The following is a 57,671-nucleotide window of genomic DNA, read 5'->3' as shown; positions in this document are numbered from 1 at the left end:
GAGGACTGTCAGATGCTGCGGCGCCTGGCCGATGACCTGGCGCGGCAGATGGGCGGGTTCAAGCTGAGTTGATGGGGTCGACGCCATCGCCAGCAGGCTGGCTCCCACCTTGGAACGCGTTCTCCTGTGGGAGCCAGCCTGCTGGCGAATGGCGCTCAACCACCACACATGACTTGGATCAGAACCAGGCGTCCTGCATGGCCAGGCAGGTATCGTCCCGAGCCTCCAGCAAGGTCAGCTCATGGTGGCACCCCGGCACTTCCCAGGTCAGGAAGTACCGCGCCGCCTGCAGCTTGCCCTGATAGAAGTCGGCGTCCGCCGCATTGCCCTTGGCCAGGCCTTCCTCGGCGCGGATCGCCTGCTCCAGCCAACGCCAGCCGATCACCGCGTGGCCGAACACTTTCAGGTACAGCGCCGAATTCGCCAGGCTGCCGTTGACCTTGCCCTGGGCCAGGTCGGTCAGCAATCCGAGGGTCACGCCTTGCAGGCGGGCCACCAGTTTCTCCAACGGCTCACGCAGCGGCGTGAGCGCATCGAACGCTTGGGCGCGTTCGGCGGTGTCGGCGATCAGGCGGATCAGTTGCTTGAGCCCCGCGCCGCCGTTCTGCGCCAGTTTGCGCCCGAGCAGGTCGAGGGACTGGATGCCATGGGTGCCTTCGTGGATCGGGTTCAGGCGGTTGTCGCGGTAATACTGCTCCACCGGGTATTCACGGGTGTAGCCGTGGCCGCCGAGGATCTGGATCGCCAGTTCGTTGGCCTTCAGGCAAAACTCCGACGGCCAGGATTTGACGATCGGCGTCAGCAGGTCCAGCAGCTCATGGGCCTGCTTGCGCCCGTCTTCGGTCTCGAGCGTGGTGGTGTCGTCGAACAGTCGGGCGGCGTACAGGCCGAGGTCGAAGGCGCCTTCCACGTAGGCCTTCTGGGTCAGCAGCATGCGCCGCACGTCCGCGTGGCGGATGATCGCCACCGGCGCCGTGGTCGGATCCTTGCTGTCCGGCAGCCGCCCTTGCGGCCGTTCGCGGGCGTATTCCAGCGAATAGAGGTAGCCGGCGTAACCGAGCATCACCGCGCCCATGCCGACGCCGATCCGCGCCTCGTTCATCATCTGGAACATGTAGCTCAGGCCGTGGTGCGGCTTGCCCACCAGATAGCCGACGCACTCGCCGTTGTCGCCGAAGTTCAGCGCCGTGGAGGTGGTGCCGCGCCAGCCCATCTTGTGGAACAGCCCGGCCAGCAGCACGTCGTTGCGGGGGCCGAGGCTGCCGTCGTCGTTGACCAGGAACTTGGGCACGATGAACAGCGAAATGCCTTTCACGCCCGGCGGCGCGTCCGGCAGCTTGGCCAGCACCATGTGCACGATGTTTTCCGACAGCGGATGGTCGCCGCCGGAAATGAAGATCTTGTTGCCCTTCAGGCGGTAGGTGCCGTCGGCCGCCGGTTCGGCGCGGGTGCGGATGTCCGACAGCGACGAGCCGGCGTGGGGCTCGGTCAGGGCCATGGTGCCGAAGAAGCGGCCGTCGATCATCGGCTCCAGGAAGCGCTGCTTCTGCTCCTCGGTGCCGAAGCTCTCGATCAGGTTGGCCGCGCCCATGGTCAGGAACGGGTACGAGGTGGTCGCCGCGTTGGCCGACTGGAAATGCGCGAAGCAGGCCTGGGACAGCAGCGTCGGCAACTGCATGCCGCCGGCCTCGAAACTGCGCGCCGCATTGAGGAAGCCGGCCTCCAGGAACGCGTCCACCGCCGGCTTCACTTCAGGAATCAGGATCGCCTGGCCGTTCTCGTAGCGCGGTTCGTTCTCGTCGCCCTTGCGGTTGTGCGGCGCAAAGCGCTGCTCGGCGATGCTGCGGGCAGTGTCGATGGCGGCGTCGAAGGTTTCGCGGCTGTGTTCGGCAAACCGCTCGCGCCGGGTCAGGCCTTCGGCGTCGAGGACTTCGTACAGCTCGAAAGCCAGATTGCGGGAACTGAGCAGCGTCTCGGACATGGCGGCCTACCTGTATTTGGAATGGATCGAGTCTAGGTGTGCGAATAAAGGCTGAACAGGAAGATTGATAACGGTGATGGAGAGGCAAAAAAAATGGGCGCCGGTGAGGGCGCCCATTTTTATGTGGCTGGCAGAGTCGCTGATTAACCGATAGTCATCAGACTGGCGTTGCCGCCCGCCGCGGCGGTGTTGACGCTCAACGCCCGCTCGATCACCAGACGCTCCAGCGCAATGTTGGTCTCGCCCTGGGACAGGCCCTGGACGCCGACGATCGCGCCGCTGCGCTTGGCCACCTGCTCGCACACCGCGCGCAGCTGGTCGGAATGACCGTGGTGCAGCACGGCGTCGAACACCGTCTCGTCCTTGTTCCAGTCGGCCACGCGCTTGATCCGCGCCTGAATGTCCTTCGGCAGGCGTGCGAACAATGCCTTGCTGGTGTCGGACTCCGGCCAAACCGCCGAGCCGCCCACCGCCAGCACCGCGGCCAGCTGGGTCAGCAGGTCGCCTTCGATGTCCGCCAGGCACAGCACGTGCTCGCGCGGCAGGATCGTGTAGCTGTTGCGCTCGCCGGTCGGGCCGGCCAGCACGCGGGTGATGCCGCTCTGCGATTGGGCGCCGTACTGCACGCACAGGGTGCTGAGGTCAGCGTACTGGTTGCTGTCGGCCCAGGCCTTCAGGGCGGCCAGCGGCTTGGCCATGGCGTCGCGCAGGCGCACGTCCGGCGCGTTGGCCGCGTCGCCGCGGGCGAACGACTGCCCGATGGCGTCGGCCGGGCGGGTGGACAGCAGGCGGTACAGGTACAGCGGGCCGCCGGCTTTCGGGCCGGTGCCCGACAGGCCTTCGCCGCCGAACGGCTGGACGCCGACCACGGCGCCGACGATGTTGCGGTTGACGTAGACGTTACCGGCGTTGACGTTGTCGATCACCTTGGCGATGGTCTCGTCGATGCGGGTGTGCACGCCCAGGGTCAGGCCGTAGCCGGAGGCGTTGATCTGGCCGATCAGCTGGTCGATGTCCTTGCGCTTGTAGCGCACTACGTGCAGCACCGGGCCGAAGATTTCGCGCTGCAGCTCGTCGAAGCTTTCCAGCTCGATCAGGGTCGGCATGACGAAGGTGCCGCGCTTGACTTCCTCGGCGTCGGCGATGGCCACCTGGTACACGCTGCGGCCTTTGTCGCGCATGCCCTGGATGTGCTTCTCGATGCCGGCCTTGGCTTCGGCGTCGATGACAGGGCCGATGTCCACGGCCAGGCGCTCAGGGTTGCCGAGACGGGATTCGGCCATCGCGCCCTTGAGCATTTCGATGACGCGGTCGGCGGAGTCTTCCTGCAGGCACAGCACGCGCAGGGCCGAGCAACGCTGGCCGGCGCTGTCGAACGCCGAGGACACCACGTCGATCACCACCTGTTCGGTCAGCGCCGAAGAGTCGACGATCATCGCGTTCTGGCCGCCGGTCTCGGCGATCAGCGGGATCGGACGGCCCTGGTTGTCCAGGCGGCCGGCGATGTTGCGCTGCAGCAGGCGCGCCACCTCGGTGGAGCCGGTGAACATCACGCCTTTGACGCGCTCGTCGCCCACCAGGCCGGCGCCGACGGTTTCGCCGCGGCCCGGCAGCAGTTGCAGCACGCCTTCCGGAATCCCGGCTTCGAGCAGCAGGCGCACGGCCTGGGCGGCCACCAGCGGGGTCTGTTCGGCCGGCTTGGCCAGCACCGGGTTACCGGCGGCCAGCGCGGCGGCGACCTGGCCGCTGAAGATCGCCAGCGGGAAGTTCCACGGGCTGATGCACACCACAGGGCCCAGCGGACGGTGGGCGTCGTTGCTGAAGTCGTTGCGGGCCTGCACGGCGTAGTAGCGCAGGAAGTCGACGGCTTCGCGGACTTCGGCGATGGCGTTGGCGAAGGTCTTGCCGGCTTCGCGGGCCAGCAGGCCCATCAGCGGCTGGATCTCGGCTTCCATCAGGTCGGCGGCGCGCTCGAGGATCGCGGCGCGTTCGGCCGGCGGGGTGGCCTGCCAGATCGGCGCGGCGCTCAGGGCGCACTGGATCGCATTGTTGACGTCGTCGACGGTGGCTTCCTGCACGTGGCCGACCACGTCGCGGTGGTCCGCCGGGTTCAGCACCGGCGCCGGCGCTTCGTTGCTGGAGGCGCAGCCGAGCATCGGCGCGGCTTTCCAGTTGTTGTGCGCGGTGGCCAGCAGGGCGCAGGACAACGACGCCAGACGGTGTTCGTTGGCCATGTCGATGCCGCTGGAGTTGGCGCGCTCGGAGCCGTACAGGTCACGCGGCAGCGGAATGCGCGGGTGCGGCAGGCCGAAGCCGCCTTCCACGGTGGCCATCTGCTCGATGCTTGCGACCGGATCGGCCACCAGTTCCTGGATCGAGATCGACTGGTCGGCGATGCGGTTGACGAACGAGGTGTTCGCGCCGTTTTCCAGCAGGCGGCGCACCAGGTAGGCGAGCAGGGTCTCGTGGGTGCCGACCGGGGCGTACACGCGGCACGGACGGTTCAGCTTGCCTTCGGCGACCTTGCCCACGACTTGTTCGTACAGCGGTTCGCCCATGCCGTGCAGGCACTGGAACTCGTACTGGCCCGGGTAATAGTTCTGGCCGGCGATGTGGTAGATGGCCGACAGCGTGTGGGCGTTGTGGGTGGCGAACTGCGGGTAGATGACTTCCGGCACCGACAGCAGTTTGCGGGCGCAGGCGATGTAGGAAACGTCGGTGTACACCTTGCGGGTGTAGACCGGGTAGCCTTCCAGGCCTTCGAGCTGGGCGCGCTTGATCTCGCTGTCCCAGTACGCGCCTTTCACCAGGCGGATCATCAGGCGGTGGCGGCTGCGGCGCGCCAGGTCGATGACGTAGTCGATCACGTACGGGCAGCGCTTCTGATAGGCCTGGATCACGAAGCCGATGCCGTTCCAGCCGGTCAGCTGCGGCTCGAAGCACAGGCGTTCCAGCAGGTCCAGCGACAGTTCGAGGCGGTCGGCCTCTTCGGCGTCGATGTTCAGGCCGATGTCGTACTGCTTGGCCAGCAGGGTCAGCGACAGCAGGCGCGGGTACAGCTCGTCCATCACGCGCTCGTACTGGGCACGGCTGTAGCGCGGGTGCAGGGCGGACAGCTTGATCGAGATGCCCGGGCCTTCATAGATCCCACGGCCGTGGGAGGCTTTGCCGATCGAGTGGATGGCTTGTTCGTACGAGGCCAGGTACTTCTGGGCGTCGTGTTCGGTCAGCGCGGCTTCGCCGAGCATGTCGTAGGAGTAGCGGAAGCCCTTGGCTTCGAACTTGCTCGCGTTGGCCAGCGCTTCGGCGATGGTTTCGCCGGTGACGAACTGCTCGCCCATCAGGCGCATGGCCATGTCCACGCCCTTGCGGATCATCGGCTCGCCGCTCTTGCCGATGATGCGGCTCAGGGACGAGGTCAGGCCCGCTTCGTTGTGGGTGGAGACCAGCTTGCCGGTCAGCAGCAGGCCCCAGGTGGCGGCGTTGACGAACAGCGACGGGCTGTTGCCCAGATGCGGCTGCCAGTTGCCGGTGCTGATCTTGTCGCGGATCAGGGCGTCGCGGGTGCCCTTGTCCGGGATGCGCAGCAGCGCTTCGGCCAGGCACATCAGCGCCACGCCTTCCTGGGACGACAGGGAGAATTCCTGCAGCAGGCCCTGGACGATGCCGGCACGGCCGCCGGCGCTCTTCTGGTTGCGCAGTTTTTCCGCGATGGTCGCGGCGAGCTTGTTGGTGGCTTCGGCCATCGGCGCCGGCAGGCGGGCCTGTTCGATCAGCATCGGCACCACTTCCGGCTCGGGGCGGCGGTAGGCGGCGGTGATCGCGGCGCGCAGCACCGATTGCGGCAGGATGCTTTCGGCGAATTCGAGGAAGCATTGGTGGGCATGGTCCACGTGGACTTCGCCCGCGTCATCGGCGTCCTTGACGGCCAGGCCGTTGAGCTCGTTCAGGGTTGCACCACCCTCGAGTTTTTCCAGGTAATTGAAAATCGCCTGTTTGATCAGCCAGTGCGGCGTGCGGTCAATCGAGGTCGCGGCGGCTTTCAGGCGCTCGCGGGTCGGGTCGTCGAGTTTGACCCCAAGGGTGGTGGTAGCCATATTCTTATCCTCATAGGTGCCGCAATTGCGCGGCAACAGCTGGCGGCAAGATTAGCTGCGGCCCGGAAGAGGTGCAACCGGGTGCAACCCATTTTTTGTCGGAATTATCGGCAGCTCGTCAGGAATTATTTTCTGGCTTGAAGTGACCGCTCTAGCGTGCTGCTTTCGCGGGGGCGTCGTGCAGACAATGCGCCAGGCTGGGGGCAAAAACAGTCGTTTCGTCCGAAAAAGCGATGTAGGTGCAACTGATTCCCAAGAAACAGGTTGCACCTGTTCTGTTTTGTTGCATAGGATTCGCGCCCTAGGTGCAACCGGGACAACCCGGTGCATCGGCCGATGGCTTTCCTGGGGAAACATCGGTCATAAATGCGCGGCCGTGCATTTCGTCCTTCAGGCGTCAGTCTGCAGGCGGTGCAACCGCCGCCGCTACATAAAAACAAAGCCAGGGCCGAAACGTAATGAGCGCAAGCAATCCAACACTGATCACGTTCGTGATCTACATCGCAGCAATGGTGCTGATCGGCTTCATGGCCTATCGCTCCACCAACAACCTCTCCGACTACATTCTTGGCGGCCGCAGCCTCGGCAGCGTCGTGACGGCCCTGTCCGCCGGTGCCTCCGACATGAGCGGCTGGCTGCTGATGGGCCTGCCGGGCGCCATCTACATGTCCGGCCTGTCCGAAAGCTGGATCGCCATCGGCCTGATCGTCGGCGCCTACCTGAACTGGCTGTTCGTCGCCGGCCGCCTGCGGGTGCAGACCGAGCACAACGGCGATGCGCTGACCCTGCCGGACTACTTCGCCAGCCGTTTCGAAGACAAGAGCGGCCTGCTGCGGATCATCTCGGCGGTGGTGATCCTGGTGTTCTTCACCATCTATTGCGCGTCCGGCATCGTGGCCGGCGCCCGCCTGTTCGAAAGCACCTTCGGCATGTCCTACGAGACCGCGCTGTGGGCCGGCGCTGCGGCGACCATCGCCTACACCTTCGTCGGCGGCTTCCTGGCGGTGAGCTGGACCGACACCGTCCAGGCCACCCTGATGATCTTCGCCCTGATCCTCACGCCGATCATCGTGCTGCTGGCCACCGGCGGCGTGGACACCACGTTCCTGGCCATCGAGGCCAACGACCCGAGCAACTTCGACATGCTCAAGGGCACCACCTTCATCGGCATCATCTCGCTGATGGGCTGGGGCCTGGGCTACTTCGGCCAGCCGCACATCCTGGCGCGCTTCATGGCCGCCGACTCGGTGAAATCCATCGCCAACGCCCGCCGCATCTCCATGACCTGGATGATCCTGTGCCTGGGCGGCACCGTGGCGGTGGGCTTCTTCGGCATCGCTTACTTCTCGGCCAACCCGGCCGTGGCCACTCCGGTCAGCGAGAACCATGAGCGTGTGTTCATCGAACTGGCCAAGCTGCTGTTCAACCCGTGGATCGCCGGTGTGCTGCTGTCGGCCATCCTGGCGGCGGTGATGAGCACGCTGAGCTGCCAGCTGCTGGTGTGCTCGAGCGCCCTGACCGAAGACTTCTACAAGACCTTCCTGCGCAAGTCCGCTTCGCAGCTGGAACTGGTGTGGGTCGGCCGCGCCATGGTGCTGCTGGTGGCGCTGATCGCCATCGCCATGGCGGCCAACCCGGAAAACCGCGTGCTGGGTCTGGTGTCCTACGCCTGGGCCGGTTTCGGTGCGGCGTTCGGCCCTGTCGTGCTGATTTCGGTGATCTGGAAGGGCATGACCCGCAACGGCGCCCTGGCCGGCATCCTGGTCGGCGCGGTGACCGTGATCGTGTGGAAGCATTTCGAACTGCTGGGCCTGTACGAAATCATCCCGGGCTTCATCTTCGCCAGCCTGGCGATCTACCTGGTCAGCCTGATGGGCCAGCCGAGCGCCGGCATGGTTCAGCGCTTCGAGGCGGCCGAGCAGGATTACCACCTGAACAAGTGAGGGCGGCGGGCTGAGCCTCAGCCCATTGCCTGACCTGAAACGGCCCGTCTCCACCCGGAGGCGGGCCGTTTTTCATGCCTGCAATTTTTCAAGAGTATTGGAGAACCCTGTGGGAGCTGGCTTGCCAGCGATGGCGGCGTGTCGGTCAGCGAACAGTCGAATCTGCCGACCTCATCGCTGGCAAGCCAGCTCCCACAGATTCAGCGATGTATTTGAGGGATGTGTCTGTAGTTGAAAGCGCTGATTTTTGAAGGGGAGATCGAAGTTTCAAGTAGGGCAAATCTGATTTTCCTGTCACTGGCTCTCCAGTCTTGGCCCCTCATGCAGAATCGCCCGCCTTCATTCTGCAGAGACACATCGGATGTTCGCGCCTGCCCATCAACCGCGTTTCACGTTGACCCTCGAAGGCGCCCACTATGACCTCAAAGTGCTTGAGTTCACGGGCAAGGAAGCCATCAGCCAACCTTTTCGCTTCGACCTGGAACTGGTCAGCGAACGACCGGACCTGGATCTCGAAAGCCTGCTGCACCGTCAGGCGTTTCTGAGTTTCGGTGTGCAAGGATCCGGCATCCACGGTCAGATCCATCGCGTCGGCCAAGGGGATTCGGGCAAGCGTCTGACCCGCTATCACGTCAGCCTCGTTCCGCGCCTGGCGTACCTCGGGCACCGGATCAACCAACGGATCTTCCAGCGGCAGAGCGTCCCGCAGATCGTGGCGCAAGTGCTCAAGGATCACGGGATCCTGCGCGATGCCTTCGAATTCCGTCTGGGCAGCGAATACCCGCCCCGGGAATACTGCGTGCAATACGCCGAAAGCGACCTGACGTTCATTCAGCGGCTGTGCGGCGAAGTCGGCATTCACTTCCACTTTCAGCACAGCCCGGAAGGGCATCTGCTGGTGTTCGGCGATGACCAGACCGTGTTTCCCCGCCTGGCCGGGGCGACGCCTTACCTGCCGGGCAGCGGCATGGCCGCCGCGGCGCCGGCGGTCAAGCGCCTGAGTGTCCGGGTCGAGACCCGCACCAGCGTGGTCACCCGCCGTGACTACGATTTCGAAAAGCCGCAGCTGTCCCTGGAGGCCCGGGTCGACAGCGAGCAGCGGCCGGTGCTGGAGGACTATCACTTTCCCGGCCAGTTCACCGAGCGGGAGGCCGGCAAGCGAATGGCCCGGCGAACCCTGGAGCGGCACCTGGCCGACCACTGCCTGGCGGAGGGGCACAGCGACGAATCCGCGTTGCTCAGCGGACATTTCCTGCAACTGATCGAGCATCCACGCCAGGACTGGAACGACCTGTGGCTGTTGACCGCCGTCGAGCACCGGGGGCGCCAGCCACAGGTGCTGGAGGAATCGGTCACCAGCGACGGGGAAGCGTTCCAGGGTTACCGCAACACTTTTCTCGCCACGCCGTGGGACGTCTTCTTCCGCCCGTCGGCGGTTCCGGAAAAACCGCGGATGTCCGGCTACCAGCCGGCGGTCGTCACCGGGCCAAAAGACAGCGAGATCCACTGCGACGAGTACGGGCGGATCAAGGTGCAACTGGCCTGGGACCGGGACGGCGAACTCAATGAGCATTCCAGTTGCTGGCTGCGGGTCGCCACCGGTTGGGCCCACGACCGCTACGGCAGCGTGCTGATCCCGCGGGTCGGCATGGAAGTGCTGGTGGGGTTCGTCGATGCCGACGCGGACAAGCCGCTGGTCATGGGCTGCCTGCCGAACGCCGCCACCCCAGTGCCGCTGGAGCTTCCGGCAGACAAGACCCGCAGTGTGTTCCGCAGCCAGAGCAGCCCCGGCGGCGGGGGCTACAACGAACTGCGCATCGAGGACCGCAAGGGCGCCGAGGAAATCTACCTGCGCGCCCAGCGCAACTGGACGCAGCATGTGCTGCACGACCAACAGGTGCGGGTGGACAACCAGCGCAGCGTCGTCGTCACCGGTCTGGCGAAGCACGAACTGAAGGCCGACGAACAGCGCATCACCCACGGCCGGCGCCAGGCCGAGGTGAAGCAGGACGACCACCTCACGGTGACCGGCGACCGGCATGTCCGCGTGAGCAGTCAGGCGTTCAGCGCCAGTGTGCAGTTCCACGTCAGCGCCGGCCAGCAGGTGGTGATCGACGGCGGCGCCAGCGCGACGATCCAGGCGGGCGGACAGTGGATCAATATCGGCCCCGGCGGGATCTTCAGCAGCGTGCCGATCCAGGTGGGCGGCGCGCCGATGGCGCCGATGGCGGCGGCCCCGGCGGTGGCGGGGCAGGCGGCGGGGTTGGCGGCAGCGCCGGCGGCGATCCTGACCGCCGCGCAAATCATGAGCCTGAAAAGTGATGCGCCGTTCTGCGAAGAGTGCGAGCGGTGCAAGGAGGGAATCTGTGCGACCTGATCAATGGCTGGCGGCTGAGCCGCTGAAGCCTTCGGAACAGTTGTTTGCGGTGTTGAGCGGTGCCAGCGCGGGAGAGCCGCTCAAGGCTTGGCCCTCGCAGGCGCCGACACCGGTCTGGGCGGAAACGGCATTTTCCGAGTGGGAAGCGGTGATGCCTTACGTGGGAGTCGTTGCCGCCGACAGTGAGTTTCTGGAATGGGCGGCGAGCACCGAGTCTGAGGATTGGGGGTGGCTGGGGGTGTCCTCGGCAAGCCTTGAAGAAGTGGCCGCGCATCTTTGCAGCCTGACGCAAGTGCTTCTGTCGGATGGGCGCCCGGCGTTCTTCCGGTTCTGGGACGGGCGCTTCCTGTTGCCGATCCTGGCGTCGCCTGAGGTCGATGCGGAGACGCTGCTGGCGGTCTTCGGGCGTGCCCTGGTCAATGGCCGGGCGGTGACGGTCGGTGGCCGGGGGCAAGCCTCGGGGTGTGCCTTTCCTTGGTGGCGGGTGCCGCAAGGGCTGCTGGCGTCGTTCGGCGGCGATGTCCGGATGCGCAACGCTTTGCAGTGGCTGAACGAGGCGCATCCGGCGCTGGCCCAGGCATTTCCAGCCGATGTGCTGCGCCACAAGGTCGCAAGGTTTTATCGGGTTTCGGTGTCGCAAGAGGCGTCGGAAACGGCGCTGCTGGATTACCTGTTGGAGGAAACGCAGTGAGGTTGGCGGGCGAGGGGCCTTAGCGGCCCGTTCGGCTGCGGCCCCCTGACTTGCCGCCCGGTAAAAGGTAAACTTTGCGGCCCTCGCAGGAGCCACCATGAATTATCGTCACGCCTTCCATGCCGGCAACCACGCCGATGTGTTCAAACACCTGACCTTGACCCGCCTCATCGCCCTGATGTCGCGCAAGGAGCAGCCGTTTGCCTATCTCGACAGCCACGCCGGCATCGGCCTGTATGACCTGCAGGGCGATCAGGCCAACCGCACCGGCGAATACCTGGAAGGCATCGCACGGTTGTGGAACCAGCCTGACCTGCCGGCGCTGACCGCCGACTACATGCAGGTGCTGCACGAGATGAACCCGGACGGCCAGCTGCGCTACTACCCCGGCTCGCCGGAACTGGCGCGGCGCCTGACCCGGCCGCAGGATCGGGTGTTGCTCAACGAGAAGCACCCGCAGGACGGCGTGCTGCTCAAGGACAACATGAAGGGCGACCGTCGGGTGGCGGTGCACCTGGGCGAAGGCTGGCACGTGGCGCGGGCGCTGCTGCCGGTGGCCGAAAAACGTGCGGTGATGCTGATCGATCCGCCGTTCGAGAAGCTCGACGAGATGCAGCGCTGCGCCGCTTCCCTGAAAGAGGCGATCTCGCGGATGCGTCAGACCGTGGCGGCGATCTGGTACCCGGTGAAGGACCAGCGCGCCCTGCGCCGTTTCTACCAGGATCTGGCCGGCACCGGCGCACCGAAACTGCTGCGGGTCGAACTGCTGGTGCATCCCCTGGACACGCCCAACAGCCTGAACGGCTCGGGACTGGCGATCGCCAATCCGCCGTGGGGGCTGGAAGAGGAGTTGCGCGAGCTGCTGCCGTGGCTGTCCAAGAAGCTTGGGCAGACCCAGGGCGGCTGGCAGATGGATTGGTTGATCGCCGAGAGCTGATCAACATTTAACCAGTTGTGGCGAGGGAGCAACGCCCTCGCCACGGTTTCAAGCTTAGTTGCCCGCCAGGCTCGGCGGCATGCACACGCCGGTGCCGCCGATTCCGCAGTAGCCTTCCGGGTTCTTCGCCAGGTACTGCTGGTGATAGGCCTCGGCGAAGTACACGGTCGGGGCCTGCTCGATCTCGGTGCTGATCTCGCCCAGGCCGGCCTTGTTCAGCTCGGCCTGGTACACGGCCTTGCTCTTGTTCGCCGCATCCAGCTGCTCCGGGGTGGTGGCGTAGATCACCGAACGGTACTGGGTGCCGATGTCGTTGCCCTGGCGCATGCCCTGGGTCGGGTTGTGCAGTTCCCAGAACATGTTCAGCAGGTCCTGGTAGCTGACTTTCGCCTTGTCGAACACCACCAGCACCACTTCGGCGTGAGCGGTCAGGCCCGAGCAGACTTCTTCGTAGGTCGGGTTCGGCGTGTAGCCGCCGGCGTAGCCGACCACGGTGCTGACCACGCCCTCGCGCTGCCAGAAGCGGCGCTCGGCGCCCCAGAAGCAACCCAGGCCGAAAATGGCGAACTCGACATCGTCGAAGAACGGGCCGAGCAGCGGGGTGTCTTTGAAGACGAAATGGTTTTCGGGCAGGGCCATCGGGGTTTCGCGGCCGGGCAGGGCTTGATCTTGAGTCGGTAGCACGTTTTTGTTCACCAGAATTTCCGAGCGCAGAACCATGATCGTTCCTCTCAGTCAGGATGGGATGTTCAATCAGCAGACCGCCAGTGTGCCCAATGATGCCGAGTTAATCACTAGCCAAACGATGTGGGATTGGCCCATCCGGGCCGGGGCAGGGCTTACAGGGACAGCGGGCCGCGCGGGTAGCGCTTGAGCGTGCCGATCAGTTCGGCGCCGGGGATCGGCCGGTCGAACAGGTAGCCCTGGCCGACGTCGCAGCGGTGGCGGCGCAGGAACGCCAGCTGCTCGGCGGTCTCGATGCCTTCGGCCACCACCTTCAGCTTCAGGTTGTGGGCCATGGCGATCACGGCGGAAGTGATTTCCATGTCGTCCTGGTTGTCCGGGATCTCATGGATGAAGCTGCGGTCGATCTTGATGATGTCGATCGGGAATTTCTTCAGGTAGCTGAGCGACGAGTAGCCGGTGCCGAAGTCGTCCATGGCCAGGGTCAGGCCCAGGCGCTTGAGCTGGTCGAGCTGCAGGTGGGTGTCTTCGGTGGCCTCCAGCAGCAGGCCTTCGGTCAGTTCCAGTTCCAGCAGGTTGGCCGGCAGCGCTTCTTCCTTGAGGATGTTGGCGATGGACGCCACCAGGTCCGGGTCGGAGAACTGCTTGGGCGACAGGTTGATCGCCACCTGCAGGTTGCCCAGGCCGGCGGCGGTCAGGGCCTTGCTCATGCGGCAGGCCTGGCGGGCGATCCATTTGCCGATCGGGATGATCAGCCCGGTTTCTTCGGCGACGCTGATGAACTGATCCGGGCGGATCATGCCGCGCTCCGGGTGGTTCCAGCGCAGCAGCGCTTCCATGCCCAGCAGCCGGCCGCTGCGCAGGCACAGCTTGGGCTGGTAGAACACGTCCAGTTCGTTCTGGGTCAGGGCCCGGCGCAGGTTGTTCTCGACGAACAGCTTGTAGCTGGCCTCGGCGTTCAAGGCTTCGGTGAACACCTGCACCTGATGCTTGCCGTTGGCCTTGGCCTTGTGCAGCGCCAGGCCCGCGTTGCGCATCAGGGTCTGCGGATCGCGGCCGTGCAGCGGCGCGCTGGCCAGGCCCACGGAACCGGTGACGCTGATCAGCTGGTTGTCGACGAACATCGGTTTGTCGAGGGTCATCAGCAGCTGGCTGGCGATCTGTTGGCCGGCCTCAAGGTCGGTGTTGTCCAGCAGCACCGCGAATTCGTTGCTGGCGAACCGCGCCAGGCTGCCGCTCGGGCTCAGGCTGTTGCGCAGGCGCCGGGCCAGGCTGATCAGCAGCTTGTCGCCGGTCTGGTGGCCGAGGCTGTCGTTGATCCGCTTGAAGTTGTCGATGTCCACCAGCAGCAGGCTGATCGGGGTATCGCTGTCTCGGGCGAAGCGCTCGTCCAGGTTGCGGATGAACGCGGGGCGGTTGCCCAGGTTGGTCAGGTTGTCGGTGTAGGCCAGGCGTTCGATGCGCTGCTGCGCCAGCTTGCTCTGGGTGATGTCTTCGTAGATGCCGATGTAATGGGTCAACTCGCGGTTGTCGCCGTAGACCTTGGAGATCGACAGTTGCCCCCAGTACGGTTCGAGGTTCTTGCGCCGGCTCTTGAATTCGCCCTGCCAACTGTTGCTCTTGGCCAGCGCCGACGGCGCGTCGAACAGCAGCTCGCTGAGGTTCTCCAGGGCCGGCAGCTCAGACAGGCGCTGGCCGTGGACTTCCTCGGTGGTGTACTGGGTGATGGCGGTGAAGCTGGGGTTGACGTACTCGACCACGCCTTCGCAGTTGACCAGCAGAAAGGCGTTGGCGCTCTGCTCGACCGCTCGCTGGAACAGGTGCAGGGCGCTGGTGGCGGTGCGTCGGTTGTGGTTGTTGATGACTTGGGCGAACTGGTCGGCCAGTTCGCCGGCAAAGGCGATCTCGTCGGATTGCCAGGCGCGGGTCACGCCGGTCTGCTCCAGGCAGAGCACGCCGACCACCTGGCCGTCGACCCGGATGCTGGCGTCGAGCATCGCATTGACGTCGCGCGGGCGCAGGGCTTCGGCCATGTCGCGGGTGCGCGGGTCGTGCATCGCATTGTGGGCGTCGATGGCGCGGCTGCTGTGCAGCGCCTCCATGTAGTCGGGGAAACCGCTGACGTCGATCACGTCCGGCAGCAGGTATTCCTGGCTGGCGCGGTGGTAGGCCGAGATCGGCACCAACTGTTGGCCTTCGAGGTTCCACAGGCTGGCGCAGTCGATCTCATAGATGTCGCAGGCGCAGCGGGTGATCAGTTCGGCCGCTTCCTGCAGTGAGTTGTGGCTGCTGTAGCGCTGGCGGGCCAGCAGCAGGATCAGGTCCTGCTGGGCGCGCACCCGCTCCAGGTGCTGCAGTTGTTCCTGCTGGGCGCGCTGGTTGAGCTCCAGGGCGATCTGCAGGCGCGAGTTCTGGGTTTCCAGGTCGACGGAGGGCAGCGCCGGCACGTCGTCGAACACATCGTCGACCACCAGCAGGTAACCGCGCAGCAGATGGCGGTTGTGCTGTTTGTAGGCCTCGCCCAGTTCCAGCACGCTCAGCACGCCGGCGGCGGTGTGCAGGGTGTAGCGCACCAGGTAATGGGGGCTCGCGCTCAGTTGCTGCTGGATCGTGTCGTGCAGCTGATAGCGCGCCTCCGGCTCCATCAGGCTGGCGTAGGGCGAGCCGACCAGGGCGCAGAGCTCGACGGCCGGCTGGCCGAATTGGCGTTCGCAGTTGGGGTCGAGGAACAGCATCGCCCAGCTCGCTTCATTCAGGCGCTCGAAACGCAGCATGCCGAGCCGCGAGGGCACAGGCAACTGCGTCACTACCTCGGCCACCATACGGCTGGCGGCATCGGGTTGGCTCTTCATGAAGGGAACTCGCTTGGAAATATGCTGAACGCGCCGGGCTCTCGCCCTCTTTACTGTTGCCTGCGGCAAGGTTGCATCATTGCGGCACCGACTGACAAGAGAGATGAAGGCCAAGTGCTATAAGAATGTGTCGGCTGACCGGCGCATTTCTCCAGCGGGCCGCGAAAAACAATCCGGGGGTGGCGCAAGAGTGCCGTCCCAGAGCCTTTTGCTCACGGAACGGCAGTGCTGGCGGATCAGCGCAGCGGGATGCTGACCGACTGCAGACGCTTGCCGTCGCGGTCGTGATAGTGAACCTGCAGACGGTCGGCCTCCACCACCAGGTGGGCGAAATTGTCCTGGCTGATCACCTGACCGGTCAGTTCATGTCGGTAATCGCCGGTCGCGGTGCAGGCCAGCGGCTTGTCGAGGATGAAGGTGGACGCCTTGGCGTAGGGCAACAGCATGCTGTTGTGCAGCGGCGAGGACACGACGGTGTACACCTCGAAGTCCGGATCTTCGCTGTGGCTCAGGCGGGCGGTCAGCGAGCCGTGCACGTCGCCGCTGACGAACACGACATTCTCGATCCTGTGCCGGCGGATGGTCTCCAACAGGCGCAGGCGCTGCTCGGGGAAACCCATCCAGGCATCGTCGCCGTTGAGCTTGCGGTCCGGGTAGAACATCACGCTGGTGACCACGAACTTCACCCGCGCCGGGCTGTGGATCAGCCACTTGAGCAGGGCCTGCTCCTGTTCCTCGTCGAGGATGCGCCGGTCGCCGGCTGCCAGGTTGCGCCGGGTGCGGCTGTCGGTCACGAACCATTCGATGTCACCGTCGGCGAACCGATACCAATAGCGTTCGGGTTTCGCGCGATTGATTTGCGACTGTTCATCCAGCTCATGTGCCGGGCTATGGCTGACTTGGTAACTTTCGTAGGCGGCCATGGCATTGCGAAACAACGCGTGATCGTTCTTTGTGGCATTGGCCGGCCAGTTGTCTTCGATCTCGTGGTCATCGAGGATCATGTAAGTGGAAGTGCCGGACATTAGTTGCCGAATGTTCGGTTGAGAGAACGCAGTTCGATACTTTTTATGAATGTCCTCGTGTTCCCGATCCGGCGCGATCCGGTTCAGGTCATCGACATAGACTTGATCCCCGGTCATCAGCATGGCGCTCACCGGCGGTTGCGCATCATGGGCCAGCCGATGGATCGACGCGAAGATCCGGTCACCCAGAGCGGGCAGCGTGGCGATGCCGGCGGTCATCCGCAAGTAGCGGCACGAGCCCACGACATAGGCCCGGGGCTGCGACCGCTTGCCCGAGCGCGTACGCAGGCGATAGGTCGCCCTGGGCCATTGCAGCGGCAACTCCGCGACGCTCTCCACGGTGTGCGCCGGACTCATCGGGCTGAACCAGCCCGCCTGGTATTCGTGTTCGGTGTCTTCGCTCAAGTTGTTGAGCGCCACGACGCCTGACATGTCACTGCATGCATCGAGTTTGACGAAAGTTGCGTTTGACCAACGCGCTTCGCCGATCTTTCGATAGCGGACACCGGCAAATACCGGTGTGTTTCCATTGTGCTCGCCGCGAATGAATATCCGGGCGTGATGAGTTGTTACGTGGCCGAGAATCGGCCCAACGGTCGGTTTGAACATGTTCGAATCCATTCGAATGTAGGTGGAACAAAAAGAAACAGGCAATGAAGTTTCTGGGTGAACTTTTGCGCGCCAAGGTTAGTTGCGGGGCTTAAAAAAATATCGACGGGAAGTCGACCCGGGCTGTGGCCGAAGTCAGCGTGGCTTGTGGGAATAAGCGCTGCGAAGGCGGGTATTCAGGGCAAAAAAAGCCCCGCCAAAGGCGGGGTTGAGGTACGGGCGTGTGGCGCCCGAAATCGTGCGGCGTTCGGCCCTCCGTGGCGGGAGGGCCGAGCGTTTTACAGCAGGATGGTGCGGATGTCCGCCAGCAGGCTGCCCAGGCGCTGGGTGAAGCGTGCGGCGGCGGCGCCGTTGATCACACGGTGATCGTAGGACAGCGACAGCGGCAGCATCAGCTTCGGCTGGAAGGCCTTGCCGTCCCAGACCGGCTGGATGGTTGCCTTGGAGACACCGAGGATCGCCACTTCCGGCGCGTTGACGATCGGCGTGAAGCCGGTGCCGCCAATGTGGCCGAGGCTGGAGATGGTGAAGCAGGCGCCCTGCATCTCGTCCGACGACAGCTTCTTGGTCCGGGCTTTCTCAGCCAGGGAAGCGGCTTCGGCAGCCAGTTGCAGCAGGCTCTTCTGGTCGACGTTCTTGATGACCGGCACCAGCAGGCCATCCGGGGTGTCGACGGCGAAGCCGATGTTCACGTACTTCTTGCGGATGATCGCCTTGCCGCTCGGGGCCAGCGAACTATTGAAGTCCGGCAGTTCCTTGAGCAGGTGCGCGCAGGTCTTGAGCAGCAGCGGCAGGATGGTCAGCTTGACGCCGGCCTTCTCCGCAACGGCTTTCTGGGCGACGCGGAAGGCTTCCAGCTCGGTGATGTCCGCCGAGTCGAATTGCGTCACGTGCGGCACGTTCAGCCAGCTGCGGTGCAGGTTGGCGGCGCCGACCTGCATCAGGCGGGTCATCGGCACTTCTTCGATCTCGCCGAAGCGGCTGAAGTCCACGGCCGGGATCGGCGGGATGCCCGCGCCGCCGGTCGCGCCGGCAGCGGCGGCCGGGGCTTCCTTGGCCTTCTGCATCATGGCCTTGACGTAGACCTGCACGTCTTCCTTCAGGATGCGACCGTGCGGACCGCTCGGGCTCACGGCGCTCAGCTCGACGCCGAACTCGCGGGCCAGCTGACGCACGGCAGGACCTGCGTGAACCTTGGCGCCCGGTTTGGCTGGGGCGGCGACCGGAGCGGCAGCGGCAGGTGCAGCGGCAGCCGGAGCAGCAGCGGCTGGTGCCGGAGCGCTTGGGGCAGCAGCAGCGGCAGCTGGAGCCGGGGCAGCAGCCGGAGCGGCGCCCTTGACCTTCAGCTTCAGGATCAGGTCGCCGGTGCCGACTTCGTCATCCAGCTTGATGGAGACGCTTTCCACCACGCCGGCGGCAGGCGATGGAATCTCCATGCTCGCCTTGTCGGATTCCAGGGTGATCAGCGACTGGTCGGCTTCGACGCTGTCGCCGGCCTTGACCAGCACTTCGATGATCTTGGCCTTGCCGGCCGAGCCGATGTCCGGAACGTGGATGTCCTGGACGCTGTCGGCCACCGGCGCCGCAGGGGCGGCAGCCGGGGCAGGCGCGGCAGCGGCGGGCGCCGGGGCAGCCGCCTGGGCTGGAGCGGCGGCAGGGGCCGCAGCGCCCGCCACTTCCAGGTCCAGGATCAGGTCGCCGGTGCCGACTTCGTCGTTGAGCTTGACGCTGATGGCCTTGACCACGCCAGCGGCGGGCGACGGGATCTCCATGCTCGCCTTGTCGGATTCCAGGGTGATCAGCGACTGGTCAGCCTCGACCTTGTCGCCGACCTTGACCTGGATCTCGATGATCTGGGCCTTGCCCGACGAACCGATGTCCGGCACGTGCACTTGCTGCACCGAAGCGGCAGCAGGGGCTGCAGCTGCCGCAGGGGTGGCAGCCGGTGCAGCGGCAGGCGCGGCGGCCGGAGCAGCAGGGGCGGCAGGCGCAGGGGCCGCAGCGGCGGCGCCCTCGACTTCCAGCTCCAGCAGCTCGTCGCCTTCCTTCAGGCGGTCGCCCAGCTTCACTTTCAGGCTTTTGATGACGCCGGCCTTCGGGGCCGGCACTTCCATGCTGGCCTTGTCCGATTCCAGGGTCAGGATGCTCTGGTCGGCTTCGATGCGGTCGCCGACCTTCACAAACAGTTCGATTACTTCACCTTCACCGCTGCCGATGTCAGGTACGCGAATGAGTTCGCTCACAGAGTTTCTCCTCAGCAGTCCAGTGGGTTGCGTTTTTCCGGGTCGATGCCGAACTTGACGATGGCCTCGGCCACCACCTTAGGTTCGATATCGCCGCGGTCAGCCAGGGCTTCCAGGGCTGCCAACACCACGAAATGACGGTCGACTTCGAAGAAATGACGCAGTTTCTTGCGGCTGTCGCTGCGGCCGTAGCCGTCGGTGCCCAGGACCTTGAACTCCTTGGACGGCACCCACTGACGGATCTGCTCGGCGAACAGCTTCATGTAGTCGGTGGAGGCGATGACCGGACCCTTGCGGCCGTTCAGGCACTCTTCGACATAGCTCTTCTTCGGCTTCTGGCCCGGGTGCAGACGGTTGCTGCGCTCTACGGCCAGGCCGTCGCGACGCAGTTCGTTGAAGCTGGTGACGCTCCACACGTCGGCGCCGATGTTGAACTCTTCACGCAGGATCTTCGCCGCTTCACGCACTTCGCGCAGGATGGTGCCGGAGCCCATCAGCTGAACGTGGTGCGCCGCATCGCGGGTGTCTTCTTCCAGCAGGTACATGCCTTTCTTGATGCCTTCTTCGGCACCGGCCGGCATGGCTGGCTGCTGGTAGGACTCGTTCATCACGGTGATGTAGTAGAAGACGTCCTGTTGCTCTTCGGTCATCTTCTTCATGCCGTCCTGAATGATCACCGCCAGCTCGTAGCCGTAGGTCGGATCGTAGGTGCGGCAGTTCGGGATGGTCGCGGCCAGCATGTGGCTGTGACCGTCTTCGTGCTGCAGGCCTTCACCGTTGAGGGTGGTGCGGCCGGCGGTGCCGCCGATCAGGAAACCACGGGTACGGCTGTCGCCGGCCGCCCAGGCCAGGTCGCCGATGCGCTGGAAGCCGAACATCGAGTAGAAGATGTAGAACGGCAGCATCGGCTGGTTGTGGCTGGAGTACGAAGTACCGGCCGCGATGAAGGAGCTCATGGCGCCCGCTTCGTTGATGCCTTCCTCAAGGATCTGACCTTTCTGGTCTTCCTTGTAGAACATCACCTGGTCTTTATCGACCGGCTCGTAGAGCTGACCGACGGACGAGTAGATGCCCAACTGACGGAACATGCCTTCCATGCCGAAGGTACGGGCCTCGTCCGGGATGATCGGCACGATGCGCGGGCCGATTTCCTTGTCCTTGACCAGTTGCGCGAGGATGCGCACGAACGCCATGGTGGTGGAGATCTCACGGTCGCCCGAACCATCGAGGATGGCCTTGAGGGTGTCCAGGTCCGGGGTCGGCACGCTGAAGCTCTGCGCGCGGCGCTGCGGCACGAAACCGCCCAGCGCGGCGCGGCGCTCGGCCAGGTAGCGGGCTTCGGCGCTGCCTTCTTCCGGCTTGAAGAACGGCAGGTTCTCCAGGTCTTCGTCCTTGACCGGGATGTCGAAGCGGTCGCGGAACAGCTTCAGGCTGTCGACGTCGACCTTCTTGGTGTTGTGCGCGGTGTTCTTCGCTTCGCCGGCGCCGGTGCCATAACCCTTGATGGTCTTGGCCAGGACAACGGTCGGCTGGTCTTTGTGGTTGACCGCTTCGTGGTACGCCGCGTAGACCTTGTACGGGTCGTGGCCGCCACGGTTGAGCTTCCAGATCTCGTCGTCGGACAGGTCGGCGACCATGGCCTTGAGTTCAGGCGTGTTGAAGAAGTGCTCGCGGACGAACGCGCCGTCCTTGGCCTTGTAGTTCTGGTATTCGCCGTCGATGACTTCGTCCATGCGGCGCTGCAGGATGCCGTCGACGTCCTTGGCCAGCAGCGGATCCCAGAAACGGCCCCAGATGACTTTGGTCACGTTCCATTGGGCGCCGCGGAACACGCCTTCGAGTTCCTGGATGATCTTGCCGTTGCCGCGGACCGGGCCGTCGAGACGCTGCAGGTTGCAGTTGATGACGAAGATCAGGTTGTCCAGCTTCTCGCGGCCGGCCAGGGAGATCGCGCCCAGGGATTCCGGCTCGTCGCACTCGCCGTCGCCCAGGAAGCACCAGACTTTCTGCTTGCCCGGCTGGATGAAGCCGCGGTGCTCCAGGTACTTCATGAAGCGCGCCTGGTAGATCGCCTGGATCGGGCCCAGACCCATGGACACGGTCGGGAACTGCCAGAAGTCAGGCATCAGCCATGGGTGCGGGTAGGACGACAGACCGTTGCCGTCGACTTCCTGACGGAAGTTGTTCATCTGGTCTTCGCTGATGCGGCCTTCCATGAACGCACGGGCGTAGACGCCCGGAGAGGTGTGGCCCTGGAAGTAGATCAGGTCGCCGCCGTGCTCGTCGGTCGGGGCCTGGAAGAAGTAGTTGAAGCCGATGTCGTACAGGGTCGCACTGGAGGCGAAGCTGGAGATGTGACCACCCAGGTCAGAATCTTTCAGGTTCGTGCGCATTACCATGGCCATCGCGTTCCAGCGCACCAGCGAGCGAATGCGGCGTTCCATGAACAGGTCGCCTGGCATGCGTGCTTCGTGGGTGACGGGGATCGTGTTGCGGTAAGGCGTGGTGATGGCGTAAGGGAGCTGCGAGCCGCTGCGGGTCGCCAGTTCGCCCATACGGGTCATCAGATAGTGAGCACGGTCTTCGCCTTCTTTGTCGAGAACCGATTCCAGGGCGTCCAGCCATTCCTGGGTTTCGACGGGATCGAGGTCTTGCATGGCTTGCTCCAGGGCGGAAAGGCTTCCAGAATCGGTTGCCTGAGTTGCGACTGGCCTTGTGGGCAGACGATTTAAAATTCTTGGATTGCCGACAGGTTGTTCCGGCGGCGTGTAGTTTTACTACAAATGATCCGGCATTTCAGCCTCCCGGATGTATAGACGAGTAGTAAAACTACAGATGAAAGGCTTGTGGCCTCGGACTGCGTTGTGAGAATAATCGTTAAGCTTGGTCGTTTTCCATCTGAAGAAGGTGAAAGTTTGATGCTGGCTGCCAAAGAGAAAGAAATTTCAGCTATTTCTCACTTTTGTTCGACACTCCTTCGCGTAGCGGTTTTTCACTCGTCACTACAAACGGCCGTTCACACGCCGATCAAGGATAGACCATGACCCTGCCTGCGCTTGCCGAACTGCCCGCCATTCTCCTGCCGTTGGTCAGCCGATCCGAGCAGTCGTTCCGTGCCGCCGTCGGCGTCCTGGACGACGACCATGGCTTTTCGACTTGGACGCCCGAGCGCTGGTCACAATTCGCCCGCGTCACGGCGGCCAGCGACTTCGTCATTGAACAGAGCCTGCGTGACCCTTTGATGTTGCTGTCGCTGGTGCGCTGCGGCGAACTGGACCGGCCGTTCGCCCCCGGCGAGCTGTGCGGGCAGATCGCCGACGCCGTGAGCGCCGCGCAGACCGACGACGAGCTGGGGCGCGTCCTGCGCCGTCAGCGCGCCCGGCACCAGGTAAGGATCATCTGGCGCGACCTGACCCGCCAGGCCGACCTGGCGCAGACCTGCCGCGACCTCTCGGACATGGCCGACGCCTGCATCGACCAGGCCTACCGCTGGCTGTACGAGCGCCACTGCACCCAGTTCGGCACGCCCACCGGCCGGCGCAGCGGCCTGCCGCAGCCGATGGTGATCCTCGGCATGGGCAAGCTCGGCGCGGTCGAGCTGAACCTGTCGTCCGACATCGACCTGATCTTCGCCTACCCCGAAGGGGGCGAGACCGTCGGCGTGAAACGGCCGCTGGACAACCAGGAATTCTTCATCCGCCTCGGCCAGCGCCTGATCAAGGCCCTCGACCCGATGACCGTCGACGGCTTCGTGTTCCGCGTCGACATGCGCCTGCGCCCTTACGGCTCGTCCGGGGCGCTGGTGCTGAGCTTCAATGCGCTGGAGCAGTACTACCAGGACCAGGGTCGCGACTGGGAACGCTACGCGATGATCAAGGCGCGGGTGGTGGCCGGCGACCAGGCGGCCGGCGCGCAGCTGCTGGAGATGCTGCGTCCGTTCGTGTACCGGCGCTACCTGGACTTCTCCGCCATCGAAGCCCTGCGCACCATGAAGCAGCTGATCCAGCAGGAAGTGCGGCGCAAGGGCATGGCCGACAACATCAAGTTGGGCGCAGGCGGCATCCGCGAAGTCGAGTTCATCGCCCAGGCCTTCCAGCTGATCCACGGCGGCCGCGACCTCAGCCTGCAGCAGCGCCCTCTATTAAAGGTGCTGGCCACGCTGGAGGGGCAAGGCTACCTGCCGCCGGCGGTGGTCAGCGAGTTGCGCGAAGGCTATTTGTTCCTGCGTTACACCGAGCACGCCATCCAGGCGATCGCCGACCGCCAGACCCAGATGCTGCCGGACGGCGCCCAGGACCAGGCGCGCATCGCTTTCATGCTCGGCTTCGCCGATTGGGACGCCTTCCACGAAAAGCTCATGTTCTGGCGCGACCGGGTGGCCTGGCATTTCGCCCAGGTGATCGCCGATCCGGACGAGGAAGAGGGCGCCCCGAGCGAAGTGGCGGTCGGCGGCGAATGGCTGCCGCTGTGGGAGGAGGCCCAGGATGAAGAGGCCGCCTGCCGTCAGTTGGAGGAGGCCGGGTTCGCGGACGCGACCAAGGCCCTGAAGGCGTTGGCCAACCTGCGCGGCAGCGCCCAGTTGCGGGCGATGCAGCGCTTGGGGCGTGAGCGCCTCGATGCCTTCATTCCGCGCCTGCTGGCCCAAGCGGTGGAGCACGACAACCCGGACCTGGTGCTGGAACGGGTGCTGCCGCTGGTCGAAGCGGTGGCCCGGCGTTCGGCCTACCTGGTGCTGCTGACGGAAAACCCCGGCGCCTTGCGCCGCCTGCTGACCCTGTGCGCCGCCAGCCCGTGGATCGCCGAGCAGATCACCCGGTTCCCGCTGCTGCTGGACGAACTGCTCAACGAAGGCCGGCTGTTCAAGCCGCCGCTGGCCCCGGAGCTGGCGGCCGAACTGCGCGAGCGCCTGACCCGGATCCCGGAGGACGACCTCGAACAGCAGATGGAAGCGCTGCGCCACTTCAAGCTGGCGCACCGCCTGCGTGTCGCGGCCTCCGAAATCGCCGGCAGCCTGCCCTTGATGAAGGTCAGCGATTACCTGACCTGGCTGGCCGAGGCGATCCTGGAGCAGGTGCTGGCCCTGGCCTGGCGCCAGACGGTGGCCAAGTACGGTACGCCGCTGCGCACCGACGGCACGTTGTGCGATCCCGGCTTCATCATTGTCGGTTACGGGAAAGTCGGCGGCATCGAGTTGGGGCATGGTTCGGACTTGGATCTGGTGTTCATCCATGACGGCGACCCCCAGGCGGAGACCGACGGGCCGAAGCCGATCGACGGCGCGCAGTTCTTCACCCGGCTGGGCCAGCGGATCATCCATCTGCTGACGGCGCAGACCAACTCCGGCCAGCTCTATGAGGTGGACATGCGCCTGCGGCCGTCCGGGGCGTCGGGCCTGTTGGTGAGTTCGCTGGGGGCGTTCGCCCGTTATCAGGAAAGCGAAGCCTGGACCTGGGAGCATCAGGCCCTGGTGCGGGCGCGGGTGCTGGTGGGTAGCCAGGATGTCGGCCAGGCCTTCGAGGGCGTGCGCGCCCAAGTGCTGGGCAAGGCGCGGGATCCGGCGACGCTGCGCCAGGAAGTCAGCGAGATGCGCGCCAAGATGCGCGACAACCTCGGCAGCAAGGCCACCGCCGCCGGCACCGGGGCGAACGCCTTCGAGGCCACGGCGCCGTTCGACCTCAAGCAGGACGCCGGAGGTATCGTCGATATTGAATTTATGGTGCAATACGCGGCCCTGGCGTGGTCGCAGAAGCACCCGCCGCTGCTGCGCTGGACGGACAACATCCGCATCCTGGAGGAGCTGGAGCACGAAGGGCTGATGCCCGTCGAAGACGCCGCGCTGCTGCGCGAGGCCTACAAGGCCTACCGCTCCGCCGCCCACCGGCAGGCCTTGCAGAAAGAGGCCGGGGTGATACCGGGCGACCAGTTCGCGGACGAACGGCGACAGGTGATGCGGATCTGGCGCGGGCTGGGGTTGAGCTGACACCGCTCTGTCGCCACATTGATTATCCCTGTGGGCGCGAAAGCGGATGGCAGGCCCGCACCGATGTCGGATGCGACGGCCCCATCGCCGGCAGGCCGGCTCCCACAGTGGCTCTACAGTGTTTGTAGAACTCTCGAGGCGGGGAGGCGTGATGCCTCCCCGGTTCGTTTTTGGAAACCACATGAATATTCTGATCGTTGGGCCCAGTTGGGTCGGTGACATGGTGATGGCCCAGACACTCTTCCAGTGTCTGAAGCAGCGTCACCCGCAGTGCGAGATCGACGTGCTGGCCCCCGAGTGGAGCCGGCCGATCCTTGAGCGCATGCCAGAGGTGCGCCAGGCCTTGAGCTTCCCGCTCGGCCATGGCGTGCTGGAACTGGCGACCCGTCGGCGGATCGGCAAGTCCCTGGCCGGCCGGTACGACCAGGCGATCCTGCTGCCGAACTCGCTGAAGTCGGCGCTGGTGCCGTTCTTCGCCGGTATCCCGAAGCGCACCGGCTGGCGCGGCGAGTTCCGCTACGGCCTGCTCAACGACGTGCGCACCCTCGACAAAGAACGCTACCCGCTGATGATCGAGCGCTTCATGGCGCTGGCCTATGACGCGAACGCCGAACTGCCCAAGCCCTATCCGCGCCCGAGCCTGCAGATCGACCCGGTGACCCGCGAAGCGGCGCTGGCCAAGTTCGGCCTGACCCTCGACCGCCCGGTGCTGGTGCTGTGCCCCGGCGCCGAGTTCGGCGAAGCCAAGCGCTGGCCGTCCGAGCATTACGCCAAGGTCGCCGAGGCGCGGATCCGCGAAGGCTGGCAGGTCTGGCTGTTCGGTTCCAAGAACGATCACGCGGTCGGCGAAGACATCCGCGCCCGGCTGATTCCCGGCCTGCGCGAGGAATCGGTCAACCTCAGCGGCGGCACGTCGCTGGCCGAGGCCATCGACCTGATGTCCTGCGCCGACGCGGTGGTGTCCAACGATTCGGGCCTGATGCACGTGGCCGCCGCGCTGAACCGCCCTTTGGTGGCGGTGTACGGCTCGACGTCGCCGGGCTTCACCCCGCCGTTGGCCGACCAGGTGGAAATCGTGCGGCTGGGTCTGGAGTGCAGCCCGTGCTTCGACCGCACCTGCCGGTTCGGCCACTACAACTGCCTGCGCCAACTGATGCCGGATGCGGTGAACGACGCCTTGCTGCGTTTGCAGGGCAACGTGGTCGAGGTTCATTAAGTTGCGGGTACTGCTGATCAAGACTTCGTCGCTGGGTGACGTGATCCATGCGTTGCCGGCGCTGACCGACGCGGCCCGGGCGATCCCCGGCATCAAGTTCGACTGGGTCGTGGAGGAAGGCTTCGCCGAAATCCCGAGCTGGCACCCGGCCGTGGGCAAGGTGATTCCGGTCGCGATCCGCCGCTGGCGCAAGAACCTCTGGCAAACCGTCAAGAGCGGCGAGTGGAAACGCTTCAAGCAAAGCGTGCGGGCGGCCAAGTACGATCTGGTGATCGACGCCCAGGGCCTGCTCAAGAGCGCCTGGCTGACCCGTTACGTCAAGGCCCCGGTGGCGGGCCTGGACAAGGGCTCGGCCCGCGAGCCGATCGCGGCACGGTTCTACGACCGCAAGCTGGCGGTGGCCCGCGGTCAGCACGCGGTCGAGCGGGTGCGCCAGTTGTTCGCCATCGCCTTGGGCTATGACCTGCCCAAGGGCCTGGGCGACTACGGCCTCAACGTCGAGCGCCTGGTCGAGCTGCCGCGCAAGAGCGCCTACGTGGTGTTCCTGCACGGCACCACCTGGGACACCAAGCACTGGCCGGAAGCCTACTGGCGCGAGCTGACCGAGCGGGTCGGCTACCTCGGCGTCGGCGTGAGGCTGCCGTGGGGCAACCCGGTGGAGAAGGCCCGGGCCGAGCGTATCGCCGCTGGCTTCAGGCACGCCGAGGTGCTGCCCAAGCTCAACCTGGCCGGTGTCGGCAAGGTGCTGGCCGGCGCCCAGGCCTGCGTGGCGGTGGACACCGGCCTCGGCCACCTGGCCGCCGCGCTGGATGTGCCGACCCTGTCGCTGTTCGGCCCGACCAACCCCGGCCTGACCGGCGCCTACGGCAAGGTGCAGATCCACCTGGGCAGCGATTTCCCCTGCGCGCCGTGCCTGCAGAAGAAATGCACCTACCAACCGACGGCCGAAGATGCCCGTCAATTCGACCTGAAACGCGAGTCGCCCCTGTGCTTCACGCGTGTGAACCCCGAGCGTGTCGCCAGCCGACTGAGCACGTTGTTGATGGCTGAGGAGCTGCGCTGATGCAATTGGCATTTGTCCTGTACAAGTATTTCCCGTTCGGCGGCCTGCAGCGCGATTTCATGCGCATCGCCCTCGAATGCCAGAAGCGCGGCCATGCGATCCGCGTCTACACCCTGATCTGGGAAGGCGACGTGCCGCCCGGTTTCGAGGTGCTGGTGGCGCCGGTCAAGGCGCTGTTCAACCATCGGCGCAACGAAAAGCTCAGCGCCTGGATGGAGGCCGACCTGGCCAAGCGCCCGGTGGACCGTCTGATCGGCTTCAACAAGATGCCGGGGCTGGACGTCTACTACGCCGCCGACGGCTGCTTCGAAGACAAGGCGCAGAACCTGCGCCATTCGCTGTACCGCCGCTGGGGCCGTTACCGCCACTTCGCCGAGTACGAGCGGGCGGTGTTCGCCAAAGATGCGAAGACCGAAGTGCTGATGATTTCCGAAGTGCAGCAGCCGCTGTTCATCAAGCATTACGGCACGCCGGTGGAGCGCTTCCACCTGCTGCCGCCGGGCATCGCCCAGGACCGTCGGCGTCCGGCGGATGCGGACGAGATCCGCGCCGGTTTCCGCGCCGAATTCAACCTCAAGGATGATGAGCTGCTGCTGGTGCAGATCGGCTCCGGCTTCAAGACCAAGGGCGTCGACCGCAGCCTGAAGACGCTGGCCGCGCTGCCGGCGGAACTGAGGAAACGCACCCGGCTGTTTGTAATCGGCCAGGATGACCCCAAATTGTTCCAGATGCAGAGCGCCACCCTGGGCCTGGGCGACAACGTGACGTTCCTCAAGGGGCGCAGCGACATCCCGCGTTTCCTGCTGGGCGCGGATCTGTTGATCCACCCGGCGTACAACGAGAACACCGGGACGGTGCTGCTCGAAGCCCTGGTGGCCGGCCTGCCGGTGTTGGTCAGCGCGGTCTGCGGCTACGCCCACTACATCGCCGAGGCCGACGCCGGGCGGGTGCTGGACGAGCCGTTCGACCAGGCGCAACTGACCCGCTACCTGGCCGACATGCTCGGCGACGCCTCGGCGCGGGCGGCCTGGAGCCGCAACGGCGTGGCGTTCGCCGGGACGGCCGATCTGTACAGCATGCCGCAGCACGCGGCCGATGTGATTCTGGCGGAGCACGCTTAAATGAAGTTGATGCTGGCTGAACCGTTCAAGAGCCTGTGGGCCGGCCGCGATGCGTTCGCGCAGGTCGAAGGGCTCAAGGGCGAGGTCTACCGCGAGCTGGAAGCCCGCCGGACATTGCGCACGGAAGTCGACGGCAACGGTTATTTCGTCAAGATCCACCGGGGCATCGGCTGGGGCGAGATCTTCAAGAACCTGCTCACCGCCAAGCTGCCGGTGCTCGGTGCGGGCCAGGAATGGCGAGCCATCCAGCGCCTGCAGCAGGTCGGCGTGCCGACCATGACCGCCGTCGCCTACGGCGAGAAGGGCAGCAACCCGGCGGGCCAGCATTCGTTCATCGTCACCGAGGAGCTGGCGCCGACCGTCAGCCTCGAAGACTTCAGCATCGACTGGGTCCGGCAGCCGCCGCAGCCTGCGCTCAAGCGCGCGCTGATCGCCGAGGTCGCGCGCATGACCGGCATGATGCACCGGGCCGGCGTGAACCACCGTGACTGCTACATCTGCCACTTCCTGCTGCACACCGACCGACCGGTCACCGCCGGTGACCTCAAGCTATCGGTGATCGACCTGCACCGCGCCCAGACCCGCCCGGCCATCACCCGGCGCTGGCGCGACAAGGACCTGGCGGCGCTGTACTTCTCCGCGCTGGACATCGGCCTGACCCGCCGCGACAAGCTGCGTTTCCTCAAGGGCTACTTCCAGCAGCCGCTGCGCCGGATCCTCGCCGAAGAGGCGTCGCTGCTGAGCTGGCTGGAGGGCAAGGCCAACAAACTCTACGCACGCAAGCAACGTTACGGGGATGCGCTCTGATGGCGGGTTGGAACCTTGAGCCGACTTACCGCGACCTCAGCGCAGACTTCGGTTCCCTCGAAGCGGTGTTCGCCCTTCAGGGCGAGCGCCTGACCCGCGATCCGCTGTCGGAGGTCATCCGCGTGCAGCGCGACGGGGTCAACTATTACGTCAAGCGCTACTCCGGCGCCGGCAAGGGCCTGCGCCGCTACATCGGCAAGCCGCGGGTCAAGATGGAGTGGCAGAACCTCAAGCGCTTCGCCAAGTGGGGCATCCCCACCGCCGAAGTGGTGGCCTGGGGCCTGGAGCGCCGGGGCGCGGCCTATGCCCGCGGCGCGATGATCACCCGCGAGCTGCCGCGCACCGAAGACCTTTCGGCGCTCGCCGAGCGCAACGATCCCAAGCTCAAGGACCGCGCCTGGGTCGACGGCATCAGCCGGCAACTGGCGGTGTACACCCGCACGATGCACGACCACCGCTTCACCCACAACGACCTGAAGTGGCGCAACCTTTTGATCGACGACCAGGCGCAGCTGTTCCTGATCGACTGCCCCAACGGCGACTTCTGGCGCGGCTTCTGGCTCAAGTACCGGATCACCAAGGACCTGGCCTGCCTCGACAAGGTGGCCAAGTATCACCTGTCGAACACCCAGCGCCTGCGCTTCTACCTGCAATACCGTCAGCGTGACCGGCTCAATGCCGCCGACAAGAAGCGGATCCGTCACGTGGTGAGATTTTTCGAGGGACGCGAATGACTGATTTCCTGGCCGCTGAAGACCGTGCGCTGCTGGAGCGCCACGGCCTCGGCACCTTCGAGGCGCTGTGGGCCAAGCAGCTCGACGCGGTGGACGAGCCGAACACCGACGGCGGCGGCTGGAGCAGTGTGTACAGGCTGGAGCTCGAAGGCTGCGGCTACTACCTCAAGCGCCAGAGCGACTACCTGACCCGCACGTTGCACGCGCCGTTCGGCGAGCCGACGTTCGCCCGTGAGTTCCGCAACATCAGCCGGTACCGCCAGCTCGGCATCCCGGCGTTGCAGGCGGCGTTCTTCGGCGCGCGCAAGGTCAACGGCGAAGTCCGTGCGATCCTGCTGACCCGCGCCCTCGACGGCTGGGACGACCTCGATTCGCTGCTGCAGCGCTGGTCGGATCTGGGCGCGGCGCAGCAGTCGGCCATCCTCAAGGCCTGCGGCCAACTGGCCCGTCACCTGCACGGCAGGCGCCAGGTGCACGGCTGTTTCTATCCCAAGCACATTTTCCTCAAGGCCGACGGCGCTGCGTATCAGGCGCAACTGATTGACCTTGAGAAGACCCGTCCCTTGCTGTTCGGCCTGCGTGACCGGGTCAAGGACCTGGAGCCCTTGCTGCGCCGCGCGCCGGAATGGAACGAGGCGCAGTTGCGCGAATTGCTGGCCGCCTATCTCGACCAGCCGGCCGACGCATCGCTGGTCGACAGCTGGGTCACGCGCCTGACCGCACGGCGCAGCCGCAAGGAGACCCGCTGATGCAGTTGTCTGAACTCAAGGATGCCGGACGTACGCCGCCGCTGCCGTTGACCGTGTCGCTGGCCGATGCGGCGGGGCCGGCGGACCTGCAGCTGCTCAGCCTGCTGCGGGTGCTGCCGGGGCAGCGTTATGTCGGCGCCGGCGTGTGGCGCGGCCGGCCGGTGCTGGCCAAGCTGCTGGTGGGCGGCAAGGCGGCGCGGCATTTTCAGCGTGAGCTGGATGGCGTGAAACTGCTCGCGGCCCAAGGCATGACCACGCCGTTGCTGCTGGCCGACGGCCTGAAGGACGGTGAGGGCGGCTGGCTGCTGTTCGAGTTCCTCGAAGGCGCCGAAAGCCTGGGCGATGCGTGGCGCCAGGTCGAGTCGCTGCCGGTGTTGGCGGACGAACAGTCGGCGGTGCTGGCCGAGGCGCTCGGCGCCATCGCGCAGTTGCACGGCAAAGGCCTGTGGCAGGAAGACCTGCACCTGGACAACCTGTTGCGCCATGGCGGGCAGCTGTACCTGATCGACGGCGCCGGCATCCGTGCCGAAAACGTCGGCCAGCCGCTGTCGCGCCAGAAAGTGCTGGAGAACCTCGGTGTGTTCTTCGCCCAGTTGCCCCCGTCGCTGGCGCCGTTCACCGAAGAATTGCTGGTGTATTACCTGCTGGGCAACAGCGAGCACGCGCTGCCGCTGGAGGCCTTGCAGAAGCAGATCGACAAGGTGCGCGCCTGGCGCCTGAAGGACTACCTGACCAAGGTCGGCCGCGACTGCACGCTGTTCAGTGTGGTGCGCGGCGCGTTCGGCCTGCGCGCGGTGCGCCGCGAAGAAGAGCCGGCGATGCTGCCGGTGCTGGAGCAGGCCGATGCCTTGCTCGACCGTGGCCACCTGTACAAGACCGGCGGCGCGGCCAGCGTCGGCAAGGTCGAGGCGGCCGGGCGCACGCTGGTGATCAAACGCTACAACATCAAGGGCTTCGCCCATTGGCTCAAGCGGTTCTGGCGGCCGAGCCGGGCCTGGCATTCGTGGCGCGAAGGCAATCGCCTGGCGTTCCTCGGCATCGCCACGCCCAAACCGCTGGCGGTGCTGGAAACGCGGTTTTTCTGGCTGCGCCGCAAGGCCTACCTGATCACCGAGTACTTGGCGGGGCCGGACATCATCGAGCGCTTCGCGCCGTACGTCGAAAGCGGCGAGGCCCCGGAGCCGGAGCTGAAGGCGCTGGACCTGCTGTTTGCGCAACTGATCGCCGAGCGCATCAGCCACGGCGACTTCAAGGGCCACAACCTGTTCTGGCAGGGCGACCGTTGGGCGCTGATCGACCTGGACTCGATGTGCCAGCACGGATCGGCCAGCCGCTTCGCGCCGGCCTACGCGCGCGACCGCGCACGGTTCATGCGCAACTGGCCTGAGGGCAGTGCGTTGCACCGGGTGATTGATCAGCGGTTGCCTAAGGATGTATTGGGCGCTGCGTGATTGTTCGTACGCACGTAAGAAATTTCTGCAATGGAATCGGGCAAGGCATGTGGTGACAAATCCTAGTGACTTGTCCTACGGCCTTGTCAGAAGCGATGAGCTGCCCCCCGTAAAGCCCCGATGCTAGTTTGCCCCGATGTTTCTGGAGGGCAAATCTTGAAGATCAAAATGGTTGTGACCGCTGGTCAATCTGTCGATGTCCGGCGCCCTCTGCGCGATGCTGCTGCCCTGCGCGATCTATTGCCAGTCCAAGGACTGCGAAAACCATATTTGCTGGCGAACAAGCCTTAGGTGATTCCATTGCCCTCGGCCTGTCAGTACGGCGATTTCATCGTTTATGTCGATGAGAGCGGTGATCATGGGATGCAGACTCTGGATCGCAACTATCCAGTCTTTGTGCTCGCGTTTTGCGCCTTTCATAAAAAGCATTATTGCGAGAAAGTCATTCCGGCCCTGCAGAAGTTCAAGTTCACCCATATGGGGCACGATTTGATTGGTCTGCATGAGCTCGAAATCCGTAAAGAAAAAGGAGCGTTCTCCGGTCTGTTCGTATCCAGGGAGCACAAGAATGCTTTTCTTGAGGAACTGACCTGCATCATTGAGGCCAGCAACTTCGTTCTGATCAGTTGTGTGATAGACAAAGCTTCACTTCGTGAAAAACAAGGCCTGGGCCACAACCCGTATCACCTTGCTCTCGGTTTTTGTCTGGAAACGCTCTATGAGTTTTTGCAGGAGAAGAATCAGCAGCAGGCACTGACGCATGTGATTTTCGAGCGCCGGGGGAGGCGAGAGGATAACGAGCTTGAGCTGGAGTTTCGCAGGATGTGCAGTGGTGCGAACCGATTGGGCATTCAACTGCCGTTTGACATCGTGTTTGCCACCAAGCAGGTGAACTCCACGGGATTGCAACTGGCTGACCTTGTTGCGAGGCCCATTGGCATGAGCGTACTGAGGGCGGGGCAAGAGAATCGAGCTTTCGATGTGCTCAAACGCAAGTTCTATTGCAGCGGTGGTCGGAACAAAGTTGGAGAGGGTTTCGAAAACTGGGGGCTGAAGCTTTTCCCGTCTCCAGAAAGCGAAAAGCCCCGGTGATCTCACCGAGGCATTAACGCCGACCGGGATCTCCCAGTCCATTTGCGCCTGAGTCTATGGCGGGGGATGCGGCATGTCAACGCAGCTTCCGGCCAGTTCCCGCTAGAGGTTTGTCGGTGCTTTTAAGCTATAATCCCGCCCTTTAGCTGTCTCTCGCCCGGTGCGAGGGCACATCATCTTTTCAAGGCGCACCGCGCCTGCATGCAGACTAAAGAGGCTAGACCCCTGTGGCATTGACGATTCTTGGCCTGTCCGGCGCCCTTAGCCATGATCCTTCCGCAGCCTTGTACATCGACGGCAAGCTGGTGGCGGCGGCTGAAGAAGAGCGCTTCGTGCGCGATAAACATGCAAAGAACCGCATGCCCTACGAATCGGCGAAGTTCTGCCTGGAACAGGCCGGCATCAAGCCGTCCGACGTTGACGTGGTGGCGATCCCGTTCGCCCCGATCAGCCTGTTCGGCAAGGCCCGCTGGCACTACGCCAAGCGTTACTGGTACGCCCCGGACCGCGCCCTCGACGCGATCCTGATGGGCAACCGCCGCTACAAGCGCTACCGCAAGAAGATCGTCTGGTGCCTGGAGCAACTGGGCTTCGATCCGAAGAAGATCAAGATCGAGCCGGTCGAGCACCACCTGGCCCACGCCTCCAGCGCCTACCACTGCTCGGGCTTCAAGGAGAAGACCGCGATCCTGGGCATCGACGGCAAGGGCGAATACGCCACGACCTTCTTCGGCTACGGCGAAAACGGCAAGATCCACAAGATCAAGGAATTCTTCGATCCGGACTCCCTCGGCGGCCTGTACGGCGCGATCACCGAGTTCCTCGGCTTCGAAATGCTCGACGGCGAGTTCAAGGTCATGGGCATGGCGCCGTACGGCGACGCCAGCAAGTATGACTTCTCGCGCCTGGCCTCGTTCGAGAACGGCGAACTGGTGATCAACACCGACTACGCCAACGTCATCGGCCTGCGCCGCTACAAAGAGAAGGGCAAGGGCTTCTACTTCTCGCCGAAGCTGATCGAATGGCTCGGCCCGAAACGCGAAGGCGACATCGCCGACGAGCCGTACATCCACTACGCGGCGAGCATGCAGGCGCTGTTCGAGAAGCTGGCCCTGCAGATGATCGACCATTACCTGGGCGACGTGCTCAAGGAAACCGGCAAGCTGGCCTTCGCCGGCGGCTGCGCCCTGAACGTCAAGCTCAACCAGAAGATCATCGCCCGCGACGACATCAAGGAGCTGTTCGTGCAGCCGGCCTCCGGCGACGCCGGCACCGCGGTCGGCGCGGCGGCCTATGTGTCCCACGCCCGCGGCGTGCCGGTCGAGAAGATGGAGCACGTTTACCTCGGCCCGTCGTACAGCAACGAAGACGTGATCGCCGCGTGCGCCCGTCACGAGAACAAGCCGGTCTGGCGCAAGCTGGACAACATGCCCGAGCAGATCGCCAAGATCATGGTCGACGGCAATCCGGTGGCCTGGTTCCAGGGCCGCATGGAGTTCGGTCCGCGCGCGTTGGGCGGGCGTTCGATCATCGGCTGCCCGAGCGTCGAGGGCGTGGCCGACCGGATCAACCACCAGATCAAGTTCCGCGAGCGCTGGAGGCCTTTCTGCCCGTCGATGCTCGACACCGTCGCGCCGCAGATGATCAAGATCGACCACCCGGCGCCGTTCATGACCTTCACCTTCGAAGTGGCGGAAGAGTGGAAGACCCGCGTGCCGGAAGTCGTCCACGAAGACGGCACCTCCCGTGCCCAGGTGCTCAAGCGCGAATACAACCCACGCTACTACGACATGATGAAGGCGCTGGAGAACCTGACCGGCAACGGCGTGTCGCTGAACACCTCGCTCAACCGCCGCGGCGAGCCGATGATCTGCTCGCCGACCGACGCGCTGAACATGTTCTTCGGTTCTGATCTGCAGTACCTGATCATGGAAGACATTCTGGTGGTCAAAGAAGGCGCAAACGCTTATGACACGCTCGGCTGAACGCCATGTGCTGCAGTTCTGCCACGGCTATGACGGGCCGTTCCTGGACTGCGCGCGGCAGTACGCCAGCCTGTTCGCGGGCACCGGCTACCGGGTGACCACGGTCTTCCTGACCGGGGCCGCCGACAGCGAGGTGGCCGCGGCCTGCGCTTCCGACGAAGTGCTGTTCATGGAATACAGCTCCAAGGCCATCCGTGGCCTGAAGCTGGGCGCCATCGGCGATCTGCGCAAGATCGCCGCTTCGCGCAACTTCAGTTTCTGCATCGCCCATCGCTTCAAGCCGATCTACATCGCCTTGCTCGGCACGTCGCTGCCGGTGATCGGCGTGCACCACGCGTTCGGCGACTACAAGCGCGGTTCGCGCAAACTGTTCGCCCACATCTTCCGCAAGCGCCTGAGCCTGCTCGGCGTGTCGGATGCGGTGCGCGACGACATGCGCCGCTGCCTGCCGAAATGGCCGGCGACCCGGATCCAGACCCTCTACAACCGCATCGATGTGGGTGCGCTGCAGACCCGTCAGGTCTCCGCCCGCGAAGCCCGGGAAACCCTGGGGCTGACGGCGGATGCCTGGATCGTCGGCAACGTCGGCCGCCTGCACCCGGACAAGGACCAGGCCACCCTGTTGCGCGGTTTCGCCGCGGCGTTGCCGGGGCTGCCGGCCAACAGTCAACTGGTGATTCTCGGCAAGGGGCGACTTGAGGACAGCCTCAAGGCCCTCGCCCGGGAACTGGGCATCGGCGACCGGGTGCTGTTTCTCGGCCAGGTGCCGGAGGCGCGCAACTACTTCCGCGCCTTCGATGTGTTTGCCTTGAGCTCCGACCACGAGCCGTTCGGCATGGTGCTGCTGGAGGCCATGGCCGCCGGCGTGCCGTTGCTGGCGACCGCCTGCGGCGGGGCGAAGGAAGTGGTCGAAGGCGTGGGGATCCTGTTCCCGCTCGGCGATGCCGAACACCTGGCCCAGGGCCTGCAGCACCTGGCCGGCATGGACGAACAGCAGCGCCGCCAGTGCGCCGAACTGATGTTCGACCGGCTGCGCGAGCGCTTCAGCGACCGTGCGGTGCGCGACACGTTCTGGCGCTTGCCGCAAGTCACCGATCTGGCACCGAGGGGCTGATGCTCAATCGTTTTCAAGGCTGGCGCGAACGTGGCTGGTCGCCCGTCGACGCCTCCACTTATGCACAGGCCTGGCAGCGTTTCGGCGGCAGCGTCGCGACCCACCCGATGGTGGTCGAGCGTCTGGCGGCCCTGGCCGGGATCCCGGTGCGTTACCTGGCCTGGGAGCAGCACGGCGAGATCAAGGCCGCGATCCCGACCTGGGGCCGCGATCTGGCGCTGTCCAAGGACGTGCTCAAGCGCAGCGGCAAGAAGGGCCTGTTCGACCTCGGCAACGCCGAGCTGATCCTGCCGGCGGCGCCCGACGCCCAAGCGCCGCTGCGCCATCGCGGCCGCTACCTGTCGGCGCTCAACGAAACCCGCTTCAGCGGCCTCAAGCCGCAGGCCGAACAGCTGGCCATGGCCCGCACCCCGGAAGAACTGTCGAAGAAATTCCGCTACAACCAGCGCCGCGAACTGCGCCTGCTGGAAGAGGCGGGCGGCGTGGTGCGGCCGGTGGGTGGGTTCTCCAGCAGCGAGCTGGCGGCGATCTACTGCGACCTGTTCCAGCGCCGTTGGGGCTTCCCGGCCACCGGCGCGGCGCGGATGGCCGAGGTGATCGAGCTGTTGCGCGAGTTGCTGATCGGTTCGGTGATCTTCCTCAACGATGCGCCGATCGCCATCCAGTTGGTGTACCGCGTCGAAGCGCCGCAATGGATCAGCGTCGAATACATCAACGGCGGCGTCGATCCGGAAACCCGCGAATTCAGCCCAGGCAGCGTGCTGAGCTTCCTCAACACCCAGAGCGCCTGGGAAGACGCCCGGGCGCTGGGCAAGCCGCTGCGCTTCTCCTTCGGTCGCGCCGACCGTGAATACAAGGACCGCTGGTGCAATCCTGTGCCGGTGTTCACCGTATGAGTGCGCCCATGAACCGCAAACAGCAACTGCTCAAGCGTCACCGGCGCAACAAGCGCATCGGCCTGCTGGTCGCCTTGATCGTCCTGGCCGTGTTGGGCTTCGCGGTGGCGTGGTGGTTGCCGCCGCTGCTCGCGGTGCTCGGCTGGATCGCCCACGAGGCCTGGTTCGCCGATCACCTGTTCTATTCGCCGAAGGACGACTATCGCTACAGCTTCCCGCCGTTCACCCCGCAGCCCAAGGTGCACCTCAACGGTGGGCAACTGCGTCTGGATGACGGCGTGATGCTGGTGGACGACGCCACCCTGATCCTCGCCGTGAAGGTCAAGAGCACCTGGCTGGGGCGTTTTCTCGATCCGCGGGTCGAGTTGCTCGGCGGCGACGACCCGGATGCGCAGACCTTCGAGCGGGGCGTCAACGGCCTGCGCTACCTGAACCTGAGCGGCCAGGCCCAGGCGCTTTCCCAAGGCCGGCTGCGCCTGCGCGGACGTTTTTGCCGGGTGTCCGGCGAGCCGCTGCTGTGGGCGCTGGAGCAGCCGGACTACCGCCGTCAGCGGGTGATGGTGATTGCGCCGCACGCCGACGACGCCGAACTGGCGGCCTACGGGCTGTACAGCCAGGCCGACGAGGCGTGGATCGTGACGCTGACCGCCGGTGAGATCGAAGCCGATCACTACCGGCAGATGGGCCTGGACAAGGTCGAGGCGGCGCGGCTCAAGGGCCGTCTGCGTGCCTGGGACAGCCTGGCCGTGCCGCGTTGGGCCGGCGTGCCGCAGGCGCATTGTGTGCAGCTCGGCTACTTCTGCCTGCAACTGGCGGCGATGCAGGCCGCGCCGGATCGGCCGGTGGGCTCGCGGGAGGCCGACCTCAACGACACCCGGCTGTTCCGCCGCTTGAATCCGTTCACGCTGCCTGGCGATGCCGACGGCGCGCCGACCTGGAACAACCTGCTGGCGGACCTGCGCGAAGTGCTGCTGCGGGCGCGTCCCGAGGTGATTGTGCTGCCGCACCCGACCCTCGATCCGCACCCCGACCACCTCTGCTCGCAGCAGGCGGTGATGCAGGTGCTGGAGGGCCTGGACTGGCAGCCGACGCTGCTCGGCTACGCCAACCATCTGCACGACAACGACCGCTGGCCGATGGGCGACAACGGCCAGGGCATCGCGCTGCCGCCTGCGTTCGACGCGACGGTGGCGATGCAGCCGCTGTGCCTGCCGCTGTCGCTCGCGCAGCAGCGCGACAAGGCCATGGCGCTGGGCATGATGCACGACCTGCAGCCGCCGGCCCCGTTCAAGCGGCGCCTGCGCCGTTGCCTCCAGCGGATGCTGGCGGGCCGGAAGCCGTCGGTGTACGGCGAAAACGAATTCTTCAGAAAAGCGGTGCGGCGCCAGGAGTTGTTCTGGCAGGTCCGCCCGGGTGAGACAGGCGTCCAGCGGGGAGAGGTATGAGTCAACGTTCAAAGGTGCTGCAGCTGCAGCCGGACTACAACGTCAAGGCCCATGATTTTGCCGACCTCGCGGAGCAGATCGTCAAGGCCCTGCCCAAGGACCGCTATGAGGTGACCGCCGCGTTCCTGCGCGGCAAGCCCGGTTCGGGCGAGCCGGTGAGCCGCGCCGACCGTTCGGTGTACTTCGAGTTTTCCGACAAGTCCCTCAAGGGCATGCGCCTGCGGGCGATGTGGCAGTTGTACAAGTTCTGCCGCCGGGAAAAGTTCGACGTGGTGATCTGCAACCGCTTCAAGCCGGTGAACATGATGCTGGCCCTCAACCGCTGGCTGAAGGTGCCGCTGTGCATCGGCATCTCCCATGGCTTCGGTGAATACGACCGCTTCTACCGGCGACGCCAGACCCAGCGCCTGATCGACCGGCACTGGCGCTTCGTCGGCGTGTCGCCGGCGGTCAAGCAGTACCTGTTGGACTGCGCCTGCGGCTTCACCGACGCCAACACCTGGGCCATCACCAACGCCATCGACATCGAGCAGGCCGAAGGCCTGCAGCACAGCCGCGAGCGTGCCCGCGAGCTGCTGGGGATCGACCCTGGCGTGCGTCTGGTCGGTGCCCTGGGGCGGCTGGTGTCGGTCAAGGGCCACACCTACCTGTTGCAGGCCTTTGCCGCGCTGAAGGACAAGTACCCGAACACGCAACTGGCGATCATCGGCGCCGGCCGCCTGCAGGCGTCGCTGGCCGAGGAGATCGCGCAACTGGGCCTGACCGGCCGCGCGCACCTGCTCGGCTTCAAGGAAAACGCCCTGCAGTACGTTCGCGCCTTTGACATCTGGACCATGCCGTCGCTGGCCGAAGGCCTGGGCCTGGCCCTGCTGGAAGGCATGAGCGGGCATCTGCCGGTGATCGCCTCGAACGTGCCGGCCATGCTGCCGCTGATCGAAGGCGCCGGCGGCCTGGCGGTCGCGCCCAAGGACGTGTCGGGCCTGACCGCGGCGCTGGACGCCTACCTCGGCCTGTCGGACGAGGAACTCAAGGCCAAGGGCGCGCAAGCTTACCGCTATCTGCAGCAACAGCACGACATCGAGGTGTTCCGTCAGGAATACCTGAACCTGATCGACTCCGGCCTGGAACAGGCCCGCAAGGAACAGCCATGAGCGACGCGCAACCTCTCGTCACCGTCATCATCGCGTCGTACAACCACGGCCCGTACATCGAGGAAAGCATCCTCAGCGTCATCAACCAGACCTACCCGAACATCGAGCTGCTGGTGGTCGACGACGGCTCCAAGGACGACAGCGCCCAGCGCATCGGCGCCTTGCAGGCCCAGCATGGCTTCGACTTCCGCGTGCAGCAGAACCAGGGGCTGACCAACACGCTCAACGGCGCCATCGCCCGGGCCAAGGGCAGCCTGATCGTGCCGTTCGGTTCCGACGACATCATGTACCCGGACCGGATCGCCACCCAGGTCGCGTACATGGACGGCAAGCCGGAGGTGGGCATCTGCGCCGGCAACATCGAACTGATCGACGCCGACGGCAACCTGTACCCGGAAAAGCGCCAGCGCCGCGACGTGCCGTTCCGCCGCCTGGACTTCGATGACATGTTCCTGGAGCGCAAGCCGTATCCGCCGGCGCCGACCCTGATGATCCGCCGCGAAGCGCTGGAGAAGGTCGGCGGCTTCGACCCGACGATCCGGCTGGAGGACCTGCTGATCGAACTGAAGGTCACCCGCGCCGGCTACTTCATCGACGGCCTGAACGTGGTGATGGCGCGCTACCGCAAGCACGCCACCAACTCCTACAAGAACCACCGGTTCATGATCGACAACATCCTGCGCACCTACGCGTTGTTCAGCGACCATCCGCTGTACGACGAGGTGCGCTTCAAGTCGCTCAACTCGATGTTCCTCAAGACCGCCAACCGCGACCGCAAGCTGGCGCGGGAACTGCTGGCGCAGATCCCGTTCAAGGCCTGGAACAAGAAAACCTGGCGCGGCCTGGGCCGCTTGCTGTTTTCGCCGCTGGAAAAGGATTGAGCCCACCCCCGGGAAGGGCGCCCGGCTTCAGCGGGCGACCTTCTGGGCCAGGCGTTTCTGGCTTTCCTTGCGCTGGCGCAGCCGGTTCAGCAGCGTCTTGCCGAGGGCCATCCCCGGCCGCTCGATGTACAGGAAGGTCAGGCTGCTGATGAGGATCAGCAGGCAGGTGCACACCGCCAGCAGCGGCAGGTAGACCCACGCGTCCCGTGCATCGACCTGCAGCCACAGCGGCAGGCGCTGCACCATGGCCCAGAGCACGAAACCGTGCAGCAGGTAGGTGCTGTAGCTGATTTCGCCCATCCAGCGGATGCTGCGCGGCTTGAGTGCGCCGAACAGCGAATTGCCCGACGCCACGATCACGAAGAACAGCCCCAGCAGAAGCAGCGGCGGCGCCTTGAACGCCCGGTTGAACGCCGTGAAGGCGATCGCCAGGGCCAGCAGGGCGACGATGCCGGCCGTGCGTGTCCGGCTCCAGGCGACCAGCTGCGGCCGGCGGATCCAGTAGGCCGCCGCGATCCCGCCGAGGAAACTGGCCAGGAAATGCTTCTTCAGCGAGTGTTCCCAGCCCACCGCCTGATACAGCGCGTAGATGCCGACCAGGCACAGCAAGACCTGCCGCCAGCTGCCGCGGTAGATGAACACCATGCCGGCCAGCGGCAGCGCCAGGTAGAAGAACACTTCATAGGCCAGCGTCCAGGTCACGTTGGAGATCAGCATGCCGGTCTGCGGGTAGCGGTTGATGTCGGGCCGGTCGAACGTCAGCCAGGCCAGCACCTGCCGGGCCAGTTGGCTGCCCGGCTCCTTCAGTTCCCAGCCCTGCAGGTGGAACACCGTGACGAACACCAGCAGCATCAGGGGCAGGTACAGCGGATACAGCCGGAACACCCGCGAGATCCCGAACGCCAGCCAGTCGTGCCGGCGGCCGTGGGTCAGCAGTCGGTCCCAGAACAGGAACCCGGTGATCATGAAGAACAGGGCGACGCTGCCCTGGCCGAGCATGGCGTAGAGGTTGTTCGGCGGAAAGTCGATCACCCCGGTGCGCAGGAATATCCAGGTGATGATCGAGTGGTGCACGAACACGCCGAACGCCAGGTAGCCGCGCAGCCCGTCGATGCTGGCGAAACGGCTCTCTCCGGCGTGCTGCAGGTGCCGGGTGATGGTCGGGACCGCCCGCAGCAGCAGGGCGGCGCTGGCGATGGCCAGCGCATAGGCGGCCAACGCGATGAGGGGATTGGTTTCGTTCATCAGTGAACCCGGGCCGGAGCGTTGCTGGCCAGCACTTGCCTGTGCAGGTTATCCACAGCGGATTGCGACGCGGTCATGGCATAGCCCTGAAGCAGCGCGTCGAGATGGTCTTCGAACAGCCAGCGCTTGTCGACGGTGTAGCGTTGCATGTGGCGCAGGTTGCGCTGACGCAGCGACAGGCCGAGCGCGGACGGGTAGATGCGCAGGTCGGCCAGGTCGATCAGGCCGAACTCGCCGTCCTCGAGCACCAGCACGTTGCCCAGGTGCAGCGAGCGGAAGTACACGCCCTGCTCATGCAGTTGCGCCATGAACCGGCCGAAGCGCTCCACCAGTGCCTGACGCACCGCCGGGGCGGTGATGCCCTGCAGCACCTGGCGCAGGGTGTGGCCCGGCAGCGGCGAGTAGTGCACGGCGCTGCTGCCGTCGTCCAGGCGATAGAGGCCGAGCACTTGCGGGGTCGGGATGCCCATCCGGCGCAACTGTTCGCTGTTGACGGCAAAGCGCTCCGAATAGGGGTTGAAGCTGCCGGAGGTGTACCAGCGGCGCGGGCGGAACAGCTTCAGGAAACTGCCGTCGCCAAGGCGCAGGACCTTCGGGCCCAGGCCGTCCTCTTCGATCACCTGGGCATCGCTGGCCATCTGCTGCAGTCCGGCCGCCGACAGCGGCTCCACCGGCAGCGCCAGCAGGCGCCGGGCCCGCTGGTTGATGGACAGGGCGGCGATCAGCGCCAGGGGAATCCACAGCAGGAACCAGTGTTCCTTCGGCCGGGAAATGATGCCGCCGCCTTCCGTCAGGCCGGCGCCGATGCCGAACACCAGCAGGGCCGAGGCGAGGATCAGCAGCGGCTGCACACGCTGGCGCCAGCTGCTGTACAGACCCCAGACCTGGAAGAACAGCCAGGGCAGCAGGCCCAGGATGCCGACGTAATAGAGCACGCCCAAGGTAAAGCTGTGGGGCTCGGCGAAGTCGTAGCCGACCCCCGGGTCGATGGCCAGGCTGGCGTTGTAGCCATGGCCGATCCACGGGTGTTCGGCGATCTTGTGCAGGGCCATCTGCCAGATCTCCAGGCGGTAGGAGTCGCCGCGCTCGATCAGCATCTGGCCGAACAGCCAGGACACCCCGAGGCCGCCGACGGCCATGGCGCCGAGCAGGAACAGCGAGCGCCGGTTCCAGCAGATGAAGCACAGCCACAGCGCCGCCAGCGTGAGGGCCACCAGCGGAGTCCTGGAGCCGGTCGCGATCACGGCCATGAACATCACCGCCATGGCCGGCACGCTGAGCCACAGGAACTGCCGGCGCTTGGCGATCATGGTCATGCCCAGCCAGTAGGCGCTGAAGAAGCCGAACAGGTGCGAGCTCAGCAGCGGGTTGTCGAACGCCCCGCCGCCGACCAGGCGCATGCCGGGTTCGTAGGCGCGGGCGAACAGGAACAGGAACACGGCCGTGGCCGCCAGCGCGATCAGCGCGGCGGTGAACAGCAGCGGCTGCAGCAGCTCGCTGCGGTAGCGCACGAGCAGGTAACAGCCGGCAAACAGCAGCACGGTGTGCAGCGGCGGCTTGAACATGCCGCCGACCGGTTCATCGGCGGGGCCCCAGCACAGGCTGAGCAGCGCCCATCCGACGAACAGCAGGAGGGCGACGATCAGCGGCTCGCGCAGCAGTTCCCGGGCTTCCCTGGGGCGCAGGCAGAGGGCGATCAGCGTCGGAATGCTGAACAGGCCGTAGAACAGCTTGTGGTGCAGGCTGCGTCCCGGCAGGAAAAACAGCGCGCACAGGAGCAGGAGATAGCCGAGGGGAAGAATCCACAGGCAAATGAAATCGAAGACCCGGTTAGAGGTGCTGTTGAAGCCGCGAAGTTGCATGCTGTGAGTTTAAATCCTGAAAAGGTACGGCCATTCGGATGATGGCTATTTGACGCTGAACGAGACGCCTAACAATACCAGCCTTTCGCCGATTGCCAGAGACCTGAAGAAGCTGTGCTAAAGTCAGCGTCCTTTTTATCGACTTCTGCGTGATATGACCGACTCCAGTCCCGCCGCAAGCCCATCGAGCTTGAAAATCTACTTCCGCCTGCTCGGTTACGTCAGGCCGTACATCAGTCTGTTCCTGATCAGCATCGTCGGTTTCCTGATCTTCGCCTCGACCCAGCCGATGCTCGGCTACATCCTCAAGTACTTCGTCGACGGCCTGTCCAACCCCGAGGCGGCGCTGTTCCCCTCCGTGCCTTACCTGCGCGACCTGCAGCTGCTGCAGGCCGTGCCGCTGCTGATCATCCTGATCGCCGCGTGGCAGGGGCTGGGCTCCTACCTGGGCAACTACTTCCTGGCCAAGGTCTCCCTGGGCCTGGTGCATGACCTGCGGGTGCAGCTGTTCAACAACCTGCTGATCCTGCCCAACCGCTATTTCGACAAGCATAACTCCGGCCACCTGATTTCGCGCATCACCTTCAACGTGACGATGGTCACGGGGGCGGCAACAGATGCGATCAAGGTCGTAATCCGTGAGGGCATGACCGTCGTCTTCCTGTTCGCCTCGCTGCTGTTCATGAACTGGAGGCTGACGCTGGTGATGGTCGCGATCCTGCCGCTCATCGCCTTGATGGTGCGCACCGCGAGCAAGAAATTCCGCAAGCAGAGCAAGAAGATCCAGCTGGCCATGGGCGACGTGACCCATGTCGCCTCGGAAACCATCCAGGGCTACCGCGTGGTGCGCAGCTTCGGCGGCGAAGCCTATGAAGAGAAGCGCTTCTTCGACGCCAGCCAAGGCAACACCGACAAGCAACTGCGCATGACCCGCACCGGCGCGATCTACACGCCGCTGCTGCAGCTGGTCATCTACACCGCCATGGCGATCCTGATGTTCCTGGTGCTGTTCCTGCGCGGCGACGCCTCGGCCGGCGACATGGTGGCCTATATCACCCTGGCCGGCCTGCTGCCCAAGCCGATCCGTCAGCTGTCCGAAGTCAGCTCGACCATCCAGAAGGGCGTGGCGGGCGCCGAAAGCATCTTCGAACAGCTGGACGTCGAGCCGGAAATCGACACCGGCACGGTCACGCGCGATTCGGTCAGCGGCCGTCTCGATGTGCGCAACCTGAGCTTCACCTACCCGGGCACCGAACGTCAGGTGCTCGACGACATCAGCTTCTCGGCGGAGCCGGGGCAGATGGTGGCGCTGGTGGGGCGTTCGGGCAGCGGCAAGTCGACGCTGGCCAACCTGATTCCGCGCTTCTACCACCACGACAAGGGCGAAATCCTGATCGACGGCGTGGAAGTGGAGCAATACAAACTGCTGAACCTGCGCCGGCACATCGCCCAGGTGACCCAGCACGTGACCCTGTTCAGCGACACCGTGGCCAACAACATCGCCTACGGCGACCTGGCCGGCGCGCCGCGCGAGGACATCGAGAAGGCGGCCCGCGACGCCTACGCCATGGACTTCATCGCGCAGCTGCCCCAGGGCCTGGACACCCAGGTCGGCGAAAACGGCGTGCTGCTCTCCGGCGGCCAGCGCCAGCGCCTGGCGATCGCCCGCGCCTTGCTCAAGAACGCGCCGTTGCTGATTCTCGACGAGGCCACCTCGGCGCTCGACACCGAATCCGAGCGGCACATCCAGGCAGCGCTGGATCAAGTGATGAAGGGCCGCACCACACTGGTGATCGCCCACCGCCTGTCGACCATCGAGAAGGCCGACCTGATCCTGGTGATGGATCAGGGCCGGATCGTCGAGCGCGGCACCCACCAGTCGCTGCTGGCGCAGAACGGCTACTACGCCCGCCTCAACGCCATGGGCCTGGACGCCCCGGCCGAAGACATCGCCTGACCCCTTGCGGTGGCGAGGGAGCAGTTCCCCTCGCCACCGGTCCGGTTTGTATCCGCTCCTTTACGCTTCTTGACCAAACCGGAATAAATCCCGGCACCGCGCTTGTTAAGGTTCCTGAACGAACCCAGAACCTGAACCGAAGGGCCATCCCCTTCACGCGGATCCCGTCATGCTGCAACGTTATCTCTGGAAACTGCTGCCCAAACCCCAGCGCGCCTTCCTGCTGGGGCGCCTGCCGGTGGTCGACCGGCAAGTGGTGAACAAGTCGATGTCGGCCCAACGGGCCTTTCCCAAGGCGTTCGAGCAGCGTGCCTGCCTGTTCATCCATGTGCCCAAATGCGCCGGCAGCAGCATCTGCACGGCGCTGTTCGAAGGCTGGCGCCCCGGCCACCTGCCGCTGTACTGGTACGAAGAGCAGTTCCCCGAGCGCTACGCGGCGGCGTACAAGTTCGCCTTTGTGCGCGATCCGCTTGAGCGCGCCTACTCGGCCTATGCCTTTCTGCGGGGCAATGAGCTGGGCAGCCGTGACCAAGGGGCCCAGCGGCTGGTCAGGCGCTACCGCGATTTCGATGACTTCGTCGCCCGCTGGCTGCACGCCGAAACGATCCCGCGGCAATTGCACTTCGCCGCGCAAACCGACTTTCTCGTCGATTCGCTGGGGCACCTGGCGCTGGACTTCATCGGCTACCAGGAACATCTGGAGCGGGATTTCCACCTGGTCTGCGAACATTTGGGGATCGAAGGGCGGTTGCCTCACGTCAACGGCTCCCGCCAGCGTCAGCCGATGCCGGCGCGGGAGTTCTGCTCGGTGCGCACCCGTCGGCTGGTGCGGCGGGTGTACCAGCGCGACTACGACCTGCTCGGCTATGAGTGAACGGTGCCGTGCGCCGGCCTGCCTACGGCGGCGTAGGTGCTCAAAAAACGAGCAAAAAAGTCAGCTGTTTCATCCTGTTGCAGCCGCTGCACAAGCCTTCGCCCACCCTGTGCTAATATCGCGCCCCTGTTCATTTTGTATGTGGGTTGCTCCATGAAGTTGTCCATGCCGCGATTCGATCAAGCCCCTGTCTTGGTGGTCGGCGATGTCATGCTCGACCGTTACTGGCATGGCGGAACCTCACGGATTTCCCCTGAGGCGCCGGTTCCGGTCGTCAAGGTCGAGCAAATCGAAGACCGTCCGGGCGGCGCCGCCAACGTTGCCCTCAACATCGCCGCGCTGGGTGCGCCGGCTTCGCTGGTCGGCGTGACCGGCGACGACGAGGCCGCCGACAGCCTGAGCAACAGCCTCAAGGGCGCGGGCGTGCGGGCCCTGTTCCAGCGCATCGCGCACCAGCCGACCATCGTCAAGCTGCGGGTCATGAGCCGGCACCAGCAATTGCTGCGCATCGATTTCGAAGAACCGTTCGCCACCGATGCCCTGGCCTTGGGCGCACAGGTCGACGACCTGCTCGAAGGCATCAAGGTGCTGGTGCTGTCCGACTACGGCAAGGGTGCGCTGAAGAACCACCAGGCGTTGATCCAGGCCGCCCGCGCCAAGGGCATCCCGGTGCTGGCGGATCCGAAGGGCAAGGACTTTTCGATCTACCGCGGCGCCAGCCTGATCACCCCGAACCTCAGCGAGTTCGAGACCATCGTCGGCAAGTGCGCCGACGAGCACGAACTGGTGAGCAAGGGCGCGGCGCTGATGCACGACCTTGAGCTGGGCGCGCTGCTGGTCACCCGCGGCGAACACGGCATGACCCTGCTGCGCCCGGAGCATCCGGCGCTGCACCTGCCGGCCCGCGCCCGCGAAGTGTTCGACGTGACCGGCGCCGGCGACACGGTGATCTCCACCCTGGCGGCGGCGATCGCCGCCGGCGAGGACCTGCCCCATGCGGTGGCGCTGGCCAACCTGGCCGCCGGCATCGTGGTGGGCAAGCTCGGTACGGCGGCGATCAGCGCCCCGGAACTGCGCCGCGCGATCCAGCGCGAAGAAGGCTCCGAGCGCGGCGTGCTGGGGCTGGAGCAACTGCTGCTGGCGGTGGCCGATGCCCGCGCGCACAACGAGCGGATCGTCTTCACCAACGGTTGCTTCGACATCCTCCACGCCGGCCACGTGACCTACCTCGAACAGGCACGGGCACAGGGCGACCGTCTGATCGTGGCGATCAACGACGACGCGTCGGTCAGCCGCCTGAAGGGGCCGGGCCGTCCGATCAACAGCGTCGACCGGCGCATGGCCGTGCTGGCCGGCCTCGGTGCGGTGGACTGGGTGATCAGCTTCCCTGAAGGCACCCCGGAAAACCTGCTGCGCGAGGTCAAGCCGGACGTGCTGGTCAAGGGCGGCGACTACGGGATCGACCAAGTGGTCGGCGCCGACATCGTCAAGGCCTACGGCGGCACGGTGAAGGTGCTGGGGCTGGTGGAAAACAGCTCCACCACGGCGATCGTGGAAAAGATCCGCAAGTCCGAGTGAAGCCCTGAAAAAGACCGCGCCGGTGATGCGCTCGCAAGAGCCATCGCCGGCGCGGTCTTTGGCTTTCAGGAACCCACGTTCTTGCTCGGCACGATTCGCTTGAGCAGTTGCGTCGCCTTGCCCCGCAACCGGGCCAGCCCCGTGTCCTTGGCGGGCGCGGTCAGCCCTTGCTGGCGCAGCCAGTCCTTCCAGCGGATCCGCTCATCGCGCACCAGCCAGCCGTCCTGCCGGGCGAAGCTTTCGGCCAGGTACAGGCCCCGGGTGCCGGCCGGGTGCAGCTGGCCTTTCTTGAGTGTGTACAGCTCGGCCAGCGGCTCGCCGTCCTGCAGCGGCATCAGGTAAAGGTCCGGACGCTTGCGGTCCAGCCGCGCCACCAACTGGTCGCCTTCCAGCCGCTCGTCCACATGGAACAGGCTCAGGTTCTTGGCTTCCTTGGGCACGTCCAGGCGCAGGTCGTAGATCAGCTGCAACGAGGCGGTCGGCAGGTGCACGTAGGCCCGCGGGCGTTCCATCAGTTGCAGGCTGGCGCAGCGCACCGGCCGCGCCGAGCCGGACTCCGGCGTCAGGCGAAACGGCAGGGCTTCGCGGTAATGCAGTGCCGAGGCGTAAGGCGCCGGCAGCCAGGTGTCGTTGAAGCGCCCGCCGAGCCAGCCTTCGGGCGTCTCCAGCAGGCATTCCTCGGCGATTTCCTGGATGGCCGTGTGCAAGGGCAGGTTCAGCTCATGGGCCGGCACATAGCCTGAGATCAGCTTCAGCACCACATCGCCGCGGTCCTGCCGGCGCTGGCGCACCAGTACCCAGTAGTCGCGGCTCTGCCAACGCAGGGTCAGGCGCACCGAAACCCCGAGGTTGGCCAGCTCCAGCGCAAAGCGCTCGGCGTCCGGCACCGTGACCGGCCGCCGCCGCTGCAGGGTCTGGGCGAAGTTCAGCGGCCTGCCGACGCTCTGGTAGGTCAGGCCTTCCGGGGTGGCTTCGACGAACAGCGGCAGGGTCTTGAAATTGCTCGGGTTCTTTCTGATGAGCGTGCGCGGCATGTCGGCTCCTGCTTAAGGCCGCGGGGCGGCGTCAGAGACCACGAAGGACCTGTGCAACGGTCGCGACGTTGTGGGCGAGGTGCAGCGGGTTGATCGTCCCGACGATGGCGCTGGCCACGCCGGGCTGCCCGAACAGCAGCTCAAAACTGGCGCGCACCGGATCCACGCCGGGATCGAGGCAAATGTGACCGCTGGCCAGGGCCTTCTTCACCAGAATGGCCTTGCCGTGGGCAGCAGCATAGTCAATGACGGCCCTTTCGCTCTGTTCGTTCAGATTGTAGGTGACCATCGCGCAGTCGCCTTGCTCCAGCGCCTTCACGCCGCCTTCGACGGTCTTGCCGGACATGCCGAAGCCGCGGATCTTGCCTTCGGCCTTGAGCGCCGCAAGGGTTGCGTACACTTCGCAGCCTTCGAGGATGGCCATGTCGTTGCCGTCCGAATGCACCAGCACCAGGTCGATGAAGTCGGTCTCCAGCCGCTGCAGGCTGCGTTCCACCGACATCCGCGTGTGGGCGGCGCTGAAGTCGTGGCGCGACTGGCCGTCGGCGAACTCTTCGCCGACCTTGCTGACGATCACCCAGTCATGGCGCTGGCCGCGCAGCAGCGGGCCGAGGCGCTCTTCGCTGCGGCCGTAGGCCGGTGCGGTGTCGATCAGGTTGATGCCCAGGTCCCGGGTGAGCTTCAGGAGCATCCGGGCTTCGTCGTCGTCGGGGATGCGGAAGCCGTTGGGGTATTTCACGCCCTGGTCGCGGCCAAGCTTGACCGTGCCCAGGCCCAGCGGCGAAACGCTCAGGCCGGTGCTGCCCAGGGGGCGGTGGAGATCGTGCAGGGTCGCTTGGCTCATGGCAGCAATTGCTCCCAGGCCGGCACACCCAGGGGCGGCTTGGGCAGGGCCGGCAGGGCGGTGGGGGCGCCCGGCTTGATGCCGTCGCGCTCCAGGGCGGCAAGCACCCGGTCGGCGAAGTCCGGCGCCAGGGCCAGTTTGGTCGGCCAGCCCACCAGCAGGCGGTCCTGTTCGGCGAGGAAGGCGTTGTCGGGGCGGGTCAGGCCGGTCTGCAGCGGCTCGGCGCGGTCCACCCGCAGGGTCGCCCATTGCGCGCTGCCGAGGTCGATCCACGGCAGCAGTTGGCCGAGCTCTTTCTGTGCGGTGGCGATCTGCTCGGCCGGCTCGCGGGCCACGCCGTCGGCTTCGGCGATGTCGCCGCCCAGGTACCAGACCCACTGGCCGTCGGCCGCCGGGTGGGTGGTCACGGTGATGCGCGGCTTGGTGCCGCCGCCCAGGCAGTGGGCGTACAGCGGCTTCAGGCCAGGGCCCTTGACCATGATCATGTGCAGCGGGCGGGTCTGCATGGCCGGCTGGCTCAGGCCCAGCGCCGCCAGCAGGTCGGCGGTGCCGGCGCCGGCGCTGAGGACGATGCGTTGGGCGCGGATCTCGCGTTCGTCCACCTTGAGGCCCACCAGCGCGCCGTTCTCCAGCAGCGGCTCGATCTTCTGGCCGGACAGCAGACCGTCGCCCGCCAGTTCCGCCAGGCGTGCGATCAGGCTCGGCACGTCGATCACCAGTTCGGCCAGGCGGTAGACCTTGCCCTTGAAGCGCTTGTCCTGCAGGGCCGGCGGCAGTTGCTCGCCCTTGACCTGATCGACCCGCCCGCGCACGGCCTTGCTGGCGAAGAAACTGGTGAGGTTGCCCGCCAGGGTGCCCGGCGACCACAGGTAATGGGCCTCGGACAGCAGGCGCACGCCGGCAAGGTCCAGCTCGCCGTCACCGGCCAGCGCTTCGCGCCAGCGGCGCGGCATGTCGGCGATGGCCTCCGAGGCGCCGGTCAGGGCGCCGTGCAGCGCGTACTTGGCGCCGCCGTGGATGATGCCCTGGGACTTCACGCTCTGCCCGCCGCCGAGGCTGGCGCTTTCCACCAGCACGGTCGAAAAGCCCTGGCGGCGCAGGCGCGCGTTGAGCCAGAGACCGGCGACACCGGCGCCGACAATCAGCACGTCGGTGGAAATTGTGGATGGCATGCGACGACCTCAGTGTTCAAGACGAGGGCGCAGTATACAGACTCGGGGAAGGGGGGATTTGCTGCTGATCATCCGTCTGCAGGCCCAGACAGATTCCCGTGGCGAGCGAGCTTGCTCGCCACGGGTTCGCCGTCAGTGGCCGGCGGTCTTGGAGAACAGCTGGATCACGACGACGCCCAGCACGATCAGCGCCATGCCCAGCATCGCCGGGATATCCAGCTTCTGTCCGTAGATGAACAGCGCCGCCACGCTGACCATCACGATGCCCATGCCGGCCCACACCGCGTAGGCGACGCCCACCGGCACGCTGCGCACCACCAGGGTCAGCATCCAGAAGGCGATGCCGTAGCCGACGATGACCAGCAGCAGCGGCAGGGGCGTGCTGAATCCCTTGACCGCTTTCATCGAGACGGTGGCGATCACTTCGGCGCAGATGGCAATGGCCAGGTAGGCGTAGGCGGTCATGGTTCGATCCTCATGTGAAACGTTGCTTTACGAGTCCGCATTTTAGGGATTGCCCGGATGCGGTAAAGTCATTACCTATCTGTTTTGAAGATGGGTTGCGCAATGAACATGCAATGGAACCTGGATCAGTTGCGGGTCTTCGTGGACGTCGCCGAGCAGCGCTCGTTTTCCGCCGTGGCGCGCCGGCAGCGCAAGGCGCAGTCGGCGATCAGCAGCGCGGTCGCCCAGTTGGAGGATGACCTGGGCGTCAGCCTGTTCGAGCGCAGCAGCGGGCGTCAGCCGAGCCTCACCGAGGCCGGCGAGGCGCTGCTGGAGGACGCCCGGGAAGTGCTGCGCCAGTGCGAACGCCTCAACGGCCGGGCGATCGCGATGATGCGCGGTGAGGAAGCGCAACTGCGGGTGGCCCAGGACGAGGCGATGCCCTATCAGGCCCTGGTGGAAAGTTTCGGCGCGCTGGCCGAGCAGTTCCCCAGCCTGGAAGTGCAGCTGACCAGCGCCGCCCAGGGCGAAGTGGCGCGCAAGCTGGTGGAGCGCCGTGCCGATCTGGGGCTGCTGTTCTATCACGATGAAATCCCCGAAGCGCTGGAGCGCCGGGTGCTGGGCAGCGTGGACATGGTCACGGTGTGCGGCGTCAACCATCCGCTGGCGGCGCAGCCGTACGTTGATGCCCGGCAACTGGCGCAGCACCGGCAGTTGCTCATGTCGACCCAGACCAGCGTCTACCCCGGCAACGAGCCCGCCAGCCCGCAGGTGTGGCGGGCCGATAGCTTCTACGTGATGGCCGAATGGCTGGTGCGGGATCTGGGCTGGGCCTGGCTGCCGCGCCATGTGGTGCAGTATTCGGCGTATCAGGGCCTGATGGTCGAACTCGACAGCGAATGGACGCCGCCGGCGCTGGTGGTGGAGCTGGTCTGGCGCCGCGACGAACCGCTGGGGCCGGCGGCCCGTTGGCTGGCCGAACGATTTGCCGTGCACTTGCGGGCGATCGGCGACAAAAGCCGATAGACTGCGCCGCCATGAATAGAACTCTTTACTCCGCGCTGTTTTACCTGGGGCTGCCGCTGGTGGCGATTCGGCTGTGGCTGCGTTCGCGCAAGGCGCCGGCCTACGCCAAACGCATCGGCGAGCGTTTCTCCTACGAGATGCCGGCGCTGCGGCACGGCGGGATCTGGGTGCACGCGGTGTCGGTGGGCGAAAGCATCGCCGCCGCGCCGATGATCCGCGCCTTGCTGCAGCGTTATCCGCAGCTGCCGATCACCGTGACCTGCATGACCCCGACCGGTTCGGAGCGGATCCGCGCCCTGTTCGCCGACGAGCCGCGCATCCAGCACTGCTACCTGCCTTATGACTTGCCCTGCGCGGCCGCGCGTTTCCTGGACCGTGCGCAGCCCAAGCTCGCGGTGATCATGGAAACCGAACTGTGGCCCAACCACATCCACCAGTGCGCCAAGCGCGGGATACCGGTGGCGCTGGCCAACGGGCGGCTGTCCGAGCGTTCGGCCAAGGGTTATGCGCGGTTCGGCAAACTCACCGGGCCGATGCTGGCCGAGATGAGCCTGTTCGCCGTGCAGACTGAGGCCGAGGCCCAGCGTTTCCGCGACCTGGGCGCGCGGCCGGAGACGGTCGAGGTCACCGGCTCAATCAAGTTCGACCTCACCGTCGACCCGCAATTGCTGCAGCGCGCCGCCGAACTGCGCGGGCAGTGGCAGGCGTTGGAGCGTCCGGTGTGGATCGCCGCCAGCACCCACGTCGGCGAGGACGAAGTGGTGCTCGACGCCCACCGTCGCCTGCTGGCCAACCATCCCGATGCGCTGCTGATCCTGGTGCCGCGTCATCCGGAACGTTTCAACGCTGTGTTCGAACTGTGCCAAGGGCAGGGCTTCGCCACGGTGCGCCGCTCCACGGGCGCGAATGTCGAGGCCGGCACGTCGGTGCTGCTCGGCGACACCATGGGCGAACTGCTGTTCCTGTACGCCCTGGCCGACAGCGCCTTCGTCGGCGGCAGCCTGGTGCCCAACGGCGGGCACAACCTGCTGGAGCCGGCGGCGCTGGCCAAGCCTGTGATCAGCGGCCCGCACCTGTTCAACTTCCTCGACATCGCCGCGCAGATGCGCAGCGCCGGGGCGTTGGCCGAGGTGGACGATGCCGAAGGATTGGCGGTTGAAGTGCAGCGCCTGTTCGAGCTGCCCCGGGATGCGCAGCGCATGGCCGAGGCGGGGCTGGACGTGATGCGCCGCAATCAGGGGGCGTTGCGGCGGTTGCTGGATGGGTTGGGCCGGCTGATGAAATAGTTCGCCGCTCCACTCACAACCCACAAGAAACCGACAGTCATGTCGGTTTTTTTGTGGGCGTTGTCCGGACAGGTTTACCGACTTGGGAAGCGTCCTTCCTTGTTTAAAGACCACTCCTACATTCGGCCATTTCCTGCTTTGTTAGTGTGCCCGCCAGTTTTCGCGAGCACAGACCACGGACGGTTTGGACATCGCGCTTCTTTTCCTCATTGCTTAAGGATAAGCGTATGTTCCGGTCGGTCAGTGCCGCGCCTTTCGCGTTGCAGATTCCCGCTGTTCGTCATGACTTCAAGGTGCTGGCTTTCAGCGGCACCGAAACCATCAGCATGCTTTACGGCATCCACGTTGAACTGGTCAGCGAGCATCCCGATTTCGACCTGGGGCGTCTGCTCGGCCAACCGGCGTTTTTGCAGTTCGGCCATAACGGCGAAGGCCTTCACGGGCACATCGACGAGGTGATGGCTGGCGAGTCGGGCAAACGGCTGACCCGCTATCACCTGACGCTGGTGCCGGCCCTCTATTACCTGCAGTTCAGCCACGATCAGCGGATTTTTCAACAGCGCACCGTGCCGCAGATCATCGCGCACGTGCTCAAGGGGCATGGCATTCAAGGCGATGCCTTTCGCTTTCATGTCGCGACGAATCCACCGCGTGAGTACTGCACCCAGTACGGGGAATCGGACTTCGAATTCATCCAGCGTCTGTGCGCCGAGGAGGGCATCGCCTGGCATCACCAGCATTCGGCGGATGGCCATTTGTTGGTGTTTACCGATGATCAGGTGTTCCTGCCCAAGCTTGGCTCCACGCCGTACCAGCAGGATTCGGGCATGGTCGCCGAGCACTCGGTGGTCAGCCGCTTCAGCCTGCGTAACCGCACACGAACCAGCACCGTCACCCGCCGCGACTACGACTTCAAGCGCCCCAGCCTGTTGCTCGAAAGCCGTTTCACCGCCGAGTTCACCCCAGTGCTGGAGGACTATCGCTATCCGCTGTTGATCGAGAATGAACGGCGCGGCAAGCAACTGGCGCGTCAGGCCCTTGAGCGCCATCGCAGCGACTATGAACTGGGCGAGGGGCAAAGCGATCAGGCCCATCTGCGCTGCGGCCATCTCTTCGAACTGACCGAGCACCCGCGCCAAAGCTGCAATGAACTGTGGTTGTTGGTGAGCGTCAGCCATGCCGGGAAGCAGCCGCAAGTTCTTGAGGAGTCGGTCACCGGTGACACTCAAGACACTGACGGCTTCACCCAGGGCTATCGCAACACGTTCAGTGTGATCCCTGCCGAGGTGGTGTTTCGTCCTGCTCTGCCACCGCGACGCCGACCGCTGGTCGCGCAAACGGCGCGGGTGACCGGCCCCTCCGGCGAAGAGATCTACTGCGACGAATACGGCCGGGTGAAGTGCGAATTCCCGTGGGATCGCGCCGAACTCAACAGCGAACGCAGCAGTTGCTGGCTGCGGGTCTCGTCGAATTGGGCCGGTGAAGCCTTCGGTTCGGTGACGATCCCGCGCATCGGCATGGAAGTGTTGGTGACCTTTCTGGAGGGTGACCCGGATCGGCCTTTGATCACCGGTTGCGTGGCCAACAAGGTCAACTCGGTGCCCTATGCCTTGCCGGATAACAAAAGCAAAACCGTGCTGCGCAGTCACAGCACACCGCACACCGGCGGCTACAACGAACTGATGATCGAAGACCGCGCCGGCCAGGAAAAAATCTACCTGCGCGCCGAGCGCGACTTCGAGCAACTGATCCTCAACGACAGCCGCAGCCAGATCCGCCGCGACCGTTTCGAGCAGGTCGACCAGCACAGCGTCAGCCTGATCAAGGCTGATGAACGGCACACCACCGACGGCACGCGCAACACGGTCATCGGCACCGATGACCTGCTCAGCATCAGCGGCAACAGCAGCACCACGGCCAGCGGCACGCTGGTGATTCAGGCCGGCCCGCATGCACGGGTGACCGCCAGCCAGGTGGTGATCGATGCCGGCGCTAGCTTGACGCTGACGGCAGGCGGTCATCACCTCGTGATCAATTCGGGCGGGATCTTCAGCAGTGTCGCCATCGTCGAGGGCGGTGCGCCGGTGGCAGGCGTGGTTGCGCAGACAGCGTTGGCGGCGGTGCCCGAGGAACAGCACGCGCAGGTCTTGTTGTCCGTGACCGCACAACAGGTCGCGCTGGCCCAGGCCGCCGAGCAGGCCTCTTCAGTGTGCGCCGTGTGCGAAAAACTGGCGCAGGTGGGCGCATGAACCGGGCTTATCTGTTACTGGATCGAATCCAGATCGCCAACCTTGCCGATCGCCTGTTCGAGCTGACGGGCCGCGCGGCGGTTCATTCGCTTTATCAGCACACCGCTTACAGCGACCTGGACGGTGTCGGGCCGTTGTTGACGGAAGTTCTGCCTGACAGCCCGCTGGAACGGGTGTTCTGGCAGGCGTGGAGCGCGACAGCGGGTATCTGGCTGGAGTCGGAGGCCGACGAACTTCAGGTGCTGGAGCATCTGCGTGGTTTGGTCCACGCACGGGTCGAAGGAGGCGCGACGGTTTTTTTCCGCTTCTACGATCCGCGCGTCACAGCCTCCTGGCTGGCGGATTTGCCCTTTCTTGAGCGGGATCGCCTGATGGGGCCGATTCGACTGATCCGTTTGCCGGGCCTGGAGATCCGTCAGCAAGCCGCGCAACCGGCAATCCCCTATGCGCAGCAGCCTTGGCTGGGGCTGGCAGCCGAGCAGCTCGATCACCTCGACACCGCGAGGCGCGAGTCTTTCGACCGGCAACTGATCGAGCACGTTCGGCGCCACTTTCCCGGATCGCTCAAGTCCCTGGACGTCTGCGCGCTGCGGCAATGGGCATCGGACTGTCAGTCGAGCGCCGCGCGCAGCGGTTTCAGCGCCGTCGATGAAGTACTGATCTGGTCTCGATTGCCGGCCGTGCTGGGCAGGGATTTCCCCGATGGTTCGGAGCATGGCGTTTATCGGCAGCTACTGACCGAACCCGGCGTCACACCCCATCAGCGTCTGGACAACCTCAACCATGCATTGACGCAACAGTTACTGACTGAAAAGGAACTCGCCCCATGAGCGCCGAAAAACTGGCCATGGTTGACCAGGCTGCTCAGGCCTACCGCGCGGCCAGAGCCCAGCCCCATGTGGACATCAACAGCCCGGTGATGCCGTGCCCGGCGAGCCAGGCCGAGCTGTTCGTCGTGCCGGTGCGTTATGCGCTG

40 protein-coding genes (1 of these 40 running past the window's edge) are annotated in these 57,671 nt (G+C 65.2%); 27 read left to right on the top strand and 13 right to left on the bottom strand.

From position 1 onward, the window contains the following. Positions 1 to 72 carry the end of a methyl-accepting chemotaxis protein gene (locus tag CAG31_RS29065; RefSeq protein ID WP_371856122.1) on the top strand. The gene continues 774 nt to the left of window position 1, outside the view, so only the last 72 of its 846 coding nucleotides appear in the window; its start codon lies beyond the left edge, outside the window; the stop codon is at positions 70 to 72. A 106-nt stretch (positions 73 to 178) separates the two neighbouring features. Here CAG31_RS29065 and CAG31_RS22530 read toward each other — a convergent pair whose 3' ends face one another. Together CAG31_RS22530 and putA are read right to left on the bottom strand one after the other, a co-directional pair. Beyond that, on the bottom strand, positions 179 to 1,981 hold the full coding sequence (locus CAG31_RS22530; protein ID WP_085585338.1) for an acyl-CoA dehydrogenase: 1,803 nt from the start codon (positions 1,979 to 1,981) through the stop codon (positions 179 to 181). Positions 1,982 to 2,124: 143 nt separating this feature from the next. Continuing rightward, the gene (gene putA, locus CAG31_RS22525) at positions 2,125 to 6,078 is read right to left on the bottom strand and encodes a trifunctional transcriptional regulator/proline dehydrogenase/L-glutamate gamma-semialdehyde dehydrogenase (RefSeq protein ID WP_085585336.1); all 3,954 of its coding nucleotides are present in this window, start codon (positions 6,076 to 6,078) and stop codon (positions 2,125 to 2,127) included. A gap of 458 nt (positions 6,079 to 6,536) precedes the next feature. On the opposite strand from putA, the gene putP reads away from it, so the two are divergent. The 4 genes from putP to CAG31_RS22505 all read left to right on the top strand — a co-directional run bounded on the left by putP (position 6,537) and on the right by CAG31_RS22505 (position 12,026). After that, the gene (putP, locus tag CAG31_RS22520) at positions 6,537 to 8,021 is read left to right on the top strand and encodes a sodium/proline symporter PutP (RefSeq protein ID WP_085585334.1); all 1,485 of its coding nucleotides are present in this window, start codon (positions 6,537 to 6,539) and stop codon (positions 8,019 to 8,021) included. A 361-nt stretch (positions 8,022 to 8,382) separates the two neighbouring features. Further along, positions 8,383 to 10,398, top strand: coding sequence for a type VI secretion system tip protein VgrG (locus tag CAG31_RS22515; RefSeq protein ID WP_085585332.1), 2,016 nt, complete (start codon positions 8,383 to 8,385; stop codon positions 10,396 to 10,398). Then, complete coding sequence (locus tag CAG31_RS22510) at positions 10,343 to 11,089, top strand: DUF4123 domain-containing protein (RefSeq protein WP_085585330.1); 747 nt, start codon at positions 10,343 to 10,345, stop codon at positions 11,087 to 11,089. Before CAG31_RS22515 ends, CAG31_RS22510 begins: the two co-directional genes overlap by 56 nt. 97 nt (positions 11,090 to 11,186) lie before the next feature. Then, positions 11,187 to 12,026 carry a 23S rRNA (adenine(2030)-N(6))-methyltransferase RlmJ gene (locus CAG31_RS22505; RefSeq protein WP_085585328.1) on the top strand — a complete coding sequence of 280 codons (840 nt, stop codon included), beginning with the start codon at positions 11,187 to 11,189 and terminating at the stop codon, positions 12,024 to 12,026. Positions 12,027 to 12,080: 54 nt separating this feature from the next. Here the strand turns inward: CAG31_RS22505 and msrA are convergent, their stop codons facing one another. From msrA to aceE, 5 genes are all read right to left on the bottom strand, one after another. After that, positions 12,081 to 12,746 (bottom strand): peptide-methionine (S)-S-oxide reductase MsrA, encoded by a 666-nt coding sequence (msrA, locus tag CAG31_RS22500; RefSeq protein WP_085585326.1) that lies wholly within the window; start codon positions 12,744 to 12,746, stop codon positions 12,081 to 12,083. A 119-nt stretch (positions 12,747 to 12,865) separates the two neighbouring features. Then, positions 12,866 to 15,562: a GGDEF and EAL domain-containing protein gene (locus CAG31_RS22495; RefSeq protein WP_085585324.1), complete on the bottom strand. Its 2,697-nt coding sequence runs from the start codon at positions 15,560 to 15,562 to the stop codon at positions 12,866 to 12,868. Positions 15,563 to 15,798: 236 nt separating this feature from the next. Beyond that, the gene (locus CAG31_RS22490; RefSeq protein WP_085585322.1) at positions 15,799 to 17,196 is read right to left on the bottom strand and encodes an alkaline phosphatase D family protein; all 1,398 of its coding nucleotides are present in this window, start codon (positions 17,194 to 17,196) and stop codon (positions 15,799 to 15,801) included. A gap of 278 nt (positions 17,197 to 17,474) precedes the next feature. After that, a complete protein-coding gene (aceF, locus tag CAG31_RS22485; RefSeq protein WP_085585320.1) occupies positions 17,475 to 19,439 on the bottom strand; it encodes a dihydrolipoyllysine-residue acetyltransferase in 1,965 nt (654 codons plus the stop codon). 11 nt (positions 19,440 to 19,450) lie between these two features. Next, positions 19,451 to 22,096, bottom strand: coding sequence for a pyruvate dehydrogenase (acetyl-transferring), homodimeric type (gene aceE / locus CAG31_RS22480; protein ID WP_085585318.1), 2,646 nt, complete (start codon positions 22,094 to 22,096; stop codon positions 19,451 to 19,453). Positions 22,097 to 22,479: 383 nt separating this feature from the next. On the opposite strand from aceE, the gene glnE reads away from it, so the two are divergent. The 15 genes from glnE (at position 22,480) to CAG31_RS22405 (ending at position 41,124) form a co-directional block, all read left to right on the top strand. Continuing rightward, positions 22,480 to 25,419: a bifunctional [glutamate--ammonia ligase]-adenylyl-L-tyrosine phosphorylase/[glutamate--ammonia-ligase] adenylyltransferase gene (gene glnE / locus CAG31_RS22475; RefSeq protein WP_085585316.1), complete on the top strand. Its 2,940-nt coding sequence runs from the start codon at positions 22,480 to 22,482 to the stop codon at positions 25,417 to 25,419. 181 nt (positions 25,420 to 25,600) lie between these two features. After that, complete coding sequence (gene waaF / locus CAG31_RS22470) at positions 25,601 to 26,635, top strand: lipopolysaccharide heptosyltransferase II (protein WP_085585314.1); 1,035 nt, start codon at positions 25,601 to 25,603, stop codon at positions 26,633 to 26,635. Between the two features lies 1 nt (position 26,636). Further along, the gene (gene waaC, locus CAG31_RS22465; protein WP_085585313.1) at positions 26,637 to 27,698 is read left to right on the top strand and encodes a lipopolysaccharide heptosyltransferase I; all 1,062 of its coding nucleotides are present in this window, start codon (positions 26,637 to 26,639) and stop codon (positions 27,696 to 27,698) included. Next, positions 27,698 to 28,819, top strand: coding sequence for a glycosyltransferase family 4 protein (locus CAG31_RS22460; protein ID WP_085585311.1), 1,122 nt, complete (start codon positions 27,698 to 27,700; stop codon positions 28,817 to 28,819). Before waaC ends, CAG31_RS22460 begins: the two co-directional genes overlap by 1 nt. Beyond that, entirely contained in the window at positions 28,820 to 29,626 is an 807-nt protein-coding gene (gene rfaP, locus CAG31_RS22455) for a lipopolysaccharide core heptose(I) kinase RfaP (RefSeq protein WP_085585309.1), read from the top strand. Continuing rightward, positions 29,626 to 30,360, top strand: coding sequence for a lipopolysaccharide kinase InaA family protein (locus CAG31_RS22450; protein WP_085585307.1), 735 nt, complete (start codon positions 29,626 to 29,628; stop codon positions 30,358 to 30,360). Before rfaP ends, CAG31_RS22450 begins: the two co-directional genes overlap by 1 nt. Continuing rightward, entirely contained in the window at positions 30,357 to 31,109 is a 753-nt protein-coding gene (locus tag CAG31_RS22445) for a lipopolysaccharide kinase InaA family protein (RefSeq protein ID WP_085585305.1), read from the top strand. Before CAG31_RS22450 ends, CAG31_RS22445 begins: the two co-directional genes overlap by 4 nt. Further along, a complete protein-coding gene (locus tag CAG31_RS22440) occupies positions 31,109 to 32,560 on the top strand; it encodes a lipopolysaccharide kinase InaA family protein (protein WP_085585303.1) in 1,452 nt (483 codons plus the stop codon). Before CAG31_RS22445 ends, CAG31_RS22440 begins: the two co-directional genes overlap by 1 nt. 291 nt (positions 32,561 to 32,851) lie before the next feature. Further along, the gene (locus CAG31_RS22435) at positions 32,852 to 33,652 is read left to right on the top strand and encodes a DUF3800 domain-containing protein (protein ID WP_085585301.1); all 801 of its coding nucleotides are present in this window, start codon (positions 32,852 to 32,854) and stop codon (positions 33,650 to 33,652) included. Positions 33,653 to 33,879: 227 nt separating this feature from the next. Then, positions 33,880 to 35,637 (top strand): carbamoyltransferase, encoded by a 1,758-nt coding sequence (locus CAG31_RS22430; protein ID WP_085585299.1) that lies wholly within the window; start codon positions 33,880 to 33,882, stop codon positions 35,635 to 35,637. Further along, complete coding sequence (locus tag CAG31_RS22425) at positions 35,621 to 36,751, top strand: glycosyltransferase (RefSeq protein ID WP_085585297.1); 1,131 nt, start codon at positions 35,621 to 35,623, stop codon at positions 36,749 to 36,751. Before CAG31_RS22430 ends, CAG31_RS22425 begins: the two co-directional genes overlap by 17 nt. Then, positions 36,751 to 37,647 carry an antimicrobial resistance protein Mig-14 gene (locus CAG31_RS22420; protein ID WP_085585295.1) on the top strand — a complete coding sequence of 299 codons (897 nt, stop codon included), beginning with the start codon at positions 36,751 to 36,753 and terminating at the stop codon, positions 37,645 to 37,647. The genes CAG31_RS22425 and CAG31_RS22420 overlap by 1 nt, the downstream gene beginning before the upstream one ends. A gap of 8 nt (positions 37,648 to 37,655) precedes the next feature. Continuing rightward, positions 37,656 to 39,092: a PIG-L deacetylase family protein gene (locus CAG31_RS22415; protein WP_085585293.1), complete on the top strand. Its 1,437-nt coding sequence runs from the start codon at positions 37,656 to 37,658 to the stop codon at positions 39,090 to 39,092. Beyond that, positions 39,089 to 40,243, top strand: a complete 1,155-nt coding sequence (locus CAG31_RS22410; protein WP_085585291.1) for a glycosyltransferase — start codon at positions 39,089 to 39,091, stop codon at positions 40,241 to 40,243. Before CAG31_RS22415 ends, CAG31_RS22410 begins: the two co-directional genes overlap by 4 nt. Next, positions 40,240 to 41,124, top strand: coding sequence for a glycosyltransferase (locus CAG31_RS22405; protein WP_085585289.1), 885 nt, complete (start codon positions 40,240 to 40,242; stop codon positions 41,122 to 41,124). Before CAG31_RS22410 ends, CAG31_RS22405 begins: the two co-directional genes overlap by 4 nt. A 27-nt stretch (positions 41,125 to 41,151) precedes the next feature. On the opposite strand, the gene CAG31_RS22400 is transcribed toward CAG31_RS22405, so the two are convergent. Together CAG31_RS22400 and CAG31_RS22395 are read right to left on the bottom strand one after the other, a co-directional pair. After that, on the bottom strand, positions 41,152 to 42,369 hold the full coding sequence (locus CAG31_RS22400; protein ID WP_085585287.1) for an acyltransferase: 1,218 nt from the start codon (positions 42,367 to 42,369) through the stop codon (positions 41,152 to 41,154). Next, a complete protein-coding gene (locus CAG31_RS22395; protein WP_085585285.1) occupies positions 42,369 to 44,231 on the bottom strand; it encodes a bifunctional O-antigen ligase/aminoglycoside phosphotransferase family protein in 1,863 nt (620 codons plus the stop codon). The genes CAG31_RS22400 and CAG31_RS22395 overlap by 1 nt, the downstream gene beginning before the upstream one ends. A gap of 154 nt (positions 44,232 to 44,385) precedes the next feature. Here CAG31_RS22395 and msbA point away from each other — a divergent pair, with 154 nt between their 5' ends. The 3 genes from msbA to hldE all read left to right on the top strand — a co-directional run bounded on the left by msbA (position 44,386) and on the right by hldE (position 48,640). Continuing rightward, on the top strand, positions 44,386 to 46,188 hold the full coding sequence (gene msbA, locus CAG31_RS22390; protein ID WP_085585283.1) for a lipid A export permease/ATP-binding protein MsbA: 1,803 nt from the start codon (positions 44,386 to 44,388) through the stop codon (positions 46,186 to 46,188). A gap of 169 nt (positions 46,189 to 46,357) precedes the next feature. Continuing rightward, a complete protein-coding gene (locus tag CAG31_RS22385) occupies positions 46,358 to 47,062 on the top strand; it encodes a sulfotransferase family 2 domain-containing protein (protein ID WP_085585281.1) in 705 nt (234 codons plus the stop codon). A gap of 153 nt (positions 47,063 to 47,215) precedes the next feature. Next, complete coding sequence (gene hldE / locus CAG31_RS22380; RefSeq protein WP_085585279.1) at positions 47,216 to 48,640, top strand: bifunctional D-glycero-beta-D-manno-heptose-7-phosphate kinase/D-glycero-beta-D-manno-heptose 1-phosphate adenylyltransferase HldE; 1,425 nt, start codon at positions 47,216 to 47,218, stop codon at positions 48,638 to 48,640. Between the two features lie 65 nt (positions 48,641 to 48,705). On the opposite strand, the gene CAG31_RS22375 is transcribed toward hldE, so the two are convergent. From CAG31_RS22375 to CAG31_RS22360, 4 genes are all read right to left on the bottom strand, one after another. After that, entirely contained in the window at positions 48,706 to 49,674 is a 969-nt protein-coding gene (locus CAG31_RS22375) for a metal ABC transporter ATPase (RefSeq protein ID WP_085585277.1), read from the bottom strand. A gap of 31 nt (positions 49,675 to 49,705) precedes the next feature. Continuing rightward, positions 49,706 to 50,518, bottom strand: a complete 813-nt coding sequence (locus CAG31_RS22370) for an aldo/keto reductase (RefSeq protein ID WP_085585275.1) — start codon at positions 50,516 to 50,518, stop codon at positions 49,706 to 49,708. Next, a complete protein-coding gene (locus CAG31_RS22365) occupies positions 50,515 to 51,690 on the bottom strand; it encodes an FAD-binding oxidoreductase (RefSeq protein ID WP_085585272.1) in 1,176 nt (391 codons plus the stop codon). Before CAG31_RS22365 ends, CAG31_RS22370 begins: the two co-directional genes overlap by 4 nt. Positions 51,691 to 51,822: 132 nt before the next feature. Continuing rightward, positions 51,823 to 52,155, bottom strand: a complete 333-nt coding sequence (locus CAG31_RS22360) for a multidrug efflux SMR transporter (RefSeq protein ID WP_085585270.1) — start codon at positions 52,153 to 52,155, stop codon at positions 51,823 to 51,825. Positions 52,156 to 52,257: 102 nt separating this feature from the next. On the opposite strand from CAG31_RS22360, the gene CAG31_RS22355 reads away from it, so the two are divergent. The 4 genes from CAG31_RS22355 (at position 52,258) to CAG31_RS22340 (ending at position 57,525) form a co-directional block, all read left to right on the top strand. After that, positions 52,258 to 53,160 carry a LysR family transcriptional regulator gene (locus CAG31_RS22355; RefSeq protein ID WP_085585268.1) on the top strand — a complete coding sequence of 301 codons (903 nt, stop codon included), beginning with the start codon at positions 52,258 to 52,260 and terminating at the stop codon, positions 53,158 to 53,160. A gap of 11 nt (positions 53,161 to 53,171) precedes the next feature. Next, positions 53,172 to 54,446 (top strand): lipid IV(A) 3-deoxy-D-manno-octulosonic acid transferase, encoded by a 1,275-nt coding sequence (gene waaA / locus CAG31_RS22350; RefSeq protein WP_085585266.1) that lies wholly within the window; start codon positions 53,172 to 53,174, stop codon positions 54,444 to 54,446. A 227-nt stretch (positions 54,447 to 54,673) separates the two neighbouring features. Beyond that, positions 54,674 to 56,695 (top strand): type VI secretion system tip protein TssI/VgrG, encoded by a 2,022-nt coding sequence (tssI, locus tag CAG31_RS22345; RefSeq protein WP_085585264.1) that lies wholly within the window; start codon positions 54,674 to 54,676, stop codon positions 56,693 to 56,695. After that, entirely contained in the window at positions 56,692 to 57,525 is an 834-nt protein-coding gene (locus CAG31_RS22340; protein WP_085585262.1) for a DUF4123 domain-containing protein, read from the top strand. Before tssI ends, CAG31_RS22340 begins: the two co-directional genes overlap by 4 nt. Positions 57,526 to 57,671 lie beyond the last annotated feature (146 nt).

Origin of the sequence: Pseudomonas sp. R25(2017) (assembly GCF_002112565.1) — a bacterium.
Taxonomy (GTDB): domain Bacteria; phylum Pseudomonadota; class Gammaproteobacteria; order Pseudomonadales; family Pseudomonadaceae; genus Aquipseudomonas; species Aquipseudomonas ekonensis.
This window is presented reverse-complemented; position numbering and strand designations above follow the sequence as displayed.

What these genes read in the sequence shown, in the direction of transcription:
- CAG31_RS22450 (WP_085585307.1), top strand. Translation starts at nt 29,626, where the DNA reads ATGGCGGGTTGGAACCTTGAGCCGACTTACCGCGACCTCAGCGCAGAC.
- CAG31_RS22530 (WP_085585338.1), bottom strand. Translation starts at nt 1,981, where the DNA reads ATGTCCGAGACGCTGCTCAGTTCCCGCAATCTGGCTTTCGAGCTGTAC.
- CAG31_RS22445 (WP_085585305.1), top strand. Translation starts at nt 30,357, where the DNA reads ATGACTGATTTCCTGGCCGCTGAAGACCGTGCGCTGCTGGAGCGCCAC.
- CAG31_RS22405 (WP_085585289.1), top strand. Translation starts at nt 40,240, where the DNA reads ATGAGCGACGCGCAACCTCTCGTCACCGTCATCATCGCGTCGTACAAC.
- aceE (WP_085585318.1), bottom strand. Translation starts at nt 22,096, where the DNA reads ATGCAAGACCTCGATCCCGTCGAAACCCAGGAATGGCTGGACGCCCTG.
- CAG31_RS22375 (WP_085585277.1), bottom strand. Translation starts at nt 49,674, where the DNA reads ATGCCGCGCACGCTCATCAGAAAGAACCCGAGCAATTTCAAGACCCTG.
- CAG31_RS22365 (WP_085585272.1), bottom strand. Translation starts at nt 51,690, where the DNA reads ATGCCATCCACAATTTCCACCGACGTGCTGATTGTCGGCGCCGGTGTC.
- putP (WP_085585334.1), top strand. Translation starts at nt 6,537, where the DNA reads ATGAGCGCAAGCAATCCAACACTGATCACGTTCGTGATCTACATCGCA.
- CAG31_RS22460 (WP_085585311.1), top strand. Translation starts at nt 27,698, where the DNA reads ATGCAATTGGCATTTGTCCTGTACAAGTATTTCCCGTTCGGCGGCCTG.
- CAG31_RS22495 (WP_085585324.1), bottom strand. Translation starts at nt 15,562, where the DNA reads ATGAAGAGCCAACCCGATGCCGCCAGCCGTATGGTGGCCGAGGTAGTG.
- CAG31_RS22420 (WP_085585295.1), top strand. Translation starts at nt 36,751, where the DNA reads ATGCTCAATCGTTTTCAAGGCTGGCGCGAACGTGGCTGGTCGCCCGTC.
- CAG31_RS22505 (WP_085585328.1), top strand. Translation starts at nt 11,187, where the DNA reads ATGAATTATCGTCACGCCTTCCATGCCGGCAACCACGCCGATGTGTTC.
- CAG31_RS22385 (WP_085585281.1), top strand. Translation starts at nt 46,358, where the DNA reads ATGCTGCAACGTTATCTCTGGAAACTGCTGCCCAAACCCCAGCGCGCC.
- CAG31_RS22355 (WP_085585268.1), top strand. Translation starts at nt 52,258, where the DNA reads ATGAACATGCAATGGAACCTGGATCAGTTGCGGGTCTTCGTGGACGTC.
- CAG31_RS22360 (WP_085585270.1), bottom strand. Translation starts at nt 52,155, where the DNA reads ATGACCGCCTACGCCTACCTGGCCATTGCCATCTGCGCCGAAGTGATC.
- msrA (WP_085585326.1), bottom strand. Translation starts at nt 12,746, where the DNA reads ATGGTTCTGCGCTCGGAAATTCTGGTGAACAAAAACGTGCTACCGACT.
- CAG31_RS22490 (WP_085585322.1), bottom strand. Translation starts at nt 17,196, where the DNA reads ATGTTCAAACCGACCGTTGGGCCGATTCTCGGCCACGTAACAACTCAT.
- hldE (WP_085585279.1), top strand. Translation starts at nt 47,216, where the DNA reads ATGAAGTTGTCCATGCCGCGATTCGATCAAGCCCCTGTCTTGGTGGTC.
- CAG31_RS22370 (WP_085585275.1), bottom strand. Translation starts at nt 50,518, where the DNA reads ATGAGCCAAGCGACCCTGCACGATCTCCACCGCCCCCTGGGCAGCACC.
- CAG31_RS22440 (WP_085585303.1), top strand. Translation starts at nt 31,109, where the DNA reads ATGCAGTTGTCTGAACTCAAGGATGCCGGACGTACGCCGCCGCTGCCG.
- putA (WP_085585336.1), bottom strand. Translation starts at nt 6,078, where the DNA reads ATGGCTACCACCACCCTTGGGGTCAAACTCGACGACCCGACCCGCGAG.
- CAG31_RS22415 (WP_085585293.1), top strand. Translation starts at nt 37,656, where the DNA reads ATGAACCGCAAACAGCAACTGCTCAAGCGTCACCGGCGCAACAAGCGC.
- msbA (WP_085585283.1), top strand. Translation starts at nt 44,386, where the DNA reads ATGACCGACTCCAGTCCCGCCGCAAGCCCATCGAGCTTGAAAATCTAC.
- waaF (WP_085585314.1), top strand. Translation starts at nt 25,601, where the DNA reads ATGAATATTCTGATCGTTGGGCCCAGTTGGGTCGGTGACATGGTGATG.
- CAG31_RS22410 (WP_085585291.1), top strand. Translation starts at nt 39,089, where the DNA reads ATGAGTCAACGTTCAAAGGTGCTGCAGCTGCAGCCGGACTACAACGTC.
- rfaP (WP_085585309.1), top strand. Translation starts at nt 28,820, where the DNA reads ATGAAGTTGATGCTGGCTGAACCGTTCAAGAGCCTGTGGGCCGGCCGC.
- waaA (WP_085585266.1), top strand. Translation starts at nt 53,172, where the DNA reads ATGAATAGAACTCTTTACTCCGCGCTGTTTTACCTGGGGCTGCCGCTG.
- CAG31_RS22340 (WP_085585262.1), top strand. Translation starts at nt 56,692, where the DNA reads ATGAACCGGGCTTATCTGTTACTGGATCGAATCCAGATCGCCAACCTT.
- CAG31_RS22425 (WP_085585297.1), top strand. Translation starts at nt 35,621, where the DNA reads ATGACACGCTCGGCTGAACGCCATGTGCTGCAGTTCTGCCACGGCTAT.
- tssI (WP_085585264.1), top strand. Translation starts at nt 54,674, where the DNA reads ATGTTCCGGTCGGTCAGTGCCGCGCCTTTCGCGTTGCAGATTCCCGCT.
- glnE (WP_085585316.1), top strand. Translation starts at nt 22,480, where the DNA reads ATGACCCTGCCTGCGCTTGCCGAACTGCCCGCCATTCTCCTGCCGTTG.
- CAG31_RS22510 (WP_085585330.1), top strand. Translation starts at nt 10,343, where the DNA reads ATGCGCCGTTCTGCGAAGAGTGCGAGCGGTGCAAGGAGGGAATCTGTG.
- CAG31_RS22515 (WP_085585332.1), top strand. Translation starts at nt 8,383, where the DNA reads ATGTTCGCGCCTGCCCATCAACCGCGTTTCACGTTGACCCTCGAAGGC.
- CAG31_RS22400 (WP_085585287.1), bottom strand. Translation starts at nt 42,369, where the DNA reads ATGAACGAAACCAATCCCCTCATCGCGTTGGCCGCCTATGCGCTGGCC.
- CAG31_RS22395 (WP_085585285.1), bottom strand. Translation starts at nt 44,231, where the DNA reads ATGCAACTTCGCGGCTTCAACAGCACCTCTAACCGGGTCTTCGATTTC.